The sequence below is a fragment of the Bacteroidota bacterium genome, assembly GCA_026391695.1.
GTDB lineage: Bacteria > Bacteroidota > Bacteroidia > Bacteroidales > JAGONC01 > JAPLDP01.
This window is the reverse complement of record JAPLDP010000078.1, coordinates 1-57,671: the sequence shown is the minus strand read 5'-3', so window position 1 is coordinate 57,671 and position 57,671 is coordinate 1. Positions and strand designations below refer to the sequence as shown.

Annotated in this window: 46 protein-coding genes and 2 tRNA genes (1 of these 48 running past the window's edge); 21 read left to right on the top strand and 27 right to left on the bottom strand. The window is 43.0% G+C overall.

Annotated elements, in window-relative coordinates; genetic code table 11:
- Positions 1 to 45 carry the end of an acetoacetate--CoA ligase gene (locus NT175_11655; protein MCX6235351.1) on the top strand. 1,905 nt of this gene lie to the left of the window's left edge, so only the last 45 of its 1,950 coding nucleotides appear in the window; its start codon lies off the left edge, out of view; it ends in the stop codon at positions 43 to 45.
- Positions 46 to 108: 63 nt separating this feature from the next.
- Complete coding sequence (locus tag NT175_11650) at positions 109 to 1,116, top strand: pyruvate carboxyltransferase (GenBank protein MCX6235350.1); 1,008 nt, start codon at positions 109 to 111, stop codon at positions 1,114 to 1,116.
- Positions 1,117 to 1,127: 11 nt separating this feature from the next.
- On the opposite strand, the gene NT175_11645 is transcribed toward NT175_11650, so the two are convergent.
- The 3 genes from NT175_11645 to NT175_11635 form a co-directional block, all read right to left on the bottom strand.
- Positions 1,128 to 3,128 (bottom strand): pyridoxal-dependent decarboxylase, encoded by a 2,001-nt coding sequence (locus tag NT175_11645; GenBank protein ID MCX6235349.1) that lies wholly within the window; start codon positions 3,126 to 3,128, stop codon positions 1,128 to 1,130.
- A 206-nt stretch (positions 3,129 to 3,334) separates the two neighbouring features.
- Positions 3,335 to 4,411: a butyrate kinase gene (gene buk / locus NT175_11640; GenBank protein ID MCX6235348.1), complete on the bottom strand. Its 1,077-nt coding sequence runs from the start codon at positions 4,409 to 4,411 to the stop codon at positions 3,335 to 3,337.
- Between the two features lie 34 nt (positions 4,412 to 4,445).
- Complete coding sequence (locus NT175_11635; protein MCX6235347.1) at positions 4,446 to 7,820, bottom strand: methylmalonyl-CoA mutase family protein; 3,375 nt, start codon at positions 7,818 to 7,820, stop codon at positions 4,446 to 4,448.
- A gap of 94 nt (positions 7,821 to 7,914) precedes the next feature.
- Here NT175_11635 and NT175_11630 point away from each other — a divergent pair, with 94 nt between their 5' ends.
- Both NT175_11630 and NT175_11625 read left to right on the top strand, forming a co-directional pair.
- Positions 7,915 to 10,020, top strand: a complete 2,106-nt coding sequence (locus NT175_11630; protein MCX6235346.1) for a heterodisulfide reductase-related iron-sulfur binding cluster — start codon at positions 7,915 to 7,917, stop codon at positions 10,018 to 10,020.
- Between the two features lie 69 nt (positions 10,021 to 10,089).
- Positions 10,090 to 11,484 (top strand): DUF362 domain-containing protein, encoded by a 1,395-nt coding sequence (locus tag NT175_11625; GenBank protein MCX6235345.1) that lies wholly within the window; start codon positions 10,090 to 10,092, stop codon positions 11,482 to 11,484.
- Between the two features lie 19 nt (positions 11,485 to 11,503).
- Here the strand turns inward: NT175_11625 and NT175_11620 are convergent, their stop codons facing one another.
- From NT175_11620 to corA, 14 genes are all read right to left on the bottom strand, one after another.
- The gene (locus NT175_11620; GenBank protein ID MCX6235344.1) at positions 11,504 to 12,475 is read right to left on the bottom strand and encodes an electron transfer flavoprotein subunit alpha/FixB family protein; all 972 of its coding nucleotides are present in this window, start codon (positions 12,473 to 12,475) and stop codon (positions 11,504 to 11,506) included.
- 52 nt (positions 12,476 to 12,527) lie between these two features.
- Complete coding sequence (locus NT175_11615) at positions 12,528 to 12,881, bottom strand: four helix bundle protein (protein ID MCX6235343.1); 354 nt, start codon at positions 12,879 to 12,881, stop codon at positions 12,528 to 12,530.
- 96 nt (positions 12,882 to 12,977) lie between these two features.
- Positions 12,978 to 13,727: an electron transfer flavoprotein subunit beta/FixA family protein gene (locus NT175_11610; protein MCX6235342.1), complete on the bottom strand. Its 750-nt coding sequence runs from the start codon at positions 13,725 to 13,727 to the stop codon at positions 12,978 to 12,980.
- Between the two features lie 33 nt (positions 13,728 to 13,760).
- Entirely contained in the window at positions 13,761 to 14,903 is a 1,143-nt protein-coding gene (locus NT175_11605; GenBank protein MCX6235341.1) for an acyl-CoA dehydrogenase family protein, read from the bottom strand.
- A gap of 99 nt (positions 14,904 to 15,002) precedes the next feature.
- Complete coding sequence (locus tag NT175_11600) at positions 15,003 to 15,788, bottom strand: alpha/beta hydrolase (GenBank protein MCX6235340.1); 786 nt, start codon at positions 15,786 to 15,788, stop codon at positions 15,003 to 15,005.
- Between the two features lie 9 nt (positions 15,789 to 15,797).
- Positions 15,798 to 16,745 carry a nitronate monooxygenase gene (locus tag NT175_11595; GenBank protein ID MCX6235339.1) on the bottom strand — a complete coding sequence of 316 codons (948 nt, stop codon included), beginning with the start codon at positions 16,743 to 16,745 and terminating at the stop codon, positions 15,798 to 15,800.
- Positions 16,735 to 17,022, bottom strand: a complete 288-nt coding sequence (locus tag NT175_11590; GenBank protein MCX6235338.1) for a DUF4342 domain-containing protein — start codon at positions 17,020 to 17,022, stop codon at positions 16,735 to 16,737. Before NT175_11590 ends, NT175_11595 begins: the two co-directional genes overlap by 11 nt.
- 69 nt (positions 17,023 to 17,091) lie before the next feature.
- On the bottom strand, positions 17,092 to 18,339 hold the full coding sequence (locus NT175_11585) for a 3-ketoacyl-CoA thiolase (GenBank protein ID MCX6235337.1): 1,248 nt from the start codon (positions 18,337 to 18,339) through the stop codon (positions 17,092 to 17,094).
- Between the two features lie 30 nt (positions 18,340 to 18,369).
- Entirely contained in the window at positions 18,370 to 19,710 is a 1,341-nt protein-coding gene (locus tag NT175_11580) for a 3-hydroxyacyl-CoA dehydrogenase family protein (protein ID MCX6235336.1), read from the bottom strand.
- A gap of 69 nt (positions 19,711 to 19,779) precedes the next feature.
- On the bottom strand, positions 19,780 to 20,547 hold the full coding sequence (locus NT175_11575) for an enoyl-CoA hydratase-related protein (GenBank protein MCX6235335.1): 768 nt from the start codon (positions 20,545 to 20,547) through the stop codon (positions 19,780 to 19,782).
- A 188-nt stretch (positions 20,548 to 20,735) separates the two neighbouring features.
- Entirely contained in the window at positions 20,736 to 22,265 is a 1,530-nt protein-coding gene (locus tag NT175_11570) for a glycine--tRNA ligase (GenBank protein ID MCX6235334.1), read from the bottom strand.
- 58 nt (positions 22,266 to 22,323) lie between these two features.
- Complete coding sequence (locus NT175_11565; GenBank protein ID MCX6235333.1) at positions 22,324 to 22,983, bottom strand: type II CAAX endopeptidase family protein; 660 nt, start codon at positions 22,981 to 22,983, stop codon at positions 22,324 to 22,326.
- A 5-nt stretch (positions 22,984 to 22,988) separates the two neighbouring features.
- Positions 22,989 to 23,936, bottom strand: coding sequence for a 1,4-dihydroxy-2-naphthoate octaprenyltransferase (gene menA, locus NT175_11560; protein MCX6235332.1), 948 nt, complete (start codon positions 23,934 to 23,936; stop codon positions 22,989 to 22,991).
- Between the two features lie 59 nt (positions 23,937 to 23,995).
- Entirely contained in the window at positions 23,996 to 25,060 is a 1,065-nt protein-coding gene (corA, locus tag NT175_11555) for a magnesium/cobalt transporter CorA (GenBank protein MCX6235331.1), read from the bottom strand.
- 137 nt (positions 25,061 to 25,197) lie between these two features.
- Here corA and NT175_11550 point away from each other — a divergent pair, with 137 nt between their 5' ends.
- Together NT175_11550 and hemW are read left to right on the top strand one after the other, a co-directional pair.
- On the top strand, positions 25,198 to 26,700 hold the full coding sequence (locus tag NT175_11550; protein MCX6235330.1) for a HAMP domain-containing sensor histidine kinase: 1,503 nt from the start codon (positions 25,198 to 25,200) through the stop codon (positions 26,698 to 26,700).
- Entirely contained in the window at positions 26,700 to 27,836 is a 1,137-nt protein-coding gene (hemW, locus tag NT175_11545) for a radical SAM family heme chaperone HemW (protein ID MCX6235329.1), read from the top strand. The genes NT175_11550 and hemW overlap by 1 nt, the downstream gene beginning before the upstream one ends.
- Here the strand turns inward: hemW and NT175_11540 are convergent, their stop codons facing one another.
- The gene (locus NT175_11540) at positions 27,837 to 28,910 is read right to left on the bottom strand and encodes an endonuclease/exonuclease/phosphatase family protein (protein MCX6235328.1); all 1,074 of its coding nucleotides are present in this window, start codon (positions 28,908 to 28,910) and stop codon (positions 27,837 to 27,839) included.
- Positions 28,911 to 29,052: 142 nt separating this feature from the next.
- Here NT175_11540 and NT175_11535 point away from each other — a divergent pair, with 142 nt between their 5' ends.
- Together NT175_11535 and NT175_11530 are read left to right on the top strand one after the other, a co-directional pair.
- Complete coding sequence (locus tag NT175_11535; GenBank protein ID MCX6235327.1) at positions 29,053 to 30,597, top strand: GH3 auxin-responsive promoter family protein; 1,545 nt, start codon at positions 29,053 to 29,055, stop codon at positions 30,595 to 30,597.
- A gap of 2 nt (positions 30,598 to 30,599) precedes the next feature.
- The gene (locus NT175_11530) at positions 30,600 to 31,241 is read left to right on the top strand and encodes a LysE family transporter (protein ID MCX6235326.1); all 642 of its coding nucleotides are present in this window, start codon (positions 30,600 to 30,602) and stop codon (positions 31,239 to 31,241) included.
- A 51-nt stretch (positions 31,242 to 31,292) separates the two neighbouring features.
- On the opposite strand, the gene recJ is transcribed toward NT175_11530, so the two are convergent.
- Positions 31,293 to 33,053, bottom strand: a complete 1,761-nt coding sequence (recJ, locus tag NT175_11525) for a single-stranded-DNA-specific exonuclease RecJ (GenBank protein MCX6235325.1) — start codon at positions 33,051 to 33,053, stop codon at positions 31,293 to 31,295.
- Between the two features lie 191 nt (positions 33,054 to 33,244).
- Between recJ and NT175_11520 the strand changes: the two genes are divergently transcribed.
- On the top strand, positions 33,245 to 33,496 hold the full coding sequence (locus NT175_11520) for a hypothetical protein (protein ID MCX6235324.1): 252 nt from the start codon (positions 33,245 to 33,247) through the stop codon (positions 33,494 to 33,496).
- A gap of 40 nt (positions 33,497 to 33,536) precedes the next feature.
- On the opposite strand, the gene NT175_11515 is transcribed toward NT175_11520, so the two are convergent.
- Positions 33,537 to 34,778 carry an ABC transporter permease gene (locus tag NT175_11515; GenBank protein ID MCX6235323.1) on the bottom strand — a complete coding sequence of 414 codons (1,242 nt, stop codon included), beginning with the start codon at positions 34,776 to 34,778 and terminating at the stop codon, positions 33,537 to 33,539.
- 134 nt (positions 34,779 to 34,912) lie between these two features.
- Here NT175_11515 and purH point away from each other — a divergent pair, with 134 nt between their 5' ends.
- Genes purH through NT175_11495 form a run of 4 tightly spaced genes read left to right on the top strand, consistent with a single transcriptional unit; the run spans position 34,913 to position 38,939 of the window.
- Positions 34,913 to 36,439 (top strand): bifunctional phosphoribosylaminoimidazolecarboxamide formyltransferase/IMP cyclohydrolase, encoded by a 1,527-nt coding sequence (gene purH, locus NT175_11510; protein MCX6235322.1) that lies wholly within the window; start codon positions 34,913 to 34,915, stop codon positions 36,437 to 36,439.
- Between the two features lie 46 nt (positions 36,440 to 36,485).
- Positions 36,486 to 37,508 (top strand): rod shape-determining protein, encoded by a 1,023-nt coding sequence (locus tag NT175_11505; GenBank protein MCX6235321.1) that lies wholly within the window; start codon positions 36,486 to 36,488, stop codon positions 37,506 to 37,508.
- 44 nt (positions 37,509 to 37,552) lie between these two features.
- Complete coding sequence (gene mreC, locus NT175_11500) at positions 37,553 to 38,383, top strand: rod shape-determining protein MreC (GenBank protein ID MCX6235320.1); 831 nt, start codon at positions 37,553 to 37,555, stop codon at positions 38,381 to 38,383.
- Positions 38,384 to 38,429: 46 nt separating this feature from the next.
- Positions 38,430 to 38,939 (top strand): rod shape-determining protein MreD, encoded by a 510-nt coding sequence (locus NT175_11495; protein ID MCX6235319.1) that lies wholly within the window; start codon positions 38,430 to 38,432, stop codon positions 38,937 to 38,939.
- A gap of 3 nt (positions 38,940 to 38,942) precedes the next feature.
- On the opposite strand, the gene NT175_11490 is transcribed toward NT175_11495, so the two are convergent.
- Entirely contained in the window at positions 38,943 to 40,745 is a 1,803-nt protein-coding gene (locus NT175_11490; GenBank protein ID MCX6235318.1) for a Na+:solute symporter, read from the bottom strand.
- A 197-nt stretch (positions 40,746 to 40,942) separates the two neighbouring features.
- On the opposite strand from NT175_11490, the gene NT175_11485 reads away from it, so the two are divergent.
- Positions 40,943 to 42,046 carry a DUF4369 domain-containing protein gene (locus NT175_11485; protein MCX6235317.1) on the top strand — a complete coding sequence of 368 codons (1,104 nt, stop codon included), beginning with the start codon at positions 40,943 to 40,945 and terminating at the stop codon, positions 42,044 to 42,046.
- Positions 42,047 to 42,079: 33 nt separating this feature from the next.
- Here the strand turns inward: NT175_11485 and NT175_11480 are convergent, their stop codons facing one another.
- Both NT175_11480 and NT175_11475 read right to left on the bottom strand, forming a co-directional pair.
- A complete protein-coding gene (locus tag NT175_11480; GenBank protein ID MCX6235316.1) occupies positions 42,080 to 44,233 on the bottom strand; it encodes a S46 family peptidase in 2,154 nt (717 codons plus the stop codon).
- A gap of 81 nt (positions 44,234 to 44,314) precedes the next feature.
- Positions 44,315 to 46,012 (bottom strand): Zn-dependent hydrolase, encoded by a 1,698-nt coding sequence (locus NT175_11475; GenBank protein MCX6235315.1) that lies wholly within the window; start codon positions 46,010 to 46,012, stop codon positions 44,315 to 44,317.
- Positions 46,013 to 46,112: 100 nt separating this feature from the next.
- Here NT175_11475 and gltX point away from each other — a divergent pair, with 100 nt between their 5' ends.
- Together gltX and NT175_11465 are read left to right on the top strand one after the other, a co-directional pair.
- Positions 46,113 to 47,645: a glutamate--tRNA ligase gene (gene gltX / locus NT175_11470; GenBank protein ID MCX6235314.1), complete on the top strand. Its 1,533-nt coding sequence runs from the start codon at positions 46,113 to 46,115 to the stop codon at positions 47,643 to 47,645.
- A 75-nt stretch (positions 47,646 to 47,720) separates the two neighbouring features.
- Positions 47,721 to 48,861, top strand: a protein-coding gene (locus tag NT175_11465; GenBank protein ID MCX6235313.1) for an IS630 family transposase whose coding sequence is annotated in 2 segments (ribosomal slippage) — positions 47,721 to 48,163 and positions 48,162 to 48,861 — 1,143 coding nt in all. Because the reading frame shifts where the segments join, the coding sequence is not laid out codon by codon here.
- Positions 48,862 to 49,122: 261 nt separating this feature from the next.
- Here the strand turns inward: NT175_11465 and NT175_11460 are convergent.
- Together NT175_11460 and NT175_11455 are read right to left on the bottom strand one after the other, a co-directional pair.
- A complete protein-coding gene (locus NT175_11460) occupies positions 49,123 to 50,310 on the bottom strand; it encodes an ATP-binding protein (GenBank protein MCX6235312.1) in 1,188 nt (395 codons plus the stop codon).
- A 235-nt stretch (positions 50,311 to 50,545) separates the two neighbouring features.
- Positions 50,546 to 50,618 (bottom strand) — tRNA-Gln (locus tag NT175_11455).
- 207 nt (positions 50,619 to 50,825) lie between these two features.
- Here NT175_11455 and NT175_11450 point away from each other — a divergent pair.
- Positions 50,826 to 51,215 carry a four helix bundle protein gene (locus NT175_11450; protein MCX6235311.1) on the top strand — a complete coding sequence of 130 codons (390 nt, stop codon included), beginning with the start codon at positions 50,826 to 50,828 and terminating at the stop codon, positions 51,213 to 51,215.
- 102 nt (positions 51,216 to 51,317) lie between these two features.
- Here NT175_11450 and NT175_11445 read toward each other — a convergent pair whose 3' ends face one another.
- Positions 51,318 to 53,036, bottom strand: coding sequence for a glutamine--tRNA ligase/YqeY domain fusion protein (locus NT175_11445; GenBank protein MCX6235310.1), 1,719 nt, complete (start codon positions 53,034 to 53,036; stop codon positions 51,318 to 51,320).
- Positions 53,037 to 53,217: 181 nt separating this feature from the next.
- Here NT175_11445 and folB point away from each other — a divergent pair, with 181 nt between their 5' ends.
- The 4 genes from folB (at position 53,218) to NT175_11425 (ending at position 56,010) form a co-directional block, all read left to right on the top strand.
- The gene (gene folB / locus NT175_11440) at positions 53,218 to 53,574 is read left to right on the top strand and encodes a dihydroneopterin aldolase (GenBank protein MCX6235309.1); all 357 of its coding nucleotides are present in this window, start codon (positions 53,218 to 53,220) and stop codon (positions 53,572 to 53,574) included.
- Between the two features lie 166 nt (positions 53,575 to 53,740).
- Positions 53,741 to 53,811 (top strand) — tRNA-Cys (locus NT175_11435).
- A 264-nt stretch (positions 53,812 to 54,075) separates the two neighbouring features.
- The gene (locus NT175_11430) at positions 54,076 to 55,350 is read left to right on the top strand and encodes a T9SS type A sorting domain-containing protein (protein ID MCX6235308.1); all 1,275 of its coding nucleotides are present in this window, start codon (positions 54,076 to 54,078) and stop codon (positions 55,348 to 55,350) included.
- 84 nt (positions 55,351 to 55,434) lie between these two features.
- Complete coding sequence (locus tag NT175_11425) at positions 55,435 to 56,010, top strand: dual specificity protein phosphatase family protein (protein MCX6235307.1); 576 nt, start codon at positions 55,435 to 55,437, stop codon at positions 56,008 to 56,010.
- 115 nt (positions 56,011 to 56,125) lie between these two features.
- Here NT175_11425 and NT175_11420 read toward each other — a convergent pair whose 3' ends face one another.
- A complete protein-coding gene (locus NT175_11420) occupies positions 56,126 to 57,493 on the bottom strand; it encodes a T9SS type A sorting domain-containing protein (GenBank protein ID MCX6235306.1) in 1,368 nt (455 codons plus the stop codon).
- Between the last annotated feature and the right edge of the window lie 178 nt (positions 57,494 to 57,671).

Here is a 57,671-nt window from a genome sequence, read left to right as displayed (position 1 = left end):
CCGGCAGTGCTGGATTACTTCAAAAGTTTAAAAATTACGGGATGACCTCACCCCCGGGGGTGAGGTTTTAAAAATATCAAACATTCACCATGAAAACAAAACAATATGATGAACTATCCAAAAAAAGTGACCATAGGCGATATCACCGTACGCGACGGTTTTCAGCACGAAGAGAAATTCATACCCACCGAAGCCAAGTTGTGGGTGTTGGAACAACTCATCCTTGCCGGTTTTAAATACATTGAGGTGACCAACCTTGGCAATCCGAAGGGCATGCCGCAATTCCGCGATGCAGACACGTTGCTGAAGGGCATCCGTACCAACAAGAAAGTCCAGGATAAGCTGCCGGGAGTGGTTCTCACTGCCATAACGATCCGTGAAAAAGCCATTGAGCGTGCCATACAGCTCAAACAGGAAGGAATTGGCCCCGACCGCATTTTGCTCATGGTGTCGACCAGCGAATCGCACCATATACGGAATTCCGGGCTTAAACTGGCCGATTACTGGAAGATGTCGGAAGAGTGGATCAAAAAAGCAAAAGATGCCGGCATAAAAGTGAATGGCACGGTCAGCACCATCTGGGGTTGCCCTATTGAAGGACCGACGGAGATGTCAAAAGCCATTAAATTTACAAAACGCTGGTTTGACATCGGTGCCGATGATGTGGAACATGCCGATCATGACGGTTCTGCATCGCCCGACAGGGTATATAAATATTACTCCATGCTGCTCGACGCCATTCCCACGCCTGAAAAACACATCGTCCACTTCCATGTGACACGGGGCTGGGGCCAGGCTAATGTGCTGGCAGCGTTGCAGGCCGGCATGACCAACTTTGAAAGTACCATGGGCGGCATTGGAGGGCAACCAGCCAACTTTATCGACGGCTACCCTGTGGCAGGCACTGGTGCATATTATTATGATGATCCCAATATTGTCGGCCTGATATCAACAGAGGATACGGTGGTGATGATGGATGAAATGGGTATCGATACACAGGTTGATGTGGATAAAGTCCTGGAAATCGGACGCATGATGGAACGCATCATCGGAAGGAGGCTGCGGTCGGAAGCTATCAAAAACGGAAGGATTCCGAAGACATTAACAGGAAGATAGATAATATAGAGTTAAAATTTGCATTCCTTCCTGGCATTCTCAAGACAGGTCATTAAAAAATCCATGGCCGACTCATCAATAAATGGGGACATGACGAATGATTTCAAAGCCAATACTGGTTCCCCGTATGAAGTTAGACGCGACCGATCAGTGTATGACAGGGCAACGCCATTTCCCTCCTCCATCTGCCGGTAAAGAACTTTAAAAATCCTACGGTTGTAATCATCATTTTTTTTCAACTGCTCCACTTTGCCGGGATCCGTGGTCTCTTCGAGAAAGGCAGTCACTGCATCGACACCATCAGGATAAAGCCGGAAAAGGGTGACCGGTCCATAGTTGTAATTATTCACCAAGCAAGCATAGGATGTTTTTTCAATGCTGGCGCGCAATGTTTCAGCCATGGTCACGATGTGACCGATAATAGTCCGGTATCCTTCCTTACCTAGTAGTTTAAGGTTTGCCAAGGCAGACAGTACAGAACCTGCTGAACGGGATGCCTCTAAAGTGAATACACCGGGGTGATAGTTGCCAAATTGAAACAGATATGGCATAATCGAGTTATCCCTTGTGATCAGGTCAAGATCCTTACTGTTCTTGCACATGAACATGCTTGACACATAGGGTCCGTATCCGGATTTATGAAAATCCAGTCCGATGGAATCGGCAAGGTGAAGAGCACGTAAATTGATATGGGTATCCCATAAGGACCGGAGTGTTCTCATTGGAAATCCCATGGGATTGTCTTCGAAGTCATAATCATTAAATACTGCCCATGCCCAGCCGATCACTGCATCTGCATGAACATGAGGCCGGTATGGAAGTTTATATTCGTCCACCAGTTTATCGCGCAAGTGGACGACGTATTCAAGGTTATCTATCCCGAAAGCATCTGTGGTCCCCATTGTGGCGATAATGCATGCAATTTTCTCTCCCTTCTCCAGCATTTTACGCAAAGTCATTTCCAATGAAACGAGATCCATAGAGTTGTCACTATCGGTCGGAACTGTGACAAGGTTCTCCAAGCCGAGTCCAAGCCATCCGAGTACGCTGAGCTTAGCATAATGAGCTGCTTCAGAAGCTACGATATGCAATTTTTCATGCATGCCTATCCTGAAAACACCAGGAGAAGCTTTTTCAATGCCCAATTTCACACCGTATAAAATGGTTCCTGTACCCCCGAAGGTAAAAACACCTACAGATGTCTTCTGATCATAACCAACCAGGGCTTCACATATGCTGGCCACCTCAACTTCAGCCTGGCTCAGCTTGTAACTATATTCATCCCATATGACATTCGGATTGTAGATTGAGCAAAATAGCTGACCTATGATAGAAGCTATAGTAGGTGGGGGAATGACATTTTCCTGTGTGTGAGGATGACCCCAGATGAAATTGCCCTGCATGTAATCTGCGATATCGGTGATTGTTTCTTCAAGTGAGGACATTTTTTCAGACAGCTTTCTTGACCTTACCGAATCATATTCCAGTTTGGTTCGTGTCCCAAGAAAAGGCTGCCTGCCTTTCAGATTATCAATAGCATTTAATCCTTTGGCAACAGATTGCACAAAGTATGCATCGTGAATCGGATCGGATATTGGGGCAGGGAAAAATGTACGTACCTTCTTAAGCAAATCCTCGTACGAAACCCCCTCTGTCACAATTGAGGCAGATTTCACTGTACCAATATCTCCCAACAGCAACGATTCCTTCAAGCCAATCATATCAAGGATATTCTGTACAGCCGGTGAAGGATTTATAAGCCGGATCAGTGGTACCATTTTCGTATCATCGTTCTTTTTAATGTCTTTTGCTTCCTTAAAGAGAAAGATGAGTGATCGTACTCCGGCACTGGACATATAGTCCACACCGGAGAAATTAAGGAATGTAGTCACCTGTTGATCCTTGATAATGGTCATAATTTTTTTCTCGAAATCCGGAGCACTGGCAGCATCTAAACGACCAGAGCAATGTAAAATGATCCGGTTTACCCGTTTGTCGATTTGAATTTCCATTTTAATACCTGGTTTATAAATATTGTGAATAAATTGAATTGCATTGATGCTCTCAAAGGATATTTATAAATAAAATAAAAGAAGATATGCATTGTCGACTTAAACTACTTTAACATTTAAAGATACTGGAAGCTCAGTAAAATGTCTCGTTTAAGTTTATATTATAACTATAACGGATGCCATCTTTCGTAAAGATGGCATCCGTTTCAAGCGTATTCTAATATTTCCGCCTCGCCATTCAGGATACTCAATCCTGTCATCATCAATGCTTCGAAGTTATTGACGCTGGGATATAACAGGACATCTGCAATTTTACTGACACGTTGTGTGACATTCTGTATGAAGCGTTGGCTGTTGAAAATATAACCGGAGAGAAGGATGGCGTTGACATCGCCTTTGAGAACGGTGGCCATGGCGCCGATTTCTTTCGACACCTGGTAGGCCAGTGCAAAAGAGTAAAATATCGCCGTTTCATCGCCCGACAGCATACGCTTGTCGATTTCGTTGATGCTGCTTGTACCGAGGTAAGCAGCATAGCCGCCATCTTCGGTGATCATCCTGATAATCTGTTCTTCAGTATATTTCCCGCCATAACAAAGCCTCACCAAGTCGCCGACAGGAAGACTGCCGGTACGTGTGATGGCAAAGGGACCATCACCATCAAATGTATTATTCACATCGATCACTCTGCCTTTTCGGTGGGCGCCAACGGAAATTCCTTCCGATCCGATATGAGCTACGATAAGATTCAGATCCTCATAATTTTTATGCACTGACCGGGCGTATTTTCTGGCGACAAACTTATGGTTCAGGGCATGAAAGATGGATTTTCTTTTAAACAACGGGTGTCCTGACACTCTGGCGACCTCATCAAATTCATCGACGACCACCGGATCGACGATATAGGCTTTTTTTCCCAGAGTTCCGGCAATGTCATAAGCTATCAGCCCGCCAAGATTCACGGCATGCTTACCCATGACGCCGTTTGTAAGGTCTTCAATCATACGCTCATTCACCTCATAGACTCCCGACTTCAAAGGTTTCACAAGGCCGCTCATAGCCATGATCACCTCCACAAGATCCAGGTCAATATCGTTCTCCCGAAGTTCTTTCCAGATTATGTCGCGTCGCCATTCCTTCTGATCTGCGATTTCCTTAAAGCGATCCAGGTCCTCATGGTTGTGCTTGATGGTTTTAAGAAAGACCAGCTCTGAGTTCAGGTAAACAGCCACCTTGGTTTCGTGGGTTTCAGGGTAGATGATGAGTATCTTTTTAGAGATCATGAAAATGAAAAATTTGAAGATTTATTATTATGAATCACATATTCCTCCGGTACTGGCCTCCCACCTCAAAAAGTGCATCCGTTATCTGTCCTATGGAACAATACTTTGATGTTTCCATGAGTCTGTCAAAGATATTCTGATTGTGCAGTGATGCATTTTTCAGATCGGCGATGGCTTGTTTTGCTTCGCTTTCGTATGTTTTATGAAGATCTTTGAGCATCGACAGCTGATATTTTTTCTCTCTCACCGTAGCCCTGATCACTTCGCCAGGTATGGTCGTGGGCGAACCTTTCGACGACAGGAAGGTGTTCACTCCCATGATGGGCAGTTTACCGGTGTGTTTCATGTGCTCGTAATAGAGCGACTCTTCCTGAATTTTATTACGCTGGTACATTGTTTCCATAGCACCAAGTACGCCGCCTCTTTCGGTAATACGGTCAAATTCAAGCAGGACAGCTTGTTCCACAAGATCCGTCAACTCTTCGATGATGAATGATCCCTGCAATGGATTTTGGTTCTTGGCGAGACCTAATTCATGATTGATGATGAGCTGAATAGCCATGGCACGGCGCACCGATTCCTCGGTGGGTGTTGTGATGGCTTCGTCATAGGCATTGGTGTGAAGAGAGTTACAGTTATCATACACGGCATATAATGCCTGGAGAGTAGTACGGATGTCATTGAAATCGATCTCCTGTGCATGCAATGACCGTCCCGAAGTTTGTATATGGTACTTCAGCATCTGCGATCGTGCATTGGCGTTGTACTTAATCTTCATGGCCTTTGACCATATAAGCCGTGCCACACGGCCTAATACGGAATATTCCGGGTCAATACCATTGGAGAAGAAGAATGACAGGTTTGGCGCAAACTTGTTGATATCCATACCACGCGATGCATAATACTCGACGTAGGTAAAGCCGTTGGAGAGCGTCAGCGCCAGTTGTGTGATGGGATTGGCGCCGGCCTCAGCAATGTGATACCCGGAAATGGAGACTGAATAAAAGTTACGGACATTATTTCTGATGAAATATTCCTGAATATCGCCCATAAGCTTCAGCGAAAAGTCGGTGGAGTATATACACGTATTCTGTGCCTGGTCTTCCTTGAGAATATCGGCCTGGACAGTGCCACGCACGGTGCACAGTGTGTCGGTCTTAATCCGTTCATACACCTCTTTTGGAAGAACCTGATCGCCGGTGATGCCGAGCAATAAAAGACCCATCCCGTTATGTCCCCGGGGCAGTGTGCCCTGATATTGCGGTCTCTTTGTTCCTTTGTTCTTGTAAAGTAATGCTATCTTTTTCTCAACCTCGTCAGTAAGTCCATTTTCCCTGATATAGAGTTCGCATTGCTGGTCGATAGAGGAATTCATGAAGTAGCCCACCATGGTTGGGGCAGGCCCGTTGATGGTCATCGATACAGACGTCTTTGGGTCGCACAGGTTAAAACCGGAGTAAAGCTTTTTAGCATCGTCGAGGCAGGAGATGGACACTCCCGAATTACCGACCTTGCCGAAGATATCGGGTCGCTGGTGGGGGTCATGGCCGTACAAGGTGACAGAATCGAATGCTGTCGATAGTCTGACTGCCGGCATACCGTACGAGAGGTAATGGAAGCGTATATTTGTCCTTTCCGGTCCGCCTTCACCGGCAAACATCCGTGTCGGGTCCTCTTCCTCACGCTTGAAGGGAAAAACACCGGCAGCATAAGGAAATTCACCAGGTACATTTTCACGGAGATTCCATTTTAACACGTCACCCCAGGCTTCGTAATGAGGAAGAGTTACTTTAGGTATCTTCAGGTGCGACAGAGACTCAGAGAAGGTTTTGACTTTCATCTCTTTGTCACGGACCTTATAAACGTACTCACCTTTCGCGTACGACTCTTTTTTCTTTGCCCAGCTCTTCAGTATTTGCCGGCTATGAGCATCGAGTTTCATCTCCAGTTTTTTGTAGACATGTTCCAGCCTGTCGATGAGCAGTTCGTCACCCAAATCTTCCTTTATTGTCTGGATCGATTTCTGCAGGCCATACAGGCGTTGTGCGACCTCAGCCTGGCTCTCGGTCCACTTGTTATAATTTCTGACTGTGTCGGCGATTTCCGAAAGATATCTTGTCCGGTGGGGCGGAATGATGTGTATTTTCTCCGACAGTTCAACCATTTTCCTGAATGATGTACCGAATTTCATGCCTGTCTTTTCCTCGATGATGTGGATAAGGGCATGGTAGAAATTATTGACACCCGTGTCATTGAACTGTGAGGCGATAGTACCATATACCGGGATGTTGTCGGGATCTTCATCCCATAATTTATGGTTACGGGCATATTGTTTCTTTACATCGCGCAAAGCATCAAGTGAGCCACGTTTATCAAACTTGTTAAGTGCAATGATATCGGCAAAGTCCAGCATGTCGATTTTCTCGAGCTGAATGGCCGCGCCATATTCAGGTGTCATCACATACATGGATACATCGCTGTGATCAATTATTTCGGTGTCGGACTGACCTATGCCGGATGTTTCCAGAATTATGAGGTCGAAGCCGGCAGCCTGTGCGATGCTGACGGCATCCTTCACATATTTCGACATGGCCAGGTTCGACTGGCGTGTGGCCAGAGAGCGCATGTATACACGGGGATTGCTGATGGCGTTCATGCGTATGCGGTCGCCAAGTAACGCCCCTCCAGTCTTGCGTTTGGAAGGATCTACTGAAATGATGGCCAGGTATTTATCAGGGAAATCAATCAGGAAACGGCGGACAATTTCATCGATCAATGATGATTTGCCCGAGCCTCCTGTACCGGTGATACCCAGTACCGGCACCTTCCGGTCTTTGCTCATCCTTTGCAGATCGGCCAGGAACTTTTTCACCGTCTCAGGGAAATTCTCCACAGCCGAAATAACTGTCGCAATAGTTCTATAGTCTTTGTATGTAATATCCCCGACTTTCACTTTTATGTTTTTACCTGTGGGAAAGTCGGATTTCTCCATCACATCATTGATCATGCCCTGCAAACCCATCTTGCGGCCATCATCGGGGGAATATATGCCGGCAATACCATATTCATGCAGTTCCTTTGCTTCATCAGGCAGTATTGTTCCGCCGCCGCCACCAACTATTTTGATATGTCCGGCACTTTTTTCCTTTAACAGGTCATACATGTATTTGAAGAATTCCATGTGCCCGCCCTGATAACATGTAACAGCGATGGACTGGACATCTTCCTGGATGGCACATTCAACAATTTCGGCTACGGATCGGTCATGTCCGAGATGGATGACTTCGGCGCCTGTCGCCTGAAGTAGGCGCCGCATGATATTGATGGCTGCATCGTGGCCGTCAAATAAGGATGTCGCTGTTACAATCCGGATGTGATTGTGTGGTTTATAGGGCTCTGAATTTACCATGTAATGGGGTATTCTTTGTTGCAAAGATAAGGATTCTGTTGATATTTGAGATTTATTTGGTATAATTGTATCCTTAATGCATTAAATTCCAGATATGATAAAACAAATCATTTTCGCTATAACCGTCTTCATCACACTTGCGGTTTTTGCCTATACCATCCGTCGCATCATCGCCTTTTTCAGATTGACACAACCCTTTCCTGCCGGACGCATCACTGACAGGATAAACGTTATGCTGAAGGTCGCCCTGGGTCAGAGTAAAATTTTTCGCCGCCCGGTTATCGGGTCATTGCATGCCCTTGTCTTCTGGGGTTTTTGTGTCATTTTGTTCGGTAGCATCGAGATGATCATCGACGGGCTGGCGGGGACAACACGCATCCTTTCATTTCTGGGACCTGTTTATGATGTGCTTATCGCCTCAGGCGATATTTTTGCCTTACTGGTGCTGATATCCATCATCGCCTTTATGGTGCGCAGGCTGTTCTTGCACATCAAACGGTTCACAGGCACCGAGATGAAGCATAAATCGCATATTGACGCCAACATTGCATTGATCCTTATTCTATTATTGATGGTCTCTCTGCTGGGATTAAATATCTTTTACATGATCGATACCAGGATACAGGGAGCCGGGGTACAGGGAGCATATCCTGTAAGCCAGTTTTTATCGCAGTTTTTTTATGACATACCGGAGAAGACTGTTGTCACATGGCATGAGGTCTTCTGGTGGACACATATCCTGATGATCTTCCTCTTCGCCAACATACTCCCCTATTCCAAGCATTTCCATGTATTCATGTCGGTGCCGAATGTATTTCTAAGCCGGCTTGAACCGCTGGGATACTTATATGAAATGAAGAATGTGACAAAGGAAGTTAAGCTGATGATGAATCCCGATACGGCATTTTCGGCTGTGCCTGAAGGAGTGCAAACGGCCGTTGCCCGTTTCGGTGTAAAAGATGCTGAAGATGTGACCTGGAAGAATTATCTGGATGCATTGACATGTACTGAATGTGGCAGGTGCACTTCTGTGTGTCCGGCAAATATCACAGGGAAAAAACTCTCTCCCAGGAAAATCTTTATGGACCTTCGGGCGAGGATGAAGGAAAAAGGACCAGAGCTTATCAAAAACGGCAAAGGGTATTCTGATAGCAAGTCGCTGATCCGCGATTATATTTCGGTTGAGGAATTGTGGGCCTGCACTACCTGCAATGCCTGTGCCCAGGAATGCCCCGTCAATATCAATCATCCATCACTGATTGTCGATATGAGGCGTTATCTCGTAATGGAAGAAGCTGCCGGCCCTGGCGAGCTGAATGCCGTTTTCACCAACATAGAGAATAACGGCGCACCATGGCAATTCTCTCCTGAGGACCGCATCCTGTGGACGAATGACCTGACTAACTCAAAAGGTGAAAAGATCACCGTGCCGATCATATCAGAACTTGCTCTCCAGGGTAAAACTCCTGAATATCTTTTCTGGGTCGGAAGCACAGGAGCCTTTGACGACAGGTATAAAAAAGTTACCAGGGAATTTATCCGGATCCTGGATTACTTAAATGTCGACTATGCCATTCTTGGGAAAGAGGAATCCGACTCTGGCGACACAGCCCGGCGTGGCGGCAATGAAATGCTTTTTCTGATGCAGGCTTTCACAAATATCGAAGTGCTGAATGGATATGGCGTGAAAAAGATCATCACCTGCGACCCTCATGATTATAACACCCTGAAAAATGAATACCCTGACTTTGGCGGACATTATGAGGTTTTCCATCATACACAGTTTCTGCGTGACCAGATTAAACAAGGGAACCTGAAGATCAGCCCAGACATCTTCAAATCGAGCATCATCACCTATCACGACCCCTGTTATCTGGGTCGAGCTAATGGTGAATATACAGCACCACGTGAGGTATTGCGTGCCCTCCCTGCCCGAAAAACAGAAATGCAACGCTGTAAAAGCTTTGCTTTATGTTGCGGCGCCGGCGGCGGACAAATGTTCAAGGAAGCTGAAAAAGGTGATAAAGAGGTGTTTATTGAAAGAATTGAAGATGCCATCGCCACAGGAGCCGACATCATCGCCACAGCCTGCCCATTCTGTATGACCATGATGACCGACGGGATCAAATATAAAAATAAGGAAGAGACAATAAAAAATCTGGATATTGCTGAGCTTGTTTCACAGGCCATGTCTTTATAATCGCATTTAACTGGCCCAGGTTTTCAAACCTGGGTAATATGAATTCTCCTATCGTCAATATAACTCTGCATGGGAATCAATAAAAAATACTCAAGAAGAGAATTTCTCAGCACCATTGGATTGACGATGTCGGGATTGTTCATCGGAACTTCTGGATTAGCCAGGGGTCTGATGGATCTCCATACAGGAAATGTCGGCACCACCAAATCAAAGGTGGCTGTTACTCTGGCTGACAGTTATGAACGTGAACTTATAAAACAAAAGATTCAACACCTCTTTGATGCTTTGGGAGGTATTGGCGATGTGGTGCACAGCGGCGATAAAGTGGGCATTAAAATTAACCTGACCGGCGGTTCTTCATGGGCTAACGATCTGCAGCTTCAGGGTGTCGATATACGTGAGTGTGCCTGGACACACCCTGAAGTACTCCGTGCAGTAGGCGAACTTATCATCGATAATGGTGTGAATCCAAACGACATCTATATTGTCGAAGCCATCTGGGATATGTCGTCCTATTCCCAATTTGGCTATCAGAGTATACAGCAATATCTTGGTGCGCAGTTCATCAATCTGAATGATGATGCACCCTATTCGTCTTTCATCAACGTGCCAACCGGTAGCAATTATTTCTTTTATAGTTCATTCATCATGAACCGGATACTGGAAGAAGTAGATGTCTTCATTTCTATTCCTAAGATGAAACAGCATTATTGTGCCGGGGTCACACATTCCATGAAAAATCTGATTGGTTCGGTGCCACTTCAGTATTATATGATGCCGACTCAGCAGGGTACGCGCTCCAAACTGCATATCGAGGGAGGAAATGTAGGATATCACCTGCCACGATCAGTGTGCGATCTGAACATGGCCAGGCCGGTGCATCTGGCTGTAATTGATGGAGTTAAAAATGCCAGAGCAGGTGAGGGGCCCTGGAATCCTACCTTTACCCCTTATGAACAGAATATGTTATTGGCAGGCAAGGATCCTGTTGCCACCGACAGCATTGCCTCATATGTGATGGGTAATGATCCCGAAAAGGCTCAACTGGAATGCCCTGATGGTTCTATATGTGATAACCACTTGTACCTCGCTCACCAGAAAGGAATGGGCACCAATATTCTCAGTGAGATAGAACTGGTCGGAGATGGCGCCGGGTCAGTTTTTGGTGTGGATGATGATTTACAGGCAGCGATAAATAACCGGATCAGGTTCTACCCCAATAATCCCAATCCTTTTACATCTTTCACTACGTTTCATTTTTCTATCCCAAGGGCAGGAAGTGTCGACTTACGTGTGTTTAATTCCTTAGGTCAGGAAGTTAAAACCTTGGTTCATGGAACCATGCCATCGGGAGAGCATAAAGTGGAATGGAGAGTAAACGGATTGCCATCAGGGATTTATCATGTCAGGCTTAGTGTTGATGGCATTCATCTCACACAGCCGGTGCTGCATCGGAGTAAATGAATCATTCAGGCAGAGGGCATTACTCGGCCTTAACTTCTTTCACAGCTTTTATCAGCTCCGGCAGCACTTTATGGACATCACCGATGATGCCATAGTCGGCAGCTTCGAAAATGGGGGCTTCAGGATCTTTGTTGATAGCCACGATAACCTTCGATGAGCTGACACCTGCCAGGTGTTGAATGGCCCCTGAGATGCCAAAAGCCATATAAAGGTCAGGTGCAATGATCTTGCCGGTCTGGCCTGTATGTTCTTCATGAGGCCGCCATCCCTCATCCGATACCGGTCGGGAGCAGGCTGTCGCAGCGCCCAATAACCCGGCCAATTCCTCCAGTGGTGCCCAGAATTCCGGCCCTTTCATACCTCTTCCACCCGACACGACGATCTCGGCATCGGTAAGGATAATCTTGCCGGTAACTTTTTTTACCTCAACGACCTTCGTTTTGAAATCCTCGTCTCGTAATGTAATGTCAAAGTTTTCTATTGTTGCATTGTCGGCGGTTTCATTTATATGAAAGGAGTTTTGAGAAAGGGTGAGTATTTTAACCGGTGATTTGATCACCACATGAGTAAAGGCTTTACCAGTGAAGACTTTCTTTGGCACGGTAAACGGTTCAATGCTGATGGGCACACCTATTACACCTGATCCGATACCGGCTTTAAGTTTAACAGAGAGTCGCGGGGCAAGAGCCTTTCCTGTGGAGTTATTGGAAAGAATGACCACCTGTGCATTTTCGTTCCGTGCGGCCTGCGTGATAGCTGATGCAAATGCCTGGTTGACAAGTTCATTCATCCGGCTGTCGTGTACAGCCAGAATTTTATTAGCACCATAACTGCCCAATTGCTTCAACTCCTCCTCAGCTACCTGGCCAATGGATAATGCGGTAACAGATGTATGAAGCATATTTGCAATTTCGCGTGCATAAGAAACCAATTCAAAGCTCAATTTTTTGAATTTTCCGTCCCAATTCTCAGTATAGACAAGGACTGCCATAATTGCCAATTTGTTAATTAGTCAATTTGTTAATGTGCCAATGATTAAATTGTTAAACATTGTTTTTTGAAGATGAAATTATTTTTGTTAATATTTTAGTAATGCTATGAATTTGTTCAATTAGATGATCACTGAATTGGTAATTTCTTGAACTTTTACATAAGAGCAACCAATATTCTGTTTCATCAGCTTCTTTTGCAGCTATTTTCAGCTTATGAATAAAATCTGATTTACTTTCTGCGTTTTGAGCTTCTCTGACACCTGCACCTATTGAAGTTCCGGCTCGAAGTAGTTGATTTGAAATTACAAATTTTCTATCTGCTTCCAGTTTTTCAACAAATTCAATTATATCTAATGCAAATTTAAATGTCAGTTCTACTATAACATTGCCTTTCCTTGTATCCATAATTCTCCCCCCTCATCCCAAATATTTATTTCGATAACATTTCAAATCTCAGCAATAATATTAGCACATTATCAAATTGACTAATTAGCACATCATTTATATCACCTTCGCTTCACTATGCAATAAGCTTACCAGCTCCTTCACATTCTCCGGATCCACCAACTTGCATTTTGCCTTTGGAGCAGGAAGCTGATAACCGACATAATCTGTCAATGATTCGGCAGGGACAGGTTCAAAAACCCGCAGAGGCTTCTGCCGTGCCATCATAATCCCACGCATCGAAGGTATCCTTGGTTCATAGGCTATACCTTTCTGAACAATACCCACAAATGGTAACTGAACAGCAAGTGTTTCCTTGCCGCCATCTATTTCCCTGTTGACGATTACCTGTCCACCCTGAAAGTTCAGGGCTGAAACGGATGATACTGAAGCCATATCCAGAAATTCGGCCACCATGCCGCCTACCATTGAACCATTGTAGTCGCTCGATTCGATACCTGACAGAATAATATCGTATGGTTCTTTTTTAACCACTTCACTAACCTGCAGAGCCACATCATAGGCATCTTTGGGACCGGCATTGATGCGGATGGCATCATCGGCACCAATAGCCAGCGCTTTACGCAGCGTAGGCTCTGTATCGGGTCTGCCGACAGTAATAACCGTGATCTTCTCAATGGCGCTGCCCGGCTCTTCTTTAAGCTGAAGGGCTCTTGTCAATGCCAGCTCATCCCACGGATTGATAATCCACTGGACACCACTGGTGTCAAAGGCCTTATTATCAGAAGTAAATCTGATTTTGGTGGTCGTATCGGGAACATTGCTAAGACATATAAGAATTTTCATTATAACTAGAATTTATATTTGCTCAATTGAACCCTAATCCTTCATCATATGCCTTATTATCACGATCTTCTGTATTTCCGATGTTCCTTCATAGATCTGTGTCAGTTTGGCATCACGCATCATTCTTTCGACATGGTATTCCCTTACATATCCGTATCCCCCATGAATCTGGACAGCTTCGGTTGTCACTTCCATTGACATATCAGCAGCATATTGTTTAGCCATTGCACTTGCCAGGCCAAAGGGTTTGCCCTGGTCTTTAAGCCAGGCTGCTTTCAGACAGAGATTCCGTGCAGCTTCAATTTTCACAGCCATATCTGAAAGCTTAAAAGCAATGGCCTGATGGTTAATCAGCTCGGTACCGAAGGCCTTTCTTTGCTGGGCATACTGAAATGAACGTTCAAAGGCACCTGCCGCTATGCCAACAGCCTGGGCCGCAATGCCTATCCTGCCGCTTTCCAGAAGTTTCATGGCAAACTTGAATCCGGATCCATCCTCGCCTATTCTGTTTTCTTTTGGCACTCTGACATCGGTGAACATAACAGAGTGCGTATCGGAGCTGCGCATACCCATTTTGTCTTCATGCGGTCCTAGGGTGATGCCGGGTGTATCACGGTCAACAATGAATGCGTTGATCCCTTTGTACTTCAATTCCGGATGGCTTTGAGCGATGAGAAGATATACTGATGCCGTGTTGGCGCTGGATATCCAGTTCTTCGTTCCGTTGATGATGTAGTGATCCCCTTTATCTTCGGCCAGGGTGCGTTGCATGGTGGCATCAGAACCAGCTTCCGGTTCTGACAGAAGAAAAGCACCTAACTTTTTACCTGTCGCCAGATCACGGAGGTACTTATCTTTTTGTCCTTCTGTGCCGAATTTTTCAATACCATAGCAAGCAATCGAATTGTGGACTGAAAGAATGACGCCCACGGAAGCATCCACTTTCGAGAGCTCCTCTAGTGCAAGAAGGTACGAAATGGAGTCAAGGCCTCCTCCCTCAAATTTCGGGTCAACCATCATACCCATAAATCCCAGTTCAGCCAGATTTTTAAGGTGCCGGGCAGGAAATTCTGCTTTTTCATCCCTTTCGATAACATCCTTTAACAGTTCCCGCTGGGCATAATCTCTTGCCGCCTGCTGGATCATCAATTGTTCCTCGCTAAATTCAAAATCCATTTTGTGAAATTTTATGACCTCACCCTCGTACTGGGGTGAGGTGAACAAAAATACGAAAAATGCCTGAATGGCAAAATTATATTGGCAAAGAGTGCTATTTTACGTTATATTGTTTATAAAATCTGTCATTCGTTCCATCACAAATTCCTCTGCCTGCTGGTGTGGGACATGACTGCAACCGGGGATAATTTCGGATTCAAGGCGGCCTTTCACTGCTTTTTGAATAGCATGTAGCTGTGCAACAGAACCATATTCATCATCAGCACCCTGAATGAATAGAAGCGGGGAAGTAGTACCCGGTAGGTAATCTTCTATATTCCAGTTCCTGTTATCGGGATGCGTCCAGATATTTGCCCAGCCCCAAAACATGGAGTCAGTTTGATCACCATGGTATTTGTACAGACGTTCTTTGAGGTCACCATATTGATAGGCCAGGATAGCGGCCTGTAAACCCTTGGCCGAAACTTCTTCGACAAGTACATGCGGGGCCTCAACGATAAGTGCTTTGACACGCTGTGGAAAACGTGCAGCAAAGATCAAAGCTATGGAGCCGCCGTCGCTGTGGCCGATAAGTATCACTGGTTTTTTAATAGATAATTTTTCAAGAATTTCAGGAAGGACAACCAAAGCCTCTGTGTGAAGGAAATCCGGTTTCCTGGCCTCTTTAAGGGGATCGGACTCACCATATCCGTATCGGTCATAGACTAATGCAGGCAAATGAACCTCTTCACTTAATTTTTCGGGGAAATCTTTCCATTTCCCGATGCAGCCTAATCCTTCATGAAGAAAAATAAGCCATGGTTTACCTGGATTGTTAAATCGCTCATTTACAAATACATAAGACAAGCTGTGCCCGCTGACGCATACCGTTGACTTTTGGTTCATTCCGGAATATTAAAAGGAAATATCAATCACTGTTTTTCTGGCAATCTCAAATTCAGTTATAATTTCCCTGATGATGGTTGATGCAGGTTTGATTTCATCAATAAGCGCCGACACTTGTCCTATCTCCAGTTCGCCTTCTGTAAGGTCTCCTTCAAATATACCTTTTTTAGCCCGTCCTCTTCCCAGAAGTTCTTTTAATTCTTCCACAGTGGCTCCGCTGTCTTCCATATCCTGTACCTTCCGGTAAAACTCATTTTTGATTATTCGTACCGGAATGATTTTTTTTAGTGTGAGAACAGTATCACCATCCTTTGATTCGAGAATTTTCTGTTTAAACGAAGGATGGGCCGAGGATTCCAGTGAAGCGGCAAAACGAGTGCCTATCTGAACGCCGTCGGCTCCAAGGGCCATGGCCGCCAGCATGGCATAGCCCGAACCGATCCCTCCGGCAGCAATCAATGGTACGGAGATGGCTTTTCGGACAAGAGGGATTAAAACCATGGTTGTCGTCTCCTCAATGCCATCGTGTCCTCCGGCTTCAAAACCTTCAGCAACTATAGCATCCACACCGGCCTCTTCACATTTCATGGCAAACTTAACATTTGACACAACATGGGCAACAAGGATTCCGTGTTCCTTTAAAAGGGAGGTATATTTTTTTGGATTACCGGCAGATGTAAAAACAATGTTCACACCTTCTTCGATGGCGATGGAAACCATTTCGTCAATCTGTGGATAGATAAGAGGCAGGTTAACGCCAAAAGGTTTACTGGTAGCGGCTTTGGTTTTTCGTACATGCTGTCTGAAAATGTCGGGGTACATAGAGCCCGCGCCCACTAAACCCAGGCCTCCTGCATTGCTCACTGCTGAAGCCAGCTCCCATCCGCTGCACCAGATCATGCCACCCTGGATGATGGGATATTGTATGCCAAATAATCCGGTAATCCTATTTTTCATCCGGCTTGTCAGGCTGCTTTTCTTCGGTATGATAAACCTCGATGGTATAATCGGCAGCCATGGCTGCAATAGCGCCGACAGCAGCAAACACCGGCAGGAGCACTGCTCCGACGACACCTACTGTAAGGGGAAATTCCATGATGGATTTACCCTGGTCGTTTTTAATGATGATACGGCGGACATTTCCTTCATGGATGACATCTTTGATTTTCCGCAGCAGGTCTTCGCTTTTGACCTTGAATTCCTCTTTCATTTCTTCATACTTCTTTTCTTCCATATGTTTTGAATTTATTGGTAATGGATTCACCACTGCACTCACTTTGAAAATGAGATGGCCAGGGTGAGTTTATTCTCCTCTTTTATATACTACAGAAACGACTGTTACATCATCACCACCCATATTGATGGTCATACCATAGGGTCTGGCGGGATCAATTGTAATTTGAGCCGCGCCGGCTTTACCGGTGAGCTGTTCCCAAATGGTGACAGCCTGATGCACTCCGGTGCCTCCTGTCGGATGACCCCATCCGATAAGACCACCTGTTGTATTCATGGGTATTTTACCATTCCGGGCTGTTTGGCCAGCGGCGATGAAGTCAGCTCCTTCGCCTGACCTGGCAAAACCCAGAGCTTCAACAGTCAATACGCCAGCAATGCTGAAACAGTCGTGGACTTCAATGGTAGCCAGGTCACTGATGGTAATGCCGGCCGACTCAAGTGCCTGCTTGGCTGCCTTTTTTATCGTTGTCAGCTCTGTTGGATCAGGTGGATCATTAGTGATATTCCTTTCGACCTGGGCCCATCCGACAATTTCAACGGCCTCTTTTGCGGGAATACCCACCCGCTGCAATCCTTCCTCTGAAACAATAGCAATTGCTGAAGCTCCATCCGACACCTTGGAGCAATCGAGCGCATTCAGGTTATCGACGAAGGTCTGTCCGTTAATTTTCATCTCGTGATAAAATTTTTCCAGGTCGTCGACTTTGTTTTCATATTCCTGTGCTGTCGGACAGAGCCTGGCATTTTCAATGGCATTGCGGAACCAGCGGGCCATACCTTTTCGTGTCCGTTCTTTTCCATATTTTTCATAGTAAGCTCCTGCCCTGTCGCTGAACTGGCCGGGGAAAAAGTAGGCATGACCGTTCTTTCTTTTCTGGAACCATCCGGCACCAGCCAGGATGTCAGCGCCATATATGGCTTTCATGGAATTCTGTACCTCCACGCCGACGGCGAGGACAACATCGGCTGTTTCCGACAATACCGACCGGATGCCGCTCATCAGGGCGAGAGCTCCGGAGGCGCAGGCACCTTCGGCACGGGTGCAGGGTTTCCATTGCAGACCTTCATCGATCATGGGTATAAATCCTGCCAGGTGACCCTGTTTATTAAAACGCGAGGCCATAAAATTACCTATCACACCTTCATCAACCTTCTCTGCTCCTCCGATCTGCTGTAATGTGCCCTGGCCTGCCTCACGGATGTAATATTCCAATCCCGGACGTGGTTTCTTGGGGTCAAATTCTTTACGGCCTGTTCCTAAAGAAACGGTGTTATAACCACCCACCATATAAACTTTCCTTCTCAACTTTTTCATACTAAGTCCTTTATATTATTAATTCGATATTTAATTGAAATAGTCATTTATAGGCCCATATGCATGGTAGAAACCTGTCAGCAAAACAGTATTGACATCATTTTCATTGAATGCGACCTTATCTGCCACCAGTTTTTTCCCGATCTCTTTTGAACGGGAACCATATTTTTTCGCCAGGTTGGCACCAAATGTCGTCATGGCATGCAGCTCATCAAAATAAGCCTTCAGCATGGCATCTTTCTTATCCCTGCTGAAATTCACCGCCTTCCAAGGTTTAAAGGATTGTGGCATGGGGCCAAGAATCGTGTCGCATTTATCTTTAAAATTGGATATGGGCATATATTCCTTTTTATCAAGATCATAGATTCCGACAGGTTTGCCTTTTTCATATTTCAGAAAGCCATCTTTCTGGGAGCCATCGGAATACTGTCCTCCTTTTATTCCAAGCTCCATCATTTTATCAAGAACGTCACTGTGAAGATCTTCATTTTTAAGGAATGGGTTCATAACCCGCATAATAAACTGGGTCACGTCAACACCGACATAATCGATCAACTGAAAAATTCCCATTGGTCTGACCATATAATCCTGTGTAATCCTGTTCATGATATAAACCGCCTCAACCAGAGGCATATCTTTGGAGAGCCGGAGAGCTTCGTTGATACCATGCAGAGCATCGCGAATGAAATGTCCGTTCCCGATAAAACCGGCGAAGTCGTTTGAAGGCACTATGACCTTGCGCAGGTTTTTGGCATAACTCCTGGCAAATTCCGCCATTTCGATGTTGGTGTCTCCGGTTACTATCACTTCGACAAGTTTCTGCACAGCAGGAGGATTATAAAAGTGAAAGCCAAGTATACGCCCGCCCAAACCAGCTTCATGCTCAATGATATGGATTGGCACTGATGAGGTGTTGGTAAAATACCACGGCTTGTGAGGATTGTTTTTATCGATCTGGGATAATAATTTGACCTTAAGGTCTTTGTCTTCGTTTATGGCTTCAAAGATTAGTGTGGAATCATAAGCCACTTCGATTTTAGTGACAGGCCTTACAATGTTAAGAACATCAAAAATATACTGATCTATGATCTCCATGTTTTCGATCAGGTCTTCCCTGTCGGCATATATTTTTCTGAGAAGCACTGATTTCTTTTCAGCCATCTTCTGCACTTGGGCTTTCAAGTACTTCATCAATCCCGACAATCCTGCCTGTGACACATCCACTGCGTTAAGGGTATAGGTTTTGTCTTTGTTTTCTGGTTTGAGGCTCAGGTCAGCCATTTCAACTGCTGTAAGCAATAATATTCCGCTGCCCATTTTCCCTGCTGCGCCCAGTACGGTTACATTCTGTAATCTTTCGTCGTAACTCATATAGTATGATTTTAGTTAATTATTCTTTGTTTCACCGCACTGAAGTGTGGTGTTGAAGTGTGGTGTTATTCACCAGTTTGGTTTACGTTTTTCGAGGAAGGCTTTCATTCCTTCTTCACCTTCATCTTTGAACTGGGAACCGAATAGTACCGATTCCTCATTACATCCTTCGTCGAATTCGCAACATATGCCCTGGCGTACTACATATTTAACTTTTTTCACTGCCTTTGGTCCCTTAGAGATAATGGTCTGTGCTATCTTAATCGTTTCGTCCATCAATTGATCGGGTTCGACAACTTTTTGAATCAGGCCAATTCTCAGGGCATCTTCAGCTCCAATCATCTCACCGGTCATCAGCAGATAAAGGGCATCGGCGAGGCCGACCAAACGCGGAAGGCGCTGTGTGCCTGCATAACCCGGTATCATGCCAAGGTTTACCTCTGGCTGACCAAACCTGGCTTTTGAACTGGCAAGACGGAAATCACAAGCCATGGCGAGTTCAAGTCCCCCACCAAGAGCATAACCATTGATGGCAGCAATGACTGGTATCTCCATAGTCTCCATCCTCCGGAATGTATTTTGTCCTGTCCTTGAAAATCCTTCTCCTTCATCGGGGGTCATATTGACCATTTCAGCAATATCAGCACCGGCGACAAAAGCTTTGCCCGCACCTGTGATGATCATCACCCTGACAAGCTTATTTGACGAAACCGTAAAAACAACATGATCCATTTCTTTGAAAAACCTCGAATTCAAAGCATTCAGGGCTTCCGGGCGGTCGATGGTGACAATGGCTATGCCATCCTTGATGTCAACCTTCAGGTTTTTGTAATCCATTGGCAAATTAACTTAGATTCCAGATAGACTCGTGTCGAAAAACAGGGTGAATTATCCCCTCACAAATATAAAAATATCTGAATCACTGCCAAAATTTTTACAGGAAACCTTATGCAGGAAAAGTAAAGTAAATGATCCTAAGAAAGTTTCAGTCAATAGTAACTTTTACAGGATATTCTTAGATAAGATCAGCAATACTCGGTTTTGAGTCTCTTCTGGACCACAGTCGAAACATTTTGAACAGGAATCCTGTCCTGTGTCATACTATCTCTTTCACGGATTGTGACTGTATTATCCTGGAGGGTCTGATGGTCAATGGTAATGCAATAAGGTGTGCCGATGGCATCCTGTCGTCTGTAACGCCTGCCGATAGCATCCTTTTCCTCATAAAAGCACATGTAATCGAATTTCAATGTATCCATGATTTCACGGGCTTTCTCGGGCAGGCCGTCTTTCTTAAGTAAGGGAAGGACAGCCACTTTGACAGGAGCCAGAAATGGAGGTATGTGAAGTACAACACGTTCAGAACCATCTTCAAGCTTTTCTTCATGGTAGGCATGACTCAGCACAGCCAGAAATGTCCTGTCAAGACCGATGGATGTTTCGACGACAAACGGCACATAACTGGTATTCAGGTCAGGGTCAAAATACTGAATCTTTTTACCTGAAAATTTTTGATGTGAGCCAAGATCATAATCTGTCCGGGAATGAATACCTTCGATTTCCTTAAAACCTATCGGGAACTCAAATTCTATATCAGAGGCGGCATTGGCATAATGTGCCAGTTTCTCATGATCGTGAAAACGGTATTTTGTAGCAGGTATGCCTAATGACAGGTGCCACTTCATCCTTTCTTTCTTCCAGTAATCAAACCATTCAAGTTCATCACCGGGTTTGACAAAAAACTGCATTTCCATTTGTTCAAATTCTCTCATACGGAAGAGAAACTGCCGTGCAACGATCTCATTTCTGAAAGCCTTGCCGGTTTGGGCAATGCCAAATGGTATTTTCATTCTGCCTGTTTTCTGAACATTGAGGAAATTCACGAAGATGCCCTGGGCTGTTTCAGGTCGCAGGTAAATCTCGCTGGCTTCTTCACTGAGTGATCCAAGCTGTGTGGAGAACATCAGGTTGAATTGCCGTACTTCTGTCCAGTTTTTAGTACCCGAAATCGGGCAAACGATCTCCAACTCTTCAATAAGTTGCCTGATACCAGGCAAGTCATTGCCGTCCATGGCTTTATAGAGACGTTTAGCTATAGCATTGCGCTGGGATTTCAGCTCAAGCACACGCGGAAAAGTGGTCATGAATTTCTCCTGATCGAATGCATCTCCAAAGCGTCTGGCAGCTTTTTCCGCTTCCTTTTCAATCTTCTGCTCAATTCTGGCCATATAATCTTCAACCAGCACATCGGCACGGTAACGCTTTTTTGAGTCCTTATTGTCGATCATCGGATCACTGAAAGCATCAACATGGCCTGAGGCTTTCCATACCACCGGGTGCATGAAAATGGCCGCATCAATACCGACTATGTTCTCGTGGTATTGCACCATAGCCCTCCACCAGTGGTTTTTAATGTTCGTTTTCAGTTCCACACCATGCTGGCCATAATCATACACAGCACTTAATCCATCATATATCTCGCTTGAAGGAAACACGAATCCATATTCCTTCGAATGGGAAATGATCTTCTTGAAAAGTTCTTCGTTATTTATCATGTCGCAAAAATAGATTATTTCTCAACACCACTCCTTAACATCATATTTCAATATAATATCAATAAAAGGGGAACACTATGAACACAGCGACGTCCCACAGGGTATGACTGATCATGTTGACTACCATCGACTGGTAACGCAAATAAAGCCATCCCCAAAAAAGGCCACAAACCAATGCAGCCACAACAAGCATAATGTTGCCGCTGGCGAGATGCACACCTGTATAAATCACCATGGTGAGGTTAAATCCTATCATTTTCCCAAATTTTAATGACAGGTTCCTTTGCAAAAATCCCCGCCAGAGTAATTCCTCACCAGGGCCGATCAGGAGCACCATTAAAACAACAATTCTCAGCGGTGCAGCCCCTCCCTTAAATGCATATATTTTGCCGATTTCCTGACCGGCAAAACCGAGTATATGACGCGATAAAATGTCCCCGACAAAGAACACCGCATAAAGAATGACTGCCGATAGAATTCCGGTAATTAGTTTTCTGATAAAATCGGTTCCGATATCTTCTGAAAGTATGAGCCTGTAATTTCTTTCCATCAGTAAAGCCAATCCGATCAAAACGACCAGGTTTGAGCTCATCCACCACCAAAAATCGAAACCACCGATAGTCCTTATGACGAACAAGGGTACAAACATGAATATGGCCAGTAATGTAAACGGGAATAGATACACCTTACCGGACCAGGAATTCATGGGTTTATTCATTACTGTTAATTAATGAATGCATAAATAAATAATGACAGTGTACAGAGTATGCCAAAGGCCAGGTTGAGTGTGGCTGTTGCACCATCGAGGGTAATAAAATCCATGGGTTTTTTAGGATGAAACCGGCTAAGGGCCTTACGCCACAGGATAATGGCCAGGGGCAGGGCAAAGATGACAATAATGAAGGGCAAGGGCATGGCCGGAATGTTTGGCGAGATAAGGCGGGGAATAAAAATAAAGCCATAAATGATGATAAACGGACCAAAAATCAGGAAAGCATAATACCGCAACGATCCTTTATCACCGAGCAACGAAGCCACCGTGAAGATCTTTCCCTGATTATCCGATGCAATATCCCGCCAGTTATTGGCATGAAGAATGGCTATGACCAGGAGTGCCATAGGGACAGCCCAGAGAGCCGGTATCCATGAAAATGTGCTGCTTTGCACATACCATGCCCCAAGAGAGCCCAGGATACCAAAATTCATGAATACAGCAAAATCCCCGAATGCATGGTATTTAAGGGCGATTTTATCACCGAGTGTATAGAAAATTCCTATAATAAGTCCTGTTATGCCGATCACCAGTAAAAAATAACCGCTGAGCCATGTTAGAATAAGGCCAATGATGGTACCAGTGACAAACAACAGTATGGATACCCGCTTGGCTTCCATGGGGGAAAGGATACCCCTGACAATACCTCCGCTGACAGGTGTCGGCACAGTATCAAGACCCTTCCGGTAGTCGGTTATGTCGCTGAGAATGTTTGCAGCGGAGTGCAGGATGACCATACCCAGCAAGGCCAATACAAACACTCCGGGCCGGAATGGATAATTGCCGTAGAGTGCCGCCAGCACAGTACCGAAGATCACCGGCATGGTTGAAGCCGGCATGGCAAAAGGCCGAATGGATATCCACCATTTTTTCAGTGTCGGCGTATTCAGTGCATTCATCAGTATACAGATTGATTTTTATTTTTAAAAAAGTGCACAAAGATAAAGGAAAATCTTGTCTAGAACCATCTCTTTCTTTTCATGTAGATATACATTCCAATGCCAATTGCAACCATGATAGCCAAAATAAATGGGTAGCCCAGCTTCCAGTTAAGCTCCGGCATGAACTGGAAATTCATGCCATAAATGCCGGCTACCCAAGTAAGGGGAATAAATATGGTAGCGATCATGGTGAGTGTCATCATGATGTTGTTCATCCGGTTTGCATTGTTCGATACATGAAGATCCATCAGGCTGTTTATTGTTTCCCGGTAACTTTCAATGGATTGTACGAAGTGACTCAGGTGATCTAATATATCAGCGAAATAGGTATAAGTCTTGGGATTGATCAGCACCGTTTCTTCAATGATCAGCCTTCTGAATTCATCTGTAAAAGGGAAAATGGTTTTTTTCAGAAAAATGAGCTTCTTTTTATGGCTCATGATGATCTCGGCCATCTCATTGGAGGGTCTGTGTATCAAATTGTCCTCAAGCTGTTCAATTGATTCCTCCAATGTGTCAAGAACCAGATAATAATGATCCACAATATTATCGATCAACCTGTACAAAAGGTAATCGCACCCCTTGCTGCGTATCTTACCCTGACTTTTTAGTATCCTGTCCCTGATCTGGTCAAATGAATCACCGGGTTTTTCCTGGAACGACAGGATATAATCCTGCCCCAGGATCATACTGATATGCTCTGGTACAATGACATCATTCTCCACATCATATTCCAGAAATTTTAATGTTAAGAAAAGGTATTGATCATTATCCTCTGCTTTAGGGAGGTGTTCCGCATTGCAAATATCCTCCTGATGCAAAGGATGGATAGCGAAATGGTCACAAATTTGCCCGATGACCGTAAGGTTTCTGAACCCGGTGACATTGATCCAGTTGATCATGCCAGGTTTTATTTCCTTTAATATCAATGATGGATCATCACTTTGTATCCTGAAATGCCTGGTTTCATCATATTGGATTAATTCCAGTTGCGTTTCATACTGTGTTCTTTCTCCTGTATAAACGAGCGTTCCTGGTGGAGTTCCGGCTGTTTTGCTTAATTTTACATTTAAAGTGGACATATAGTATTTTTGATTTTTAAAAGTACAACAATAGTGATATTCTCCATTATTTTTCTAACTTTCAGCGGTCATTTGGCTTTGGAAGTGATACTATACTTTTATCGCTTCTTTATCGTTCAATACAAAATAAGAAAACATTGAGCATTTATAAGCAAAAAAAGCGTTGGAAAATACTCCTGTTTATTATCGCTGTTCTGATTGTCACCGGATCATTGTGGTATTCCAACATTATGGTCAGGAAAATTGCCGAGAAAGAACGTCAGAATATCAGTATATGGGCTGATGCTGTCCAGCGCAGAGCCGATCTGGTCACTTACACACAGGAATTCTTCAAATCTATTGAAGATGAGGAACGCAAGCGTGTCGAGCTATTGGCCGAAGCCACACAACGGCTGGTCCTTGCCGAAAACTCTGAAGAGCTGACCTTCTATTCCGAGATCATCTCGGGGAACACCACCATTCCGGTCATTCAAACCGATGCAGAGGGAAATATCATCGGTGTGAAAAATATAGACTTTGATACATCCCTGATTAAAAAATTAGAGGGTGAATTACAAAAAGAGTTTTCTATTTATGAACCTGTTACAGTGGACGTTTTTGGCAATATTTCCTACCTCTATTATAAAGATTCACGGACATATACAGAGATAAGGGCTTATCTTGATGACCTTGTTCAGTCGTTCATTTCAGAAGTTGTGCTGAATTCCGTATCCGTGCCGGTTATCATTACCGACAGCACGAGAAAAAAAGTTCTTGAATATGGTAACCTTGACCCGCAAAAGATGAAAGAACCGGCCTTTTTAAGCAAAACGATTGAGGAGATGTCATCACAGCATGATCCTATTGTCATCGATTTTGCCGGCCAGGGAAAACGGTATATTTTCTGGAAGGATTCCTATTTGTTGACACGATTACGGTTTTATCCGGTTGTCCAATTCGGGATTATCGGTGTGTTTTTACTTATTGCCTATCTGCTTTTCAGTACAGCCCGCAAGTCGGAACAAAATCAGGTGTGGGTGGGGATGTCAAAGGAAACAGCTCATCAGCTCGGTACTCCCTTATCTTCAATGATGGCATGGATAGAGCTGCTAAGATTAAAACAAATGGATAATGACATTATATTGGAACTGGAAAAAGATATCCAGCGGCTGGAAATCATTACCGACAGGTTCTCCAAGATAGGCTCGCCGGCTAAACTGATACCTGAAAACATTGTTAAGGTCATTTATGATTCTATTGACTATCTCAAACCCCGGACATCAAAAAAAATCATTTATAAAGTCAACCTGACACCAAAAAAGGAGATCATTGCCCCACTAAACATTCACCTTTTTGAATGGGTTATTGAAAATCTATGCAAGAATGCCATTGATGCCATGAATGGCGTAGGTTCCATTAATATTGACATAACTGAGGATAATAAGCACGTTTATGTTGATATCACCGATACAGGCAAAGGTATCCAGCGAGCGAACCATAAAGATGTCTTCAACCCGGGATTCACAAGTAAAAAAAGAGGCTGGGGCCTCGGGCTGTCCCTTTCACAACGAATCATCAGAGATTACCACAAAGGACGCATATACGTCAAACAATCCGTGATCGATAAAGGTACAACATTCAGGATCGCTTTGAGGAAGTAATGGCCGGCATTTATATACATATCCCTTTCTGCAAACAAAAATGTTATTATTGTAACTTTTTTTCCGTCGCCTCCGCGAAATACAGGAAAAACTTTACTGATTCCCTTTTGAAAGAAATCACGCTGCAAAAAGATTATCTGGAAGATGAAGAAATCCACAGCATTTATTTTGGCGGAGGGACACCTTCTCTTTTAAATCCATCAGAAATAAGCAATATCATCGGTGAATTACGAAAAGTACATCGAATAAATCAATCAGCAGAGATAACTTTGGAAGCAAATCCTGATGAACTCAGCAGGGAGTATCTGAAAGAGCTCCATCTGACGCCGGTCAACCGGTTAAGTGTCGGTATACAATCTTTCCACCAGGAGGATCTGATTTACCTGGGACGAGTACATGACTCCCGACAGGCTATGGATTGCATTCATGACGCATTGGATACAGGATTTATCAACCTGAGCGTTGATCTGATCTATGGCATGCCCACTCTAATCAGTGAAAATTGGATTAATAATCTTGACCGCGCTGCCTCATATGGTATACCGCATATTTCTGCCTATGCTCTGACCATCGAACCAAAAACCGCTATACACCATTATATTAAGCAGGGAAAAATATTGCCGGTGACCGAAGAGCAAGTCATCAGCCATTTTAATATTTTATGTGACACTATGTATAGGCATGGCTATCAGCATTATGAGATATCCAACTTCTGCAAGGAGGGTTGGTACTCACGTCATAATACCAGCTACTGGCAAGGGAAAAAATATCTTGGCTTAGGCCCATCATCCCATTCTTTCAATGGTCATTCCCGACAATGGAATATCGCTCATCTTGGTCAGTATATTCAGTCGATTGACTTGGGAACCGTGCCTTGTGAATGCGAAATCCTTACACTAGTTCAAAAATATGATGAATATATTATGACTTCCCTGCGGACGATGTGGGGATGTGACCTGAATATCATCAAGGAGAATTTCGGAGAAGTATATCTAACGCACTTCATGTGTGAGGCAAAAGAGTATCTGAATTCCGGTATGATCTTCCAGGAAGGCAGCAGGATTGTTCTGACCCGCAAGGGGATTCTCATTGCCGACCGGATCGCTTCCGATCTTTTCATGGCCGATGAGGGATGACTATTTTATCAGCCTGATTTTTAGATAAACCGGTTGATGGTCGGAGAAGGTAAAACCATCAGCGAGAGTTTTAACATCGATGAGTTCGATGTTTGGCGACAGGACAAAAAAGTCAATGATGGTCGTTTTGGTCTTACCATGTACATATGGTTCGTTAACATCCCTGTTTGTTGGTTGTGACGGGTCAAAAGCCCATTGCCACCCGGGGGGGAGGAAGTTCATCGGAATGGAAGGATCGATTTTTTTCACTATATCGTCCGACGTTATCAGGTGTTCATTAAAAGGAAGCGGATTTTGGTTCCAATCGCCGCCAATGATCATATAATTCCCTTTGGCATATTCCTTTTCCATGACTGTCCGGAGAATTCCCAGTTCTTTATCGCGAAGCATTGCAGCATCGGCAAAAGCTGAATTATGGGTATTTATCACCACCAATTCATGACCATCTGAATTCTTATATCGCGCTATGAGGTAACATCTGTCAAGCATGAATAGTTTCTTCGGCCATGAATAATCCGATCGAAAACTATGACGCGATGCCCCTAAGGGTGTAAAATGGCTCAGTGTCATTATTCCAGCCCTGACATATCCCATAGGCTTTTCAACAGGAACAGGCACAAACTTCGAATAATAATTTATGGCAAACATTGAGGCATAAGCAGGGAAGACTTTAACAATGGCCTCCACCTGATTTGTATAATAACTTCTTTTTGCCCGCTGGTCTACCTCCTGAAGCAGAAGAAAATCGGATGATTTAATATTTTTCAGGGTGTTAAGAATACCTTCCTGGTATTTCGAATAATCTGCATATGAGGGCCTTACCTGGTTCCCGCCTTCATAAAAGAAGTCCATTTTCTGACCAAGACCGGCATATCCGATATTCCATGTTATCAGAGACAATGTATCATAATTGTCGTTATAGGATATTCCCTCACCTGTAATTTTAACCGGTTCCTCCAATCCGGGATTATAATCACTGATGGTGAACCAACATAGGATGGCGACGAATGCCAGAATACATATTATAATTATCCACAAAACCATTTTTATAAGGAGTCTTAAAATTTTAATCATGACTAGTATTTTATGCATAAAGGTAACCATATTCCAAGCTTAAAAGTGCATGTCATGACCTTCATAGATGAAAAATCCTCCAAAGGGACTGACATCCAGTACAAGTATTTTTTTTATTTTTACATCACTATAATTAAGAACTATGCTTATCCTGGGAACCATCATAAAAAAAGCCATTGAAATAAGAAGCCGGCTTCCATATGAAACCAGGAAGACAGACGCATTCCATGCCCAGCAGAGGGTACTCAGAAGACTGTTGCGTAAAGCTCAGTTCACTCATTTTGGAGAACATTATGGTTTTGATGATATCTTAAAGCAGGATGACCTGATTAAGGCTTTCAGGGAACGAGTGCCATTACACGATTACAACTCCATTTTTAATAATTGGTGGTACCGTTCGCTGAATGGTGAGCCATATATAACATGGCCGGGCAGTGTAAAATATTTTGCATTAAGCTCGGGCACTTCCGAATCGTCGAGCAAACACATCCCTGTCACCTCCGACATGCTGCGGTCTATTAAAAAGACAAGCATCCGGCAGCTTCTGTCACTGGCCAAATATGATTTCCCGACTGAATTCTATGACAAGGGCGTGCTTATGCTGGGCGGCAGCACCCATCTGCAGTATAATGGCAACTATTATGAAGGTGATTTATCAGGTATTTCAGTCAGCACTATCCCTTTTTGGTTTCAACATTTTTATAAACCGGGACGAAGAATATCCAAAGAGCGTGACTGGACGACAAAGCTGGATGAGATCATTAAAAAAGCCGACCAGTGGGATATAGGAGTTATTGTTGGAGTGCCGGCATGGCTTCAGATATTACTCGAAAGAATAATCAGCTATTATAGCCTCAGAACCATTCACGATATTTGGCCGAATCTTTCCATTTATGTTCATGGTGGCGTTTCATTCGAACCCTATTTGAAAGGCTTTGAAAAATTACTGTCCAGACCTCTTACATACCTTGAAACCTATCTGGCATCAGAGGGGTTTATCGCATACCAGAGCCGGACAAATGCCAATTCCATGCAGATGGTGCTCGACGACGGCCTTTATTTTGAGTTTATTCCATTTACTGACCAGAATTTCTATAGTGACAGTGGGCTCCGGCCGGATGCCGAAACATTGACCATCAAGCAGGTGGAAGCAGACAAGGAATATGCTTTGATACTCAGTTCCAATGCCGGGGCATGGCGTTACCTTATAGGTGATACCATTAAATTCACTTCCAAAGAAATGAATGAAATCATCATCACCGGTCGTACTAAACACTTTCTGAATATATGCGGTGAGCACTTGTCGCAGGATAACATGAACCGTGCAGTCAGGATGCTTGAGGATGAGTCCAATATCGAGATCAGGGAATTCACCGTTACAGGTGTTAAATATGGCTCCATGTTTGCACACAAATGGTATCTGGGAACCGATAATCCTATTGATCCCAAACTGGCAAAAGAAAAAATCGATGCATACCTGAAAATTCTTAACGACGATTACCGCGTTGAACGCATCGCAGCCATAAAAGATATCTTCATCGAAATCCTTCCATCTGAAATATTTTACAACTGGATGAAACGATGTGGAAGAGAAGGTGGTCAGAATAAATTTCCAAGAGTGTTAAAAAATAAAGCCCTGTCAGACTGGGAAAACTATTTACAAACCCTTAAAAACAAATCTGATTAACTATGATTGACATGTTGTTCGAAGGCATTATTCTCGGGATCCTCATTTCCATAACCATCGGACCGGCATTTTTTACAATTGTTCAAACCGGCATACATCGGGGATTTTCTGCCGGTTTGATCATGGCTATCGGCATTTCTCTGAGCGACATCGCTCTTATTACCATCAGCTACCTTGGTGCTTCCATTGTTCTTTCGAATCCTGAAAACAAACTTTATATCGGACTGATCGGAGGAGTCGTCCTGATCATCTTCGGTATTGTGACGTTCAGACGAAAACCGGAAATATTGCTCAGGCGCAGCAGCAAAAATAAAACACCTCTTAAAACACCGGGACCGCTGACATTTTTCTTTAAAGGATTCTTTATGAATATCCTTAATCCTTTCCTGTTACTATTCTGGTTGACGGTTATGAGTTGGGTCACAGCCAAGGCTGAACCCGGGAAATTGCTCAATTATGCCATACCTTTTTTTTCGGCGGTTGTGGGAACTGTATTTTGTTTCGACCTGCTCAAATCGTTCATCGCAAACAAAATAAAGAACTACCTTAAGCCCAGGAATTTACTATGGATCAATAGAATTGTCGGAATTTCACTGATCATTTTCGGTATCATTCTGATCGTAAAAGTCATCTTCTTTAAGTAATTATCCGAAACTGAAATTATTTGAAATATCCTGGTTCAGCGGTATTCCGTATCAGGAGGGTGACTCATTGCGGCGGATATCTTTGATATTCAGCTGCAATGTTATATTCCCATTCCATTCATTTTCCTCTATGTTGTAACAAATATCAAAGGGCAGGTTTTTTTCGATATAATCATAATAATCGCCCAGCTGGAAAGCTATGGCTGAATAGGGAAAACTCCTTATTTCGGGATGGGTCACGGTCAGCTTCAAATGATTTTTCCCGACTTTTCTCGCATAGCCCGTATCCGCCACACCAGTGGTCAGAAAAACAGGTTTCATGTTACCCGGGCCAAATGGCGCAAACTGGTTGAGAACACGGTAAAATTTATTGGTTATTTCATTCAAATTGATTTTAAGATCAACCTCAATTTCCGGAACCAACATATCATCGGTAATATGCGTTTTGACATATTCCTCAAAACGGTCGCAGAATTTTTCCAGGTTTTCGGGTTTTAATGACAGACCGGCAGCATACTTATGTCCGCCGAAATGTTCAAGCAGATCGCTGCATGCATCAATCGCTTCATAAATGTCATAATCCTTGATTGACCTGGCCGACCCGGTAATTAATCCATTGGTTTGGGTCATAACGATAGTCGGACGGTAATAGGTATCGGTTAATCGTGATGCGACGATACCTACAACGCCCTGGTGCCATTCAGGGTGATAAACCACAGTGGTTTTCTTATTGATCAACCGTTCATCACTGGAAATGATCTCCAGAGCCTGTTGTGTAGCGAGAGCATCAAGGTTCCTGCGTTCTGTATTAAAAGCATCGATCTGCTCGGCCAGTTTACGAGCATAAACGATATCATCACTGACCAGCAGCTCGACGGAGTTCCGTCCACTTTCAATGCGTCCTGCTGCATTTATCCGTGGGCCTATCAGAAATACGAGATCGCTGATACTGAGTTCGCGGTTAAAAATAAAATTTGATGGATTATCGGTATCTTCTTTACGAAAAATGTTGCAGAATTTAAGGATAGCTTCAAATGCCGGCCGGGGATCGGAATTGATGAGGCGAAGGCCATGGTAGGCCAGAATCCTGTTCTCCCCCGTGATAGGCACGATATCAGCTGCAATACTGACAACGACCAGGTCGAGATATTTTTCCAGTTCAGAAAAAGGAATATTTTTCTTTATGGCAAAGGCTTGAATAAGCTTAAAACCAATGCCGCAGCCTGATAGCTCTTTATAGGGGTAGGTGCAATCTTCACGTTTGGGGTCAAGCACGGCATAGGCTTCAGGAAGTATCTCTCCCGGACGGTGGTGATCGCCAACGATGAAATCTATATTCCTGTCTTTGGCAAACCGGATCTTTTCAATAGCCTTAATACCACAATCCAAAGCAATAATCAGAGTAAAATCATGCTGACCGGCAAAATTTATCCCCTGGTACGAAATACCATATCCTTCAGTGTATCTGTCAGGGATATAAAAATCAACGTTTGAGTAAAATTTCTTCAGGAAAGTATATACCAAAGCCACCGCGCTGGTGCCATCCACATCATAATCACCATATACAAGAATCTTCTCATTCCTGCTAATGGCCAGTTCGATGCGGTCAATGGCCCTGTCCATGTCCTTCATCAGAAAAGGGTCATGGAGCTTGGAAAGGTTTGGCCGAAAAAATTCCCTCGCATCGTCAAAGGTGAAAATACCTCGTTGCACCAGTAAATGTGCAATATTGTAATCAATATTTAACGCCTGGATTAAATGATCAACCTTCTCATAATCACCAAGTTTTTTTAATACCCAGCGCTTTTTCATGATCTGTCTTTTGTTTGTAAAGTTAACTAAACTCCTTATCAAAAGTGAGTCTGCAGAAATAAATATTTTGGACTCACGATCATTCCCATATCGTTTGACTGACTTACCTATTTATCAGGAATTTATCTCTTTGTGACCCTGCTTATTCATTATTTCCCGGGAGATCAATTTTTAATATTTTTGTTTTGCCTATGCGACAAGTACCTAAATATACTTTCCACTATTTTGCCGGTGATATCCGATTATGGATCATTCTATTCTTTTTACTACGGCTCTATGGCATTACCAATCCTCCTCTTGAGTCGGCACATATCTGGCGGCAGGTTACTGTATTCATATACGGCTTTTTTTTCTACACTTATCCTATGGGTACTGGCATTTTTATATGGTCACAGGATTCCGGCAAGGATTTGCTGAAATACTTCAAAATCTCGGCAGGGTAGCTGAAAAATTTTACTAAGAATCCCGACTAAATTCCAAATTTCAAAAGGTGGATCTCATGGCTTTAACCGGATCTAGCCTCGCTGCGGAATAAGCAGGCATAAATCCAAAAATAAAACCAATAAATCCTGAAACAGCTAAGGCGAGAACAATATTTTTTACAGTCAGGATCAGCTCCATGTTAAGGACATCTTCTCCCAGCAAGGTGCCAAGAAAAACAAGGATAAGTCCCAGTATACCTCCGAAAATGGAAAGGAATACCGCTTCAAAAATATACTGCAGAAGGATGAAATATCTTTTTGCGCCTAATGATTTCTGAATGCCAATCTGGCTGGTACGCTCTTTAACTGACACAAACATGATGTTGGCAATGCCAAAGCCCCCGACAAGGAGAGAAAATCCCCCTATGATCCACCCGACTATTGAGATAACACCGAAGAGGTTTTCAATGAACGTAGTCAGCATGCTGATCTCATTGATCTCGAAACTGTTCTCGGCCGATGGCTTCAGTTTTCTTACTGAACGCATGATACCGGTCAGTTCATCCTTAAGTTCATCATTGGATACATTGGCTTTGGATTTTATGATAATGGTCATGCCTCTTTCCCGCATATCAACCAGATCTCTGGTAAATTGAACTGGCAAAAGCACAACATTATCATGCGAGTTGCCGAAGTTATCATTACCCTCTTTTTTGAAAACGCCGATCACTTCAACTTTTCTTCCCATCAGTGTGATTTTTCGTCCAACCGGATGTAAATTACCAAACAAGTTGGTCGCAATGTCATTTCCAATTACGGCAACGGCACGCCCACTGTTAGACTCGATATTTGTAAAATATCTGCCATCGTCCAGTTCAAAATGGATGACATTATTATAATCCTGCGAGACAGATGAAATATAGACATTATCAATATGCCTGCTTTCGAATTTCACTGTCTTGCTCAATCCAAATTCAATGGTTGCTGCTTCAGTACCCTGGCTTCTTTTCTCAATCTCCTTCAGCTCTTCGATCGATGGTTCAGGCCTGTTCCAGTACTTCCACCAGGGCATATTTGCATCACCTATCAATGGCCACTTGGTGATAAACAGAACATTGTCGCCCAATGACTCAAAACTTTTCTTGATAGACATTTCCATTGAATCAAAGACCGTAAAAACGGATATGATGGAAAATATACCAATGGTGATGCCCAACAGGGAAAGCAGTGTCCTCACCTTATTGACAATGATGGCATTGATGGCGAAAATAAAACTTTCGATGACCAGTTTGAACGCTAACATGCTTGATGGATATCGATGACAATGTCATCGCTCTGTAAAAGTACAAATTAAAACTAAAATAAAAGCGTGGTATTAATTGTTTCATGCCCCGATTTTTAATAAAATTGCACGAAATATCTTTTATTTATTGCCTGATGGAGCAGCCAAAAAAAATCAATACAGCACTTATTTCGGTTTTTGACAAAAAAAACCTGGAAAAAGTCATCAGGACATTGGATGACCTCAGAATTAAAATCCTGTCGACAGGTGGCACATTCGATTATATAGAAAAACTGGGCATCAATGTCACATCAGTTGAATCCCTCACCAGTTACCCCAGTATTCTTGGGGGAAGGGTAAAAACATTACATCCCAAGATTTTCGGAGGTATACTGAACCGGAGAAACAATGATAATGACCAACAGCAACTCAATGAATTCGGCATACCGTTGATCGACCTGGTCATCGTCGACCTTTACCCCTTCGAGGAAACCATAAAATCCACTGATGATGAACATGAAATCATCGAAAAGATTGATATCGGTGGTATATCACTGATCAGGGCTGCAGCAAAAAATTACCAGGATGTTCTGGTGGTGCCTTCAACCACTTTTTATGATCAACTCATTCATTTATTAAATACCGGAAAGGGATACACGTCACTGGCCGACCGTAAGTATTTCGCCACCCAGGCCTTCAATGTTTCATCACATTATGACTCACTTATCTTCACATACTTTAACAATGACGGTGAAACAAAAGCGTTTAAACAAAGTATAATAGAAGCCAGCTCCCTGCGTTATGGGGAAAATCCACACCAGGCTTCTGTATTTTACGGGAAATTGGATGACGTTTTTGACAAGCTCCATGGCAAGGAGATATCCTATAACAATATTGGCGACTTGGATGCGGCTATCAGCCTGATCAATGAATTTGATGAAACCACCTTTGCGATCATCAAACATACCAATGCCTGCGGGGTAGCAAGCCGTTCATCTCTCGCCGGGGCATGGACCGATGCACTGGCAGGTGATCCGGTATCAGCCTTTGGCGGTGTACTCATCACCAATGCGGTTGTCGATACTGAAAGTGCAAGTGAAATAAATAAATTGTTCTTTGAAATCATCCTTGCTCCTGGCTATGAAAAAAACGCCCTCGATTTGCTGATGTTGAAGAAAAACAGGATAATTTTGCAGAAAAAGTCGTATACCTTCCCGGATAAGTACTTCCGCTCTGCATTGAACGGAGTGCTGGAACAATCAAAAGATATAAAGACCGAGTCGGTCGACGACATGCGAGTAGTGACCTTTGTCGCACCCGGTGATCAGGAATTGACCGATTTGGTCTTTGCCAATAAAATTGTCAAGCATTCCAAATCGAATGCTATTGTCCTGGCAAAAAACAAACAGCTATTAGGCAGCGGAGTCGGACAGACATCAAGGGTGGATGCATTGAAACAAGCCATTCAGAAAGCCCGTTCATTTGGATTTGATCTCAACGGGGCTGTCATGGCATCCGATGCTTTCTTCCCCTTTGCCGATTCGGTTGACATCGCATACAAGGCAGGTATATCCGCCATTGTTCAACCCGGAGGATCTGTGCGCGATGCCGAATCTGTCGACTACTGCAACAAACACCGGATGACGATGGTTTTCACCGGAACAAGGCATTTTAAACATTAACAGAGTTTTGGTTTTTGAGATATTGGAGAATTAAGGAGATTTTGATATGGGACTATTTTCGTTTCTTACAAAGGAAATCGCCATTGATCTTGGCACTGCCAACACGATCATCATTTATAACGACAAAGTGGTTGTTGACGAGCCATCTATTGTTGCCATCGAAAGAAGTACCGGCAAGGTCATGGCTGTTGGTAAAAAAGCTTTGATGATGCATGGCAAGACCCATGAGAACATAAAAACCATTCGTCCTTTACGCGATGGGGTGATTGCTGATTTCCAGGCTACCGAGGTGATGATACGTGAGATGATTAAAATGATCGGCATAAAGAATACCCTCTTCCCTCCGGCGCTTAAGATGGTTATATGTATCCCTTCCGGCATAACCGAGGTTGAAGAACGTGCTGTGAAGGACTCAGCCGAGCAGGCAGGTGCCAAGGAAGTGCGCCTGATCCATGAACCTATGGCCGCCGCCATCGGTATCGGTATTGACGTACTCGAACCCACAGGGAATATGATCATCGATATCGGAGGCGGAACAACAGAAATAGCTGTCATCGCCCTGGGAGGTATTGTCAACAATAAATCCATCCGTATAGCCGGCGATGATCTCAACGACGACATCCTAGAGTACATGCGTAAACAGCATAACATCAATATTGGTGAACGGACAGCCGAAAGGATTAAGATAGAGGTTGGCGCAGCTATGAGTGAGATCGATAATCCGCCAGATGATTTTGCAGTCCAGGGTAGGGATATGCTCACCGGCATCCCGAAAGAAATCAAGGTCAACTATGCCGAAATCGCCTATGCCCTGGATAAATCCCTTGCCAAAATCGAAGCTGCTGTGCTTAATGCACTTGAAATGACACCACCGGAGCTGTCGGCCGATATATTCCGCACCGGAATCTATATGGCAGGGGGTGGTTCTTTACTGCGTGGCATCGACAAACGGTTGCATCTGAAAACTAAACTCCCTGTCCACGTTGCGGATGATCCCCTCAGGGCTGTCGCACGCGGCACCGGCATTGCTTTGAAGAACTTTAACAAATTTCCGTTCCTGATCAAATAAAACAGGTCCCCGTTTGACCGCTTGATCACTGATTCTTTATAGTTATGAGGAACCTTCTTGCTTTCATCAGGAGATACCACTTTTTCCTCCTTTTTTTCATGCTGGAAATCTTCTCTTTTATTCTACTTGTGAATAATACCTATTATCAACGTGCCATGATCATCAAAACAAGCAACCGTGTCACCGGCAATGTTTACAAAACCTTTAATTCGATCTCTGAATATTTTTCGCTCAGGAAAACCAATAAATCTCTTGCTGATGAAAATGCCCGTCTTCATGATCTTTTGAAAGATGCATATATGGCTCGTAATGTGTCGACATACACAGTGAACGACACCATCTATCAGCAACGATACCAGTACGTTGCAGCAAAAGTTCTCGGGAACTCCCTGAATAAGCGTGATAATTTTCTGGTACTGAACAAGGGTCTCCGCCAGGGTATCACCAGTGAGATGGCCGTCATCTCCACTCAGGGTGTGGTCGGCATTGTTAAAGATGCATCTGATAACTTTTGCTCTGTTATATCTGTCCTGAATTCACAAAACCATATCAGTGCCAAAATCAAAAAAAATAACCAGAACGGAACAGTCATCTGGGATGGGCCTGACTACCGGTATGGGACATTGAAAGATATACCCGGGCATGTGTTGGTTGATATTGGCGATACCATCGTTACCAGCAGTTATTCCCAGATCTTCCCGGAAGGCATATTAGTAGGAACTATTTCTGACTACTCTCTCATTGAAGGTAATAACTTTTACAGCATCGAAATAAAATTTTCAGTGGATTATAACCAATTGGAATATGTTGAAGTGGTTAAAGATCTCATGAAGGGAGAGATAAAAAAAGTCAGAGATACATTTTCAGGAGATTAACTAACCGGATTTGACGTAATGACAATTAGCGGATAAAAGCATACGGATGTCGGTACATATCAAACATAGTATTCGTTTCATTATTCTTCTCCTGGTTCAGGTCACTGTATTGAATAGTGTCAATTTCAGCGGTTACCTCAATCCATACCTTTATGTACTGTTTATATTAATGCTTCCTTTTGAAATCCAGGGCTGGCTTTTACTGGCTTTATCGTTCATGATGGGTTTTAGCGTCGATATTTTTTCAAATACCCAAGGTATGCATGCCGCGGCATCTGTTTTTATGGCCTATTGCCGTCCATGGATTATTCGGTTAGTGGCCTCACCGAGAGAGGCCGAAGCCGGCATTCAGCCCTGCATCAGAGACATGGGATTCAGATGGTTTATATCCTATACTCTCATTTTGGTCCTCTTACATCATACCCTTTTATTCTACCTGGAAGCCTTCACTTTTAAACAGTTTTTTGTCACCCTGGTTCGGGTGCTGTTAAGCACACTCTTCACAACCGGCCTAGTCATCTTAAGTCAATATCTGTTTTTCATGAAGAAGAAGTAAGAGCTATTTTGCAACCTTCTCCCAACCCATTTTTTTCATGTTTCTGTATATGATTGCAGCACAAAGCAATGCACCTGCAAAATAGATAAGCGTAAATATGTATTCATGGAAGATAAGTTTCCCTATGCCGAACAGAAACAAGAGGACCATTGCTGCACCTGCAACCCAATTTACAAACAGGTATCTATAACCTGTATCTCCCTGTATTTCGGGTATTTGCCTGGATATCCTTTCCCAGCCCTTACCCCCCGGATGCACTCTGGCATAAAAAGATTTCAGCTGATCCTCAGACGTAGGTTTTGTGATAAAGGTAATAGTCAGCCAGATGAATGTTGACCAGGCGACAATGATCATCAGGCTGACTTCGAAACTTATACCATAGTATTTCAAAACCGGATATATGAAATAGGGGGCAATCATGGCTGATATCTCCGACCAGGCATTGATTCTCCACCAGAACCACCGCAGGATCAAGACAGGCCCGATACCTGCGCTGCATGCCAGGATAAATTTCCATGCGTCGCTGATCCTCTCAAATTGTGTGGTCACGATAAGAGAAAGAATCAACAGGAGAAAGGTGGTGATCCTTGATACCTTGATATAATACTTCTCATCACCTCCCGGTTTAATATATGGGCGGAACAGGTCATTAATGATGTAGGATGTACCCCAGACGGTCTGCGAAGCCAAAGTTGACATGTAGGCGGCAAGAAATGCGGCCAACAGGAATCCGACGAGACCTGATGGTAAAAAGTCACGGATGACCATGACATAGGCCGCACCTTTATCCGGTTCATTGGGATACAGTATCAATGTAGCAAGAGCGACGATGATCCATGGCCAAGGCCTGACAGCAAAATGAGCGATCTGAAACCATAAGGTAGCTAGCAGGGAATGTTTCTCATTTTTTGCCGACATCATGCGTTGAGCCACATAACCTCCGCCGCCAGGTTCTGCACCCGGATACCAGCTAGCCCACCATTGGATGCCAATATAAACAATGAAGGCTGTCAGGCTTAGCTTAAGGACATCTCCTGCTGTACCCAACGCTGTATGTGCATCTCCTACAACAGGTGTAAAATGAAATACCCATTCCGGCAACTTCTCCTTTAATCCGGCTATGCCTCCCACTTGAGGCGCACCCAATGCAAAAACAGCCAGCACGATGCAGCCTGTCATAGCAAAGACAAACTGAAATGAATCAGTAAATGATACACCCCATAAACCAGACAAGGATGAATATATAGCCACAAAAATCATGATACATCCCACAACCAGGAGATGTGATGTAAAGGTCATCCCTAAAAAAGACACCTCCGAAATGCCCAAAAAAGTCAGCTCAGGGAACATGACTTTTAATATTTTCGCCATGGCCAAGTTGACCCAGGCTATCACAATCATGTTCATGAATATACCGATATAAACCGCTCTGAAACCTCTCAGGAAATCGGCCGCTCGGCCTGAATAACGAATAGAGACAAACTCGCAGTCGGTGGTAATACCCGACCTCCGCCATAAACGGGCGAAGAAGAATACCGTCAGCATGCCTCCGAAAACCATGTTCCACCATAGCCAGTTTCCTGCGATGCCATTCTGGGCCACAAGCTCGGTAACAGCCAGGGGGGTGTCAGCCGCAAACGTTGTCGCCACCATACTTGTACCTGCAATATACCAGGGCAGGTTGCGCCCGGTTAAAAAGAAATCTCCCGTACTGCGACTGGCACGTTTCGACATGTAAATACTGATGGAAATACTCACCAGCAAGTATAATCCGATAATAATCCAATCCCACGACGATAGTATCATAAAACAAATTGTATAAATTGTTTGTAACTGGTTCCGGTTTATATGATCAGGCCAAATTAAAAAAAATCTGATAGCAAAAGAGCAAGCTCACTGACGAAATATGTTTAAAATTTTATATGTTCTTATAAAGAACTGGAAATTATTCCTATACTTGCAGAAAGTTTAATCGATAATATGTATAATTAATTCTATTCCAGATGAAAAGAATTTTGCTGGTTTTTGGGATTACCCTATTTATATTCTCCTGTTCCACAAAAAAAACAAACCTATACACTATCAATGGCACTATAGGAGGATTGAAGGACGGAAAGGCTTATATAGAAACACGAAAAGAAGGTGTCTGGGTCAAGCTGGATTCTACCAATGTCACCAATGGCACATTTACATTCACTGGTAACGTAGATATGCCGGTCAGGCACTTTATCACTTTTGAAGGGTTAAAAGCATATCTCCCGGTTTTTATTGAAAATTCCGTTATCACCCTCACCGGCCATATTGATAGTGTTGATATGGTTATGATTACGGGGTCAAAAGCTCAGGATGAATATGATTCATATGAAGAGGCATCTGCACCATACGACTTAAAACTTGATGATCTCTACGACCAGTATCAGAAAGCTAAAGATACGAACAACGATACGCTCATGAAGAGGCTGGACGCTGAAATAGAAACAGCTGATAATGAACAAATGGAGTTTTTGAAAAAATATATACTCGAACACACCAGTAGCATAATTTCACCTTACCTGGCCAGAAGCAATTCCTACATGTTTGAACTTGAGGATCTTGAACCTCTTGTCAATGCCTTTGATACATCGCTTGCCCGCACCGTATATGTCCAGGAACTGAAACAGCGTGTGGATGTGCTGAAGCGGGTGGTCGTCGGCCAGCCTGCCATTGATTTTACAATGAATGATACAGCGGGTAATTCCGTCACCCTGTCGTCATTTAAGGGGAAATATATATTAGTCGATTTCTGGGCCTCCTGGTGTGGTCCGTGCAGGGGTGAAAATCCAAATGTCGTGGCTAACTTTAATGCCTTTAAGGATAAAGGTTTTACCGTATTGAGCGTGTCGTTTGATAAAGAAAAAACAAAATGGGTGGAAGCTATTCAGAAGGATAAACTTACCTGGACAAACGTGTCGGACCTGAAATACTGGAGTAATGAAGCCGGAAAATTATACGGTATCAACTCTATTCCCTCCAATGTGCTTTTGAATCCCGAAGGCATTATCATTGCCCGGAATCTGAGGGGTGAAGAGCTGACGAAAAAGCTGAATGAGATTTTTCAGATCAAATAAAAATAAAAGGGATGACATCCCTTTTTAATAAACCTACCTGATAGTCAGTTCATTAATGATATTTTGCGCACCGGCAAACTTGTCAATGATAAACAGGACGTAACGGATATCCACGTTGATACATCTCTGCAATGCCGGCTCAAAAGCAATATTTCCACTCATTGACTCCCAGTTGCCATCGAACGCCAGGCCGATAAGTTCACCATTACCATTGAGAACAGGACTGCCCGAGTTTCCGCCTGTTATATCATTATCGGTCAGGAAGCATACAACCATCTTTCCGTCTTTTCCATACCTGCCATAATCCCTGGCCTGATATAAATCTTTCAGCTTTGCCGGAACAATAAATTCCTCATTGGTCGGATCTTCCTTTTCAATGACACCGGAGAGATAGGTCATATAATTATAATGTACCGCATCGGCCGGATAATAATCCAGCACCTTTCCATAGGTAAAACGCATTGTTGAATTGGCATCAGGATAAAAAACCTTGTCTTTCATCATTTCCCTGAGACCGGCAACAAACAGACGTTTGTCACGGCTGAGCTTTTCCGAAATGCTACCAGTTCCTGCATTCAGGGTCGAAAATGCTGTGAAGAACGACTGGGTAGTTTTATTGGCTAAGTCATTCTGAAATTTTTTTAGCGAAGGCTTATTGATAAAAGTCATGAAATTCTCTTTTGTGGCAAATATGGATTTCTTAAAAACATCGGCAGCAAAGGCATCGAAGCATCCCTTATATTTTTTCATGATGAGGGATGTATAAATATCAGGATGTTTGTCAGCCGGAACTTTATCATAGATCAGTTTAAGGGCCGCAGCAAAAAGTTTTTGTTCCAATGCCGCATTGTAGTCCTTGAAATACTCCTCAGCCTGAACTTTAAATTCTTCCAGATCGGCAGGCTGATAGTCTTTCTTTTCAAGAACAGCCTGAAGGCTACGAAGCTGCAAGGGAAAAGTGATTATCTTGGAAGCAAAGAATGGCGCCTGAAAATACCATAAGGCCTCCTGGGATTTAGTATCGGCGAGGGTTTTGTATCCTTCTTCCATATCCTGCAGCACTGAACCGTACTTTTCCTTTCGGGCAGGATCAGCATTGACCCAGGTCTGGAATTGCTCCTCAATGGCCTTTTTCTGATCGATGACTTTCAACCTCTTCAGATCACGGGCTTCACCGACTTTATTCTTCCAAAAATTTGCTATCTGTGCATGCGTTGAGGCATATTGAATTCTCACTTCAGGACTGGCATCCATATCTGCTTTCATAATATCCAGGAATACCTTACCAAAATCGATTATGGCAGGATCGGAGTGGTAAAGCGTCAGGTCAACACCGTATGAACTCCGGTAACGGTCAGTCTGGCCAGGAAAACCCCATACCATGGCAAAATCTTCCTTTTGGTATCCTTTTACAGAAACCGGAACAACATATTTTGCCTTAAGAGGCACGTTTTCTTTCGAATACGTTGCAGGACTTCCGTCAGGCGCGGTATAAATCCTGAAAATGCTGAAGTCGCCTGTATGCCGCGGCCACATCCAGTTATCGGTGTCACCGCCAAATTTACCAATGGAAGAGGGTGGTGCACCAACAAGTCGTACATCCTTATAAGTCAGATAAACAAATAAATAATATTCATTCCCATTGAAAAAGCTGTTCACCTCTACATCATATTTGCCGTCCTCTGAGGCCTCCTCTTCAAGTGTGGTGGTCACTTTGTTAATAGTATCATTCCGTTCATTCTCAGTCATATCGTCTTTCACATCTGCAAGTACCCTGGCTGTCACATCTTCCATGCGAATGAGAAAAGTGGCAGTCAGCCCTTCATTTGGCAATTCCTCTTCCCTGGTCATAGCCCAAAAACCATCAGTGAGATAATCATGGTCGACTGAACTGTGCTTCTGAATAGCATCATAACCACAATGATGATTGGTGAATAATAGTCCGTCAGGTGACACAACACTGGCTGTGCAGAAATGACCGAAGTCGACAATAGCATCTTTCAGGCTTGAATTGTTTATGCTGTATATCTCTTCAGCCGTGAGCTTCAGACCCATCTTCTGCATGTCGGTATAATTAAGCCTGTCAACAAACATCGGCAGCCACATGCCCTCATCGGGCGGATCAGATGCAAAACTTCCAAAGCTCATGGCTATGACCATAAGCATCAATAAAAATAACTTCTTCATGATAAAATGGTTTTAGTTAATGTTAATGACTGATTTTACCTTCTCCTGTTTATCTCCCTGTAATTCCCTCTAAGGTGATGATCATTGCAGGCCCATTATCTTCTTTCCCTGGATGAAGACGATGTCTACTGGAATATTTGATGTATTGACCCGGTCAATGTCAGCCTTCAGTTGCGGAATAATAATCCCTTTTTGCTCAATCCATTGCTTTGACTGAGCATAATTTCCATCGCCTTCAATATGAATAATGTTCTGCATAAGGGATATAACCGCTTCCTTCATTTTATCAAAATCGACAAAATAGGTCCCGTTTTCATTCCGCTTGAAGACGTCTTTTTCAGTGAAATAATTGAACTGGATCATGTTTGATTTTCCGTGTGCATCGGCAGCACCAAAGCGGCAGGAGCGGAATATACCGGCAAAGAATGTAATGTAATTGTCCATCACCTCCCCTTCCTTAAGTTCCCCCATCTCATAGAGTTTGGTGACAAGATAAAGTCCCATGATGTCGGCTTTGGCTTCTTCCATTGATGAGTACTGCTCCTTCAAAGCGCTTCTGACAGGTCCCTGTCCGGTGATCGTGTTTTTAATGCCCAGACCATGTGCTACCTCATGGAACATGATGTTCTCGAAAAAGGCGTTGAATTTAACATGTTTAAGTTGTGCGGAATCGATAAGCACTTTGGCAATAGGCATCAGGATATTTTCAAATTTGGCCTGTATGGAGTTCTTAAGCTGTAACCGCCTGGAGCCGGCTTTGAGCTGCACCTCCTCATCATTGGGCAGGTTGATGGCAATGGTCTTGCCCCCTTCATTGGCATTGCCGGCATAATATATGACTTCATAAGCATTCAGGTCCGAACCTGAACCGGGTGTTTCACTCTTATATTGTTCTTCAACAGGAAGACCTTTCTGAAGTTCGGGCAGTAAGGCTGTATATTTAACAAGCCTTTGGCTCCACTCACTGTCTTTTATAAGTATAAATGACTCCTGCGCCGCTTTATAACCATACAACGCATCCTCATAGTTTTCGATAGGACCGACCACAAAATCAATGTTCGATGTTTTCATTTCCATCCAGGCAAAATCACTGGGTTGACAATTGTCGGTGAGTAATGCGTCAGCACGGAGGGTCAGGTATTTTTTCAGACCTTCATCTTCAGCAAGCGCAGCGGCTTGTTTCATCAGATCAGCGGCTTTTTTGACCTTGCTCGCATAAGCTTCATGATACCAGACTATACGTAACGATTTATCATCATTTCGCCTGATAAGTGTGTATAAACTTGTCTTATTGGGATCATTCAATGCTTCAAACTCCTCATTCGTCATGTCCAGTGGATAGAAGTTTGCCCCGGCAGGTTTCTCACCTATCTCCTTGATAAACGATTCATTGTCGTTTAAACGGTCCCATGGTCCGTAGTTAAGCATGGCAAACTGTTTTGTGCTTTCATCCTGCAAGCGGTTAAGGAAAGCTTGCTTATTGCCAAGGGTCTGCTGCCAGTATATGTCATCCATAATATCGGCAATATCAAATAATATGGAAAGGATTTGTTTTTCCTTTACGCTGAGATGACTGATATCAGCCTTTAATTCCACTGGCGCATAGGAAGCAAGCCGTGCTTTTACAATCTCCGGTGATATAGGTGTAAAAGCTGCATCAGCCGCGATTACTCCTGAATATTGGTTTTCCATCTCTTCGGAAGATTTTTCATATTTACAGCCTGCAATAAAAATGACAGGCAGTAAAGCAATAAAATAAGTAATTGTCTTGTAATTCATAAAGGTTGGGATATTAAGTTATTGAGCCGACGAAAGTACGCAATTTCAATAACTTTTCAAAGGAGGATTTATTATCTTTGCGGCTCAAATTCAGGTTTTCATGGATAAAAAAACGATCAGGGTGCGTTTTGCCCCCAGCCCGACAGGGCCACTTCACATCGGTGGGGTGAGAACAGCCCTGTATAATTACCTCTTTGCACGGAAAAATGGCGGTAAGTTCATACTCAGGATCGAAGATACCGACCAGGCGCGATTTATTCCCGGCGCAGAGAATTATATCATTGAATCGCTGGAATGGACGGGAATTAAATTTGACGAGGGCATCAGGGAGGGAGGGCTTTTTGCCCCGTACCGCCAGTCGGAACGGCAATCGATCTACAGGCAGTATGCCGAAGAGCTGGTACGTAATGGCCATGCCTATTATGCATTCGATACCGCTGGGGAAATTGAAGAGATGAGAAAAAGGCTCGAAAATGAAAAAGCTTTGAATACCAGTTATAGCTACCTCTCGCGCTTGTCGATGAAAAATTCTCTTTCACTTCCTTCCGGAGATATTAAAAATCGCCTCGTAGCAGGCCATAATTATGTGATCCGTTTCAAAATTCCTGAAAATGAAGATGTAAAGGTTTATGATGAGATAAGAGATTGGGTGGTGGTGCATACATCCACGCTTGACGACAAGGTCCTGTTCAAATCGGATGGCATGCCCACTTATCATCTGGCCAATATTGTGGATGATCATCTTATGGAGATTTCCCATGTGATCCGTGGCGAGGAATGGTTGCCGTCGCTGCCTCTCCATGCGCTGCTTTACAGGGCTTTTGGATGGGATGAGCCAAAATTTGCCCACCTTCCCCTCCTTCTCAAACCCGACGGAAAAGGAAAGCTGAGCAAACGCGACGGCGACAGGCTGGGATTTCCTGTCTTCCCCCTGCAATGGGTTGACCCCGACACAAAAGAGATTTCTTCAGGTTATAGAGAATCCGGGTATTTCCCCGAAGCCTTTGTCAATATCCTGGCTTTCCTGGGATGGAATCCGGGAACAGAACAGGAGCTCTTTTCCATGGATGAACTTATCGATGCCTTTTCCATTGAAAAAGTGGGTAAATCCGGGTCGCGGTTCGACTTTGAAAAAGCTAAATGGTTCAATCATCAGTATTTACAGAAAAGAACCAATGAAGAGCTGACAGCACTTTTTCAGCCGATTCTCAAATCTAGAGGCATCAGTGCACCAGATGAATTTGTAACACGTGTTGTTGGATTGGTCAAAGAAAGGGTGGATTTTGTGAATGAGATGTTGGACCAATCCTGGTTCTTCTTTAAGGCACCGGAAAGTTATGATACCGAGGTAGTAAAAAAGAGATGGAAGGAAGATACGCCAAAAATCATGACAGAAGCTGCTGATTTCATTAAAGGTATTGAGCCTTTTATATCTTCTGACATCGAAGCCAGGCTAAAAGAATGGATTGAGCAAAAGGGCTATGGGATAGGCCAGGTGATGAATGCGTTGCGGTTATGCCTTGTCGGCGCCAGCCTCGGCCCGCACCTGACCGATATCATGGAGGCCATCGGGAAAGAAGAGGTAATCCGTAGGATTAGTAGAGCTGTTGAAGCATTTTCGAAATCAATTTAATTCTTTTTAAAACTAGTGTCATGTCAATTGTAATATGACGTAAATATTTATTATCTTTGCCAAAAATAAAAAGCTATGGCAAAGAACAGAATCACATACAAAGTTACATTAACTGAAGAAGAAAGAGAAGAGCTTATGTCAATAATCAATAAAGGCACTCATACCTCTCAACGTTTCAGGAGTGCATATATCTTGCTCAATTGCGACCGGGGCGAGCATTTCGAAAGAGTGACCAATGAAGAAATGGCAAAGGTTTTAAAAATTGGTATGCGAACAATTGACCGTGTTAAAAAGCGGTTTGTAGAAGATGGTTTCGATGCCGCCCTGGAACGAAAGGAGTCAGAGCGGAAATACGAACGCAAGGCAGATGGTGATGTTGAAGCTCATCTCGTAGCCTTGAGTTGTGGGAAGCCTCCCAAGGGATATGCCAGATGGTCACTGCGTCTATTAGCGGACAAAATGGTAGAGCTTAATTATGTAGAGAATATCTCATATGAAACGGTGCGAACCGTTTTAAAAAAACGCTTTAAAACCCTGGAGGGTAAAAGGATGGGTAATACCGCCAGGCAATGATAGTCAATTTGTTGCAGACATGGAGCGGGTTTTAGATGTATATAAACGGCCCTATAATGAAGCCAATCCACTGGTTTGTATGGATGAGTCGCCAAAACAGTTGATAGGAGAAACAAGAACCGGTGAACAGATGGAACCAGGTCAGGAACAACGAATAGATTATGAATATGTACGAAACGGGGTTTGTAATATTTTTATGGCTAATGAGCCCCTAAAGGGAAAACGTATGGTAAAAATTACCGAGAGAAAGACCAAGACAGATTGGGCAGAATTTGTTAATGACATTTCATTACAGTATCCACAGGCAGAAAAAATTACTCTGGTGATGGATAATTTTAAAACACATGTCTCTGGCTCATTTTATGAAAGGTATTCTCCGGAAAAAGCAAAGGTATTATGGGATCGGTTTGAATTCATAAATACCCCGAAACACGGATCATGGCAGAATATGGCAGAAATTGAACTTAATGTCCTTTCAAAACAATGTCTGAAGCGACGGATTGCAACAATGGATGAAATGATAGACGAGGTCGAGGCATGGGAGTATGATCGAAATAACAGGAATTCTAAAATAGATTGGCAGTTTACAACAAAGGATGCCAGAATAAAATTGAAACGCCTTTATCCGTCAGTACACGATTGACATGACACTAGTACTAGTTGGTACTCTCTTGTCGATAATCTTGGTTATTCTATTGAGCATTCCATTGATTATTTAGCAGATTTTGCTCAATAGACCTAAACTTATAATTTTTCTGGTAGTTTTTCCATTAAATCCTGACTTACCTATGTGTTCGGGATTGATTCTGCTCTTTTTCATTGCTTTTGACCGGCTAATATTTATCAAAGTTAATCATGATGAGTTCAATGTAATAAATATACCTGATATTTTATACTGCATAACTCAGGATTGCGCACTGTCAATGTCGGCATTAAAAATATCATTCACATGCTCCCACCCAAGTATCTGAACCTGGTTGACTTTCTGGTTGAGTCGCCCACCATAAACCAGATAACCGGGCCGGCTTGTCCCGGTTAGTTTTTGCCAAAAGTTCAGGCCTTTGAAAAAATCACTATGAACGGTCTTTGACGATTTCACTTCAACGCCGGTGATTGTGACTCCCTGTTCAAAAAGAACATCAACTTCATTACCCGAATTATCACGAAAAAAATAAAAATAGGGTTTGACCCCACTATTGAATTGACTCTTGAACATCTCGGATAAAATAAAAGATTCAAATAAATTTCCCCTGTTGTAATACGATTCGAGCTGCCGGCGGTCTTTTATATCGAGGATAGAACAGGCAAGCCCTGTGTCATAGAAATATAGCTTAGGGGCTTTTATGATTCTTTTATTGAAATTACGGTAATACGGCGGCAGCAAGAACACGATAAAACTGGCTTCAAGAACTGAAATCCATGATTTTATGGTCTTCTGATCGATCCCTAAATCGTTACTCATCGACGTTAAATTGATCGTATGACCAATCATTCCGGCGGCCACCTTAATAAACGACTGGTACTTTGATAAATCCTTGACATTGATGATCCGGCGCACATCCCTTTCAAGATAAGTCTGAATATACGATGGATACAGATCATCAGGTGATAATCCCTCAGCATACAGACGGGGATAAAATCCTTTCACCAGGAGGTCCTGATAGTCATCCTGAAAATGTCCGGATGTTAAAAGCTCTTCTATACTGAAAGGCAAAAGGTTAAATATGGCTACCCTGCCCGCCAGGCTCTGCGCTATGGATTCAAGAAGCAATAAATTTTGCGATCCGGTGATTATGAACTTTCCATTCTTACCGGTCTCATCTGTCAGGCTCTTGATATACGATAGCAGTTGCGGTGCATATTGGATCTCATCTATAATCAATCCCTTATCATGACCCGACAAAAAGCTTCTGGGATCTTTTATGGCCAGTTCACGTATTTCAGGAATTTCAAGGTCCAGATAGAGATAGTCCGGGAAAATCATTTTAACGAGAGTCGTCTTACCCGATTGCCTCGGACCTGTGACGCTGATAACAGGCATCTTCAGGGCTATCTCTTTTATCTTGTCATGAATCTTTCGTTCTATAAGCATCTTTACAGATCAGGAGTTTAATTCCGGATCTGTAAAAATAATACTTTATTTGTCCATTTCCAATCCTAAACAAATTTTTTTATTCATTCATGTAAAACAAATTATCATAACCTTAGCCTGCTCTATTCTCAATCTCCGTGATATTCCGTGTCATCCGTGTATTCCGTGTTCAAATAAAAAAAGCTTCATAATCCAGAGACGAGAATTATTGAAGCTTTTTCAACAGGTATCGTTGTTGCCCGACTAGGGGTCGAACCTAGACTCTTCTGATCCAGAGTCAGACGTGTTGCCAGTTACACCATCGGGCAATGGGGAGGCAAAGATATTTAATTTTGGGAAATTATTCAATTTTTACCTTTTTTTTTGAATATCCAACAGACAAACATACGAAGTAGAAGGCAAAGGGCAAGGCGAAGGCGATTTAAGATAGGAAGTTAGAATGTTAGTTGGGATTTAGAAATTTTTTATGAAAACAGGGTAACATTTAATAGGTTTCGGGATTAACATTAAAAACCATGGCACCGAAATCAGGTTCATTTCAAATTGAAAACCGACTTATTGATTTTGTAGTACGTATTCAGGAGGTCTTAAAAACCTTTCCTAATACTTACTTTCATATGCAACTGGCCAATCAGATAAGTAAGTCTTCAACCTCAACTGCATTAAATTATGCTGAGGCGCAAAGTGCAGAGTCGGCGAAGGATTTTATCCATAAAATAAAAATTGTTCTGAAAGAGCTTCGTGAATGTTATGTTTCCCTGAGAATTCTTGCTCATGACAAAGACCTGAATGATACGAGTGAACTATCTGCACTTGTCAAAGAAAACAATGAGCTCATTTCCATTTTTGTCAGAAGTGTTCAAACAGCCAAAAAAAATCTAAAATCTAAAAACAACCAAGAATAAATCCCAACAGCTACTTCTATCATCTAACTTCTAACTTCCATTCTCCTTCTACTTCGAATATAAACTTCTCCTTCTACTTCGTATGTTCGATATTCGATATTCCTACTCTTTTTTACTCATCTTCGCCCACGTATCTTTCAGCGTCACCGTCCGGTTAAAAATAAGGTGATCATTTGTGGAGTCCTTATCGACACAAAAATACCCCAGCCGGATAAACTGATAGTGGCTTCCGGATTGGGCAGCCTTCAGTGAAGGCTCGACAAAAGCAGTAGCGATGGTCAATGATTCCGGATTAAGGAATTCCTTGAAATCTTTGTCTTCATGCCCGGCAGGATCTTCCACTGTGAACAGCCGGTCATAAAGCCGGATTTCGGCTTTCAGTGCATGCTGTGCCGACACCCAGTGCAGCGTTCCTTTTACCTTACGGTTGCTCTGTTCACCACCGCTTCGCGTCTCCGGAAAATATGTACAATGTACTTCGCTGATTTCACCGGTCTGATCATCTTTCACAAATCTCTCGCATTTGATGATATAGGCATTCTTAAGCCTCACCTCTCCACCCGGGTATAACCTGAAATATCCTTTGGGAGGATTTTCCATAAAGTCCTCCTTTTCGATATAAATAGTCCCTGAGAATGGGATCATACGCTTTCCCATGGACTCATCCTCGGGATTATTGACCGATTCCATTTCCTCGACCTGGTCTGTAGGATAATTATCGATGATCACTTTCAGGGGATTCAGGACAGCCATAGCCCGCGGTGCACGTTTGTTCAGGTCTTCTCTAAGACTATGCTCTATTAAAGCAAGATCAATGGTATTATCACGTTTAGCTACGCCGACAAGATCAGCAAAATAACGGATCGACTCCGGTGTGTAACCGCGTCGTCTCAGCCCGCTGATAGTAGGCATACGTGGATCATCCCAATCGTTTACAAAACCACCTTCAACAAGCTCAAGGAGCTTACGCTTGCTCATGATCGTATAACTGAGGTTGAGACGCGCAAATTCGATTTGTTGTGGCCGGTATTCTGTTTCAATGAGCTGATCCAGGTACCAGTCGTATAAGGGCCGGTGTACTTCAAATTCAAGTGTGCAGATGGAATGGGTTATCCCCTCCAGGTAGTCCGACTGTCCATGAGCATAGTCATACATGGGGTAAATGCACCATTTGTCATCCGTACGGTGATGGATAGCAAACAGGATACGATACATTACCGGGTCTCGTAACAGCATATTTGGTGATGCCATGTCGATCTTTGCCCGCAGCACCTTCGATCCTTCCGGGAATTCACCGGCACGCATACGTTGGAAAAGATTGAGGTTCTCTTCAACAGACCGGTTCCGGTAAGGGCTTTCCTTCCCCGGGGTATTGATCGTGCCACGTTGCTCACTAACTTGCTCTGCACTCTGGTCATCCACATAGGCTCTGCCTTCCAGAATCATTTTCTCAGCCCATTCATATAGCTGATCAAAATAGTCGGAGGCATAAAAAAGCCGGTCATCCCAGTCAAATCCGAGCCATCGCACATCTTCGATGATCGAATCGACATATTCCTGCTCCTCTTTAGTGGGATTGGTATCATCGAACCGCAGGTTGCACAAACCATTATACTTCCTCGCAAGTCCAAAATTCAGGCAGATGGACTTGGCATGGCCGATGTGCAGATAGCCATTGGGCTCCGGTGGAAAACGGGTGTGAACACGGCTTTCGTTCTTACATTTCCGGATATCCTCTTCAATGATCGCCTCGAGGAAATTTAAACCAAATTTCGAACCCCAGGCTTCGGCCGGATTTTTTAGAGCATCATTATTGTTCATGTCCTTAATGTTTTACTTGTAGCAACGACTGCAAAAATATAAAAATATGGGTTATCTGCTTTTTGCTGTACTTTTGTGATTCCGAAATATTTTGTATTTAATTTAACCACGGACACGGAGGTCACACGGAGTGAACAGAGGGAAAATCCTCCGTGCTCTGTGATTTAAAAAGAATAAGCTCATGTCATTGATATCTCTTGAGGGCATGGAATTTTATGCTCACCATGGCTGTTTTAAAGAAGAAAAAGTCATCGGAACACGGTTCATCATTGATTTTTTTCTCGAAGCCGATACCACAGAAGCCGAAAAAACAGATGATCTGACCAAGACCATCAATTACCAAACAGTATATGCCTTAGTAAAAGAAGAGATGGATCAGGCATCCAATCTGTTGGAGCATGTGGCCAGGCAGATACTCGACAGGGTCTGCCGGCAATTCCCCCAAATTACCTTTGCCGAGGTTACTGTATCCAAAATTAATCCCCAGGTTGGCGGAAAAGTTGAAAAGGTAAGTGTGACCTTGTCAACTGAGGACTGAATATCAATTTGTTAATTAGTCAATTAGTCAATTAGTTGATGGGCTCATTTTGTATTAATAAAATTAATTGGCACATCATCACATAGACTAATTATCTAATTAACAAATTAATCCATAGTATTGCATTTCAAAATGGATTTTGTAATTTTGTTCACAAATTGCATCTGGTACCATGGCCGAGTGGCTAGGCAGAGGTCTGCAAAACCTCGTACAGCGGTTCGAATCCGCTTGGTACCTCTAAAAGCCAAAAAGGGATGACATCTCCTACCAGAGATGTCATCCTTTTTTATTCACCACCTATTAAACATATCCTTTTTTTTAATATATTAGTAGGATTATTCTTTTTTAATATGATTGTTGGAGACTTGATTAAAGTAAATGAGCTTTTTAACCATTTATAAAATTGGAAAGAACAAAATATTAAAATCGAAATTATTGATTAAGTGATAATTGTATCAACAACCGTCAAAATGTCTTAGAAAAATGATAAACATTTAAAACATGAAAACTAAAAAATTATTACACATCTTATGTTTTCTATGTCTCATCACTAACGTAGCTCAATCTCAAGACTGGACGCAGGTTGGGGGCGGGACTAACAATTCTGTTGGTGCACAATGTGTCTTCAACGGGGAATTATATGTTGGTGGAGGTTTTACTTTTGCAGGTGGAAATCCAGTGGTTTATACTGCAAAATGGAATGGTAGCAGTTGGTCACCGGTAGGGTCAAATGTTGTAGGGGTGAACTTTGTGTGGTGCCTTGTTATTTATAATGACGAATTGTATGCTGGAGGGAGCATGGGGATTGACAAATGGAATGGAACAGAATGGGTATCAATACTAGGGGAATTTGAATCCGGCCATATATATGCTATGACTGTCTATAATAATGAGCTTTATGCAAGTGGTGGCTGGCCAATTAAGAAATGGAATGGCATGAATTGGTCAAGTATCGGATTGGCAAATGGTGAAATTTATAGTATGTGCACGTATAATGGAGAGCTGGTTGTTGCCGGAGGTTTCCTTGATATTGACGGAATCCCATTAAATAATATAGCTAAATGGAATGGCAATAATTGGTCTCCTCTTGGAATCGGGATAATTGCTGGCTGGGTTGATGCTTTAGAAACCTATAATGGTGAATTATATGCAGGTGGGAATTTCACTAAAAGCCAGGGAAATATTGGTAATTACATTCAAAAATGGAATGGTAGCAATTGGTCATCTCTGGGTATTGATCTGGACGGCGAGGCTTCTGAACTGGATTCAATAAGGGGTAAACTTTTTGTAGGAGGTGGTTTTACTAAGGCTGGCAGCATAACCACAAATGCAATTGCAACCTGGGACGGTACTACCTGGGCTGCCTTAGGGACCGGAATGAACATCGCGTATCCTTATATTACTGCAATTACCGATTATAAAGGGGAGATATATGCCAGCGGGGGATTTACACAAGCCGGTGGTATTCTTGCATTATACATTGCTAAATACAATATCTCACAGGGTATTTCGGATCCTGGTATTCTAACAACTAATGTCAGAGTCATTCCAAATCCATTTAGTACCTCAGCAATCATTATAAGTACCTATAATAAAATAAATGAGAAATATGACCTTTTGATTTATAATAATTCAGGAAATATTTTGTGGTATTCAGGAGGAACGGGAGAAGGATCCATCAAATTAGAAAGAAAAAACTTAAATGATGGACTTTACTTTTTTCAGTTAATATGGGAAGATGGAAAAAGGGAAACCGGGAAATTTATTATTAAATAAAAAAGGGCATTGATAAACAACCAAATTCTGATTTGTTTAGTTCTTATAAACCGATACCTTGATCTTCCTTACTAAATCAATCATATGTCTTTTATAAAATCAGAAATTTTCTATTACATAATCCTTGTTCTTCTTGTCAGGCCTGGATTCTCGCAAAATCCGGCAACACCCCGGCCTGAAATCTGGGCAAAAAAAGTGACCAATTGGAGTTTTGATAATCTGTATCAGCTAAATAATGATGTTTATCGCTCTGAACAGCCTGACAATAGTGGATTCCGCGTCATCGCACAAATGGGTATAAAATCCATTCTCAATTTAAGAGTTAGCAATTCAGACAGCACTATAATCGGAGACCTTAATCTTAACTACTTTCATGTTCCGATGAGGGCAAAACATTTTACTGAAAATGAAGTAACCGAAGCCCTCAGAATAATTCAAAAAGCACCAAAGCCTATTTTGATCCATTGTGTATATGGTTCCGACAGGACAGGCCTAGTCTGTGCAATGTACAGGATCGTCTTCCAGGATTGGTCTTATCAGGAAGCAATTGATGAAATGATAAACGGAGGTTATGGATTTCATGAGAAATATTCCAACATTCCATTGTTTATAGAACAAAGAGATAGTGAATTGATTAAGAAGAAATTCAATGATATGTAATCTCATATTCATCCTAAAACATTTTAAGATAATTTAAAAATAGATTTTTACCTGACAGGTCTTAATTAATCATTCAGGTTTGGAGAATTATTCTAAATTTGACCCTCATCCCTTTTTATTCTACAATGAATTTTTCCGTAAACCACCCATTTTCAGTCATCACAAGTACAACATACACCCCTTTCACAAATCCACCGATGTCGACTTTGATTTCGCGCTCATCTGCATTCCGGTCATAAACCACCTCCCCAAAAGCAGTATAGATGAATACATGCTTAACCGAAGCTGCTGAATTCACATACAAAAAATCATCTGCCGGGTTTGGAAAAAGATGAATGGTATTCCGCCCGACGATGTCCTCTGTATCTTCAGTCCAGATTATTACCGGAAGGGTTTGTTCTGATTCACAATCAGAATATAAGGCAGTAACCGTGTAAATATAAACCGAGGATAATGGCAAAGGGCCATCCAGGAATAAATTCGCAGTCACAGGGGATTGAGGCAGTAACTGGTTGTTACGGTAAATATTATAACCGATAAGAGCATTCGTGCTGCTTTTATGTGGCGATGATGCCGGGTAGTCGATACCAGGATGCTGTATGAATCCCTGGATATTCAAGTTATAATCAAGTCCATATGAAGACAGGGGTTCCCATGTTGAACCATCTAAGTTCACCATATCTCCATAGCCTGTGACAGCAGGTCCTGAATCGCATCCTGCCGGATACACGCCGGGAGGATGATTGAGGCAGGCATACCCAATCCATAATTCTTTTGAATGATCGATGAAAACAGGACTTCCCAGGTTAAGATCATTCCACTCATTTATAATGAGATCGGTCAAAGGTATACTGACCAAAAGGTTCGACGCATTCGCATCAGTCCAGACTTTAAACACATATTCCGTGTTTTCACCTGTAGGAAAAAACCTGATCATGGTCAGGTAATATCCGTTGTATGGTTCCAGTTGATTGGTATCAAAACGAATGGCCACGGTAAACGAACCTCCTTCTGCAAAGCCGATGCCTGTATAATTAGAACCGTTGTCATAATGAATCCAGTCTTCAGGGTATGTATTACCAGATGTCGGATTCCATGTCAGAAAAGCATATTCATAATTGATAAGTTCACCTTCCAGGTTCAGGGGAGGCCCGCATATATCCTGTATCAGTGCAAAGTCAAGTTGAACCTGGCCTGAAATGAAAAAATCCTGAACCGTATTCTTTTGATATCCAAAGGCTATGCACTTGATATCATAGATACCTTCCTCCACACAAATTGAATAATACCCTGAAATATCAGAATAGATAACGGGGTATCCTTCAATAGTTAACATGGCCCCATAAATTGGCTGCTGCAATTGAGAATCTGATATGTAGCCTGTCAGGTTTGCAACCACCATATCCGACTTAACACCTTGAAATACTGAAGCGTAGGAAATATTGGCTGCCACTGATAATATGAAATATATTAACCATTTCATGATTGAATCCTACCGCGACTTTACTACACTAATTTAGTCAAATATACATTACAAACCGTTTGGTTTACACACAGACGAATAAAAATCCAGTCCGTAGCTCAAGCGCTGCACGTGCTCGAAGCACAATCATTTATATTTGCGCAATAATCTAAAATTCGACATTTTATGAAACGAGCAT

Bases quoted from the DNA above. Each gene is read 5' to 3' on its own strand.
- NT175_11650 (MCX6235350.1), top strand. From the start codon at position 109: ATGAACTATCCAAAAAAAGTGACCATAGGCGATATCACCGTACGCGAC.
- NT175_11645 (MCX6235349.1), bottom strand. From the start codon at position 3,128: ATGGAAATTCAAATCGACAAACGGGTAAACCGGATCATTTTACATTGC.
- buk (MCX6235348.1), bottom strand. From the start codon at position 4,411: ATGATCTCTAAAAAGATACTCATCATCTACCCTGAAACCCACGAAACC.
- NT175_11635 (MCX6235347.1), bottom strand. From the start codon at position 7,820: ATGGTAAATTCAGAGCCCTATAAACCACACAATCACATCCGGATTGTA.
- NT175_11630 (MCX6235346.1), top strand. From the start codon at position 7,915: ATGATAAAACAAATCATTTTCGCTATAACCGTCTTCATCACACTTGCG.
- NT175_11625 (MCX6235345.1), top strand. From the start codon at position 10,090: ATGGGAATCAATAAAAAATACTCAAGAAGAGAATTTCTCAGCACCATT.
- NT175_11620 (MCX6235344.1), bottom strand. From the start codon at position 12,475: ATGGCAGTCCTTGTCTATACTGAGAATTGGGACGGAAAATTCAAAAAA.
- NT175_11615 (MCX6235343.1), bottom strand. From the start codon at position 12,881: ATGGATACAAGGAAAGGCAATGTTATAGTAGAACTGACATTTAAATTT.
- NT175_11610 (MCX6235342.1), bottom strand. From the start codon at position 13,727: ATGAAAATTCTTATATGTCTTAGCAATGTTCCCGATACGACCACCAAA.
- NT175_11605 (MCX6235341.1), bottom strand. From the start codon at position 14,903: ATGGATTTTGAATTTAGCGAGGAACAATTGATGATCCAGCAGGCGGCA.
- NT175_11600 (MCX6235340.1), bottom strand. From the start codon at position 15,788: ATGAACCAAAAGTCAACGGTATGCGTCAGCGGGCACAGCTTGTCTTAT.
- NT175_11595 (MCX6235339.1), bottom strand. From the start codon at position 16,745: ATGAAAAATAGGATTACCGGATTATTTGGCATACAATATCCCATCATC.
- NT175_11590 (MCX6235338.1), bottom strand. From the start codon at position 17,022: ATGGAAGAAAAGAAGTATGAAGAAATGAAAGAGGAATTCAAGGTCAAA.
- NT175_11585 (MCX6235337.1), bottom strand. From the start codon at position 18,339: ATGAAAAAGTTGAGAAGGAAAGTTTATATGGTGGGTGGTTATAACACC.
- NT175_11580 (MCX6235336.1), bottom strand. From the start codon at position 19,710: ATGAGTTACGACGAAAGATTACAGAATGTAACCGTACTGGGCGCAGCA.
- NT175_11575 (MCX6235335.1), bottom strand. From the start codon at position 20,547: ATGGATTACAAAAACCTGAAGGTTGACATCAAGGATGGCATAGCCATT.
- NT175_11570 (MCX6235334.1), bottom strand. From the start codon at position 22,265: ATGATAAATAACGAAGAACTTTTCAAGAAGATCATTTCCCATTCGAAG.
- NT175_11565 (MCX6235333.1), bottom strand. From the start codon at position 22,983: ATGAATAAACCCATGAATTCCTGGTCCGGTAAGGTGTATCTATTCCCG.
- menA (MCX6235332.1), bottom strand. From the start codon at position 23,936: ATGAATGCACTGAATACGCCGACACTGAAAAAATGGTGGATATCCATT.
- corA (MCX6235331.1), bottom strand. From the start codon at position 25,060: ATGTCCACTTTAAATGTAAAATTAAGCAAAACAGCCGGAACTCCACCA.
- hemW (MCX6235329.1), top strand. From the start codon at position 26,700: ATGGCCGGCATTTATATACATATCCCTTTCTGCAAACAAAAATGTTAT.
- NT175_11540 (MCX6235328.1), bottom strand. From the start codon at position 28,910: ATGATTAAAATTTTAAGACTCCTTATAAAAATGGTTTTGTGGATAATT.
- NT175_11535 (MCX6235327.1), top strand. From the start codon at position 29,053: ATGCTTATCCTGGGAACCATCATAAAAAAAGCCATTGAAATAAGAAGC.
- NT175_11530 (MCX6235326.1), top strand. From the start codon at position 30,600: ATGATTGACATGTTGTTCGAAGGCATTATTCTCGGGATCCTCATTTCC.
- recJ (MCX6235325.1), bottom strand. From the start codon at position 33,053: ATGAAAAAGCGCTGGGTATTAAAAAAACTTGGTGATTATGAGAAGGTT.
- NT175_11520 (MCX6235324.1), top strand. From the start codon at position 33,245: ATGCGACAAGTACCTAAATATACTTTCCACTATTTTGCCGGTGATATC.
- NT175_11515 (MCX6235323.1), bottom strand. From the start codon at position 34,778: ATGTTAGCGTTCAAACTGGTCATCGAAAGTTTTATTTTCGCCATCAAT.
- purH (MCX6235322.1), top strand. From the start codon at position 34,913: ATGGAGCAGCCAAAAAAAATCAATACAGCACTTATTTCGGTTTTTGAC.
- NT175_11505 (MCX6235321.1), top strand. From the start codon at position 36,486: ATGGGACTATTTTCGTTTCTTACAAAGGAAATCGCCATTGATCTTGGC.
- mreC (MCX6235320.1), top strand. From the start codon at position 37,553: ATGAGGAACCTTCTTGCTTTCATCAGGAGATACCACTTTTTCCTCCTT.
- NT175_11495 (MCX6235319.1), top strand. From the start codon at position 38,430: ATGTCGGTACATATCAAACATAGTATTCGTTTCATTATTCTTCTCCTG.
- NT175_11490 (MCX6235318.1), bottom strand. From the start codon at position 40,745: ATGATACTATCGTCGTGGGATTGGATTATTATCGGATTATACTTGCTG.
- NT175_11485 (MCX6235317.1), top strand. From the start codon at position 40,943: ATGAAAAGAATTTTGCTGGTTTTTGGGATTACCCTATTTATATTCTCC.
- NT175_11480 (MCX6235316.1), bottom strand. From the start codon at position 44,233: ATGAAGAAGTTATTTTTATTGATGCTTATGGTCATAGCCATGAGCTTT.
- NT175_11475 (MCX6235315.1), bottom strand. From the start codon at position 46,012: ATGAATTACAAGACAATTACTTATTTTATTGCTTTACTGCCTGTCATT.
- gltX (MCX6235314.1), top strand. From the start codon at position 46,113: ATGGATAAAAAAACGATCAGGGTGCGTTTTGCCCCCAGCCCGACAGGG.
- NT175_11460 (MCX6235312.1), bottom strand. From the start codon at position 50,310: ATGCTTATAGAACGAAAGATTCATGACAAGATAAAAGAGATAGCCCTG.
- NT175_11450 (MCX6235311.1), top strand. From the start codon at position 50,826: ATGGCACCGAAATCAGGTTCATTTCAAATTGAAAACCGACTTATTGAT.
- NT175_11445 (MCX6235310.1), bottom strand. From the start codon at position 53,036: ATGAACAATAATGATGCTCTAAAAAATCCGGCCGAAGCCTGGGGTTCG.
- folB (MCX6235309.1), top strand. From the start codon at position 53,218: ATGTCATTGATATCTCTTGAGGGCATGGAATTTTATGCTCACCATGGC.
- NT175_11430 (MCX6235308.1), top strand. From the start codon at position 54,076: ATGAAAACTAAAAAATTATTACACATCTTATGTTTTCTATGTCTCATC.
- NT175_11425 (MCX6235307.1), top strand. From the start codon at position 55,435: ATGTCTTTTATAAAATCAGAAATTTTCTATTACATAATCCTTGTTCTT.
- NT175_11420 (MCX6235306.1), bottom strand. From the start codon at position 57,493: ATGAAATGGTTAATATATTTCATATTATCAGTGGCAGCCAATATTTCC.